Annotated in this window: 65 protein-coding genes and 1 riboswitch (1 of these 66 running past the window's edge); of the genes, 56 read left to right on the forward strand and 9 right to left on the reverse strand. The window is 40.3% G+C overall.

The features are described 5' to 3' along the window. Window positions 1-109: 109 nt before the first annotated feature. Window positions 110-979, reverse strand: coding sequence for a DUF1002 domain-containing protein (locus ACTHRG_RS19410; RefSeq protein ID WP_440231829.1), 870 nt, complete (start codon window positions 977-979; stop codon window positions 110-112). Between the two features lie 479 nt (window positions 980-1458). On the opposite strand from ACTHRG_RS19410, the gene ACTHRG_RS19415 reads away from it, so the two are divergent. Further along, window positions 1459-1806 (forward strand): GNAT family N-acetyltransferase, encoded by a 348-nt coding sequence (locus ACTHRG_RS19415; RefSeq protein WP_035330083.1) that lies wholly within the window; start codon window positions 1459-1461, stop codon window positions 1804-1806. Window positions 1807-1903: 97 nt separating this feature from the next. On the opposite strand, the gene ACTHRG_RS19420 is transcribed toward ACTHRG_RS19415, so the two are convergent. After that, entirely contained in the window at window positions 1904-2425 is a 522-nt protein-coding gene (locus ACTHRG_RS19420) for a DUF309 domain-containing protein (protein WP_440231830.1), read from the reverse strand. 192 nt (window positions 2426-2617) lie between these two features. Next, window positions 2618-2716 carry a YjcZ family sporulation protein gene (locus ACTHRG_RS19425; RefSeq protein ID WP_076258148.1) on the reverse strand — a complete coding sequence of 33 codons (99 nt, stop codon included), beginning with the start codon at window positions 2714-2716 and terminating at the stop codon, window positions 2618-2620. Window positions 2717-2927: 211 nt separating this feature from the next. Here ACTHRG_RS19425 and ACTHRG_RS19430 point away from each other — a divergent pair, with 211 nt between their 5' ends. The 20 genes from ACTHRG_RS19430 (at window position 2928) to ACTHRG_RS19525 (ending at window position 21572) form a co-directional block, all read left to right on the forward strand. Further along, window positions 2928-3689, forward strand: a complete 762-nt coding sequence (locus ACTHRG_RS19430) for a segregation/condensation protein A (RefSeq protein WP_076258149.1) — start codon at window positions 2928-2930, stop codon at window positions 3687-3689. 1 nt (window position 3690) lies between these two features. Further along, a complete protein-coding gene (gene scpB / locus ACTHRG_RS19435; protein ID WP_076258150.1) occupies window positions 3691-4278 on the forward strand; it encodes an SMC-Scp complex subunit ScpB in 588 nt (195 codons plus the stop codon). 107 nt (window positions 4279-4385) lie between these two features. Then, a complete protein-coding gene (locus ACTHRG_RS19440; protein WP_076258151.1) occupies window positions 4386-4808 on the forward strand; it encodes a hypothetical protein in 423 nt (140 codons plus the stop codon). 28 nt (window positions 4809-4836) lie between these two features. Further along, the gene (locus tag ACTHRG_RS19445) at window positions 4837-5325 is read left to right on the forward strand and encodes a YpuI family protein (RefSeq protein WP_076258152.1); all 489 of its coding nucleotides are present in this window, start codon (window positions 4837-4839) and stop codon (window positions 5323-5325) included. 400 nt (window positions 5326-5725) lie between these two features. Next, entirely contained in the window at window positions 5726-6616 is an 891-nt protein-coding gene (locus tag ACTHRG_RS19450; protein ID WP_076260385.1) for a superoxide dismutase, read from the forward strand. Between the two features lie 222 nt (window positions 6617-6838). After that, window positions 6839-7990: a D-alanyl-D-alanine carboxypeptidase family protein gene (locus ACTHRG_RS19455; protein ID WP_076260387.1), complete on the forward strand. Its 1152-nt coding sequence runs from the start codon at window positions 6839-6841 to the stop codon at window positions 7988-7990. Then, window positions 7983-8570 (forward strand): nucleoside recognition domain-containing protein, encoded by a 588-nt coding sequence (locus ACTHRG_RS19460; RefSeq protein ID WP_035330092.1) that lies wholly within the window; start codon window positions 7983-7985, stop codon window positions 8568-8570. Before ACTHRG_RS19455 ends, ACTHRG_RS19460 begins: the two co-directional genes overlap by 8 nt. A 7-nt stretch (window positions 8571-8577) precedes the next feature. After that, window positions 8578-9114: a spore maturation protein gene (locus tag ACTHRG_RS19465; RefSeq protein ID WP_048008123.1), complete on the forward strand. Its 537-nt coding sequence runs from the start codon at window positions 8578-8580 to the stop codon at window positions 9112-9114. A gap of 210 nt (window positions 9115-9324) precedes the next feature. Next, window positions 9325-10050 (forward strand): 23S rRNA pseudouridine(2605) synthase RluB, encoded by a 726-nt coding sequence (rluB, locus tag ACTHRG_RS19470; RefSeq protein WP_076260389.1) that lies wholly within the window; start codon window positions 9325-9327, stop codon window positions 10048-10050. Between the two features lie 185 nt (window positions 10051-10235). Beyond that, on the forward strand, window positions 10236-10760 hold the full coding sequence (gene resA / locus ACTHRG_RS19475; protein WP_048008125.1) for a thiol-disulfide oxidoreductase ResA: 525 nt from the start codon (window positions 10236-10238) through the stop codon (window positions 10758-10760). 19 nt (window positions 10761-10779) lie between these two features. Further along, window positions 10780-12411 carry a cytochrome c biogenesis protein ResB gene (gene resB / locus ACTHRG_RS19480; protein ID WP_076260391.1) on the forward strand — a complete coding sequence of 544 codons (1632 nt, stop codon included), beginning with the start codon at window positions 10780-10782 and terminating at the stop codon, window positions 12409-12411. A 12-nt stretch (window positions 12412-12423) separates the two neighbouring features. Next, the gene (gene ccsB, locus ACTHRG_RS19485; RefSeq protein WP_440231832.1) at window positions 12424-13605 is read left to right on the forward strand and encodes a c-type cytochrome biogenesis protein CcsB; all 1182 of its coding nucleotides are present in this window, start codon (window positions 12424-12426) and stop codon (window positions 13603-13605) included. A 93-nt stretch (window positions 13606-13698) separates the two neighbouring features. Beyond that, entirely contained in the window at window positions 13699-13962 is a 264-nt protein-coding gene (locus tag ACTHRG_RS19490) for a hypothetical protein (RefSeq protein ID WP_076260393.1), read from the forward strand. 2 nt (window positions 13963-13964) lie between these two features. Then, complete coding sequence (locus tag ACTHRG_RS19495) at window positions 13965-14681, forward strand: response regulator transcription factor (protein ID WP_048008128.1); 717 nt, start codon at window positions 13965-13967, stop codon at window positions 14679-14681. Further along, the gene (locus ACTHRG_RS19500) at window positions 14678-16462 is read left to right on the forward strand and encodes an ATP-binding protein (protein WP_076260395.1); all 1785 of its coding nucleotides are present in this window, start codon (window positions 14678-14680) and stop codon (window positions 16460-16462) included. Before ACTHRG_RS19495 ends, ACTHRG_RS19500 begins: the two co-directional genes overlap by 4 nt. Window positions 16463-16714: 252 nt before the next feature. Next, window positions 16715-17266, forward strand: a complete 552-nt coding sequence (sigX, locus tag ACTHRG_RS19505; RefSeq protein WP_048008130.1) for an RNA polymerase sigma factor SigX — start codon at window positions 16715-16717, stop codon at window positions 17264-17266. Next, on the forward strand, window positions 17241-18503 hold the full coding sequence (locus ACTHRG_RS19510; protein WP_076260397.1) for a hypothetical protein: 1263 nt from the start codon (window positions 17241-17243) through the stop codon (window positions 18501-18503). Before sigX ends, ACTHRG_RS19510 begins: the two co-directional genes overlap by 26 nt. Before the next feature lie 213 nt (window positions 18504-18716). Next, window positions 18717-19616, forward strand: a complete 900-nt coding sequence (locus tag ACTHRG_RS19515; RefSeq protein WP_076260399.1) for a M23 family metallopeptidase — start codon at window positions 18717-18719, stop codon at window positions 19614-19616. A 68-nt stretch (window positions 19617-19684) separates the two neighbouring features. Next, the gene (locus ACTHRG_RS19520; RefSeq protein WP_076260400.1) at window positions 19685-20497 is read left to right on the forward strand and encodes a histidinol-phosphatase; all 813 of its coding nucleotides are present in this window, start codon (window positions 19685-19687) and stop codon (window positions 20495-20497) included. Between the two features lie 156 nt (window positions 20498-20653). Continuing rightward, window positions 20654-20825: riboswitch (FMN riboswitch) on the forward strand. A gap of 162 nt (window positions 20826-20987) precedes the next feature. Then, on the forward strand, window positions 20988-21572 hold the full coding sequence (locus ACTHRG_RS19525) for an ECF transporter S component (protein WP_076260402.1): 585 nt from the start codon (window positions 20988-20990) through the stop codon (window positions 21570-21572). Between the two features lie 125 nt (window positions 21573-21697). Here the strand turns inward: ACTHRG_RS19525 and ACTHRG_RS19530 are convergent, their stop codons facing one another. Further along, on the reverse strand, window positions 21698-21946 hold the full coding sequence (locus tag ACTHRG_RS19530; protein ID WP_026584182.1) for a ferredoxin: 249 nt from the start codon (window positions 21944-21946) through the stop codon (window positions 21698-21700). 481 nt (window positions 21947-22427) lie between these two features. Between ACTHRG_RS19530 and ACTHRG_RS19535 the strand changes: the two genes are divergently transcribed. The 5 genes from ACTHRG_RS19535 (at window position 22428) to ACTHRG_RS19555 (ending at window position 26712) form a co-directional block, all read left to right on the forward strand. After that, the gene (locus ACTHRG_RS19535) at window positions 22428-23264 is read left to right on the forward strand and encodes a helix-turn-helix domain-containing protein (protein ID WP_286148979.1); all 837 of its coding nucleotides are present in this window, start codon (window positions 22428-22430) and stop codon (window positions 23262-23264) included. Beyond that, window positions 23261-24760 carry a RecQ family ATP-dependent DNA helicase gene (locus tag ACTHRG_RS19540; protein WP_440231834.1) on the forward strand — a complete coding sequence of 500 codons (1500 nt, stop codon included), beginning with the start codon at window positions 23261-23263 and terminating at the stop codon, window positions 24758-24760. The genes ACTHRG_RS19535 and ACTHRG_RS19540 overlap by 4 nt, the downstream gene beginning before the upstream one ends. Before the next feature lie 6 nt (window positions 24761-24766). Next, complete coding sequence (locus tag ACTHRG_RS19545; protein ID WP_076260408.1) at window positions 24767-25378, forward strand: CPBP family intramembrane glutamic endopeptidase; 612 nt, start codon at window positions 24767-24769, stop codon at window positions 25376-25378. 52 nt (window positions 25379-25430) lie between these two features. After that, a complete protein-coding gene (locus ACTHRG_RS19550) occupies window positions 25431-26165 on the forward strand; it encodes a LysM peptidoglycan-binding domain-containing protein (protein ID WP_076260410.1) in 735 nt (244 codons plus the stop codon). Between the two features lie 88 nt (window positions 26166-26253). Then, the gene (locus ACTHRG_RS19555) at window positions 26254-26712 is read left to right on the forward strand and encodes a YpbF family protein (RefSeq protein WP_076260412.1); all 459 of its coding nucleotides are present in this window, start codon (window positions 26254-26256) and stop codon (window positions 26710-26712) included. A 38-nt stretch (window positions 26713-26750) separates the two neighbouring features. On the opposite strand, the gene cotJC is transcribed toward ACTHRG_RS19555, so the two are convergent. The 3 genes from cotJC to ACTHRG_RS19570 form a co-directional block, all read right to left on the reverse strand. Beyond that, window positions 26751-27320: a spore coat protein CotJC gene (gene cotJC / locus ACTHRG_RS19560; RefSeq protein ID WP_061792468.1), complete on the reverse strand. Its 570-nt coding sequence runs from the start codon at window positions 27318-27320 to the stop codon at window positions 26751-26753. Between the two features lie 77 nt (window positions 27321-27397). Continuing rightward, a complete protein-coding gene (locus ACTHRG_RS19565; RefSeq protein ID WP_048008141.1) occupies window positions 27398-27658 on the reverse strand; it encodes a spore coat protein CotJB in 261 nt (86 codons plus the stop codon). Beyond that, window positions 27658-27885 carry a spore coat associated protein CotJA gene (locus ACTHRG_RS19570; protein WP_076260414.1) on the reverse strand — a complete coding sequence of 76 codons (228 nt, stop codon included), beginning with the start codon at window positions 27883-27885 and terminating at the stop codon, window positions 27658-27660. The genes ACTHRG_RS19565 and ACTHRG_RS19570 overlap by 1 nt, the downstream gene beginning before the upstream one ends. 146 nt (window positions 27886-28031) lie before the next feature. On the opposite strand from ACTHRG_RS19570, the gene ACTHRG_RS19575 reads away from it, so the two are divergent. From ACTHRG_RS19575 to ACTHRG_RS19605, 7 genes are all read left to right on the forward strand, one after another. Then, window positions 28032-28664, forward strand: coding sequence for a CBS domain-containing protein (locus tag ACTHRG_RS19575; protein ID WP_061792426.1), 633 nt, complete (start codon window positions 28032-28034; stop codon window positions 28662-28664). A gap of 59 nt (window positions 28665-28723) precedes the next feature. After that, window positions 28724-29128 carry a hypothetical protein gene (locus tag ACTHRG_RS19580; RefSeq protein ID WP_076260416.1) on the forward strand — a complete coding sequence of 135 codons (405 nt, stop codon included), beginning with the start codon at window positions 28724-28726 and terminating at the stop codon, window positions 29126-29128. 28 nt (window positions 29129-29156) lie between these two features. Next, window positions 29157-29945, forward strand: a complete 789-nt coding sequence (locus tag ACTHRG_RS19585) for a metallophosphoesterase (RefSeq protein ID WP_440231835.1) — start codon at window positions 29157-29159, stop codon at window positions 29943-29945. A gap of 122 nt (window positions 29946-30067) precedes the next feature. Beyond that, window positions 30068-30973, forward strand: coding sequence for a MerR family transcriptional regulator (locus ACTHRG_RS19590; RefSeq protein ID WP_076260420.1), 906 nt, complete (start codon window positions 30068-30070; stop codon window positions 30971-30973). A gap of 126 nt (window positions 30974-31099) precedes the next feature. Then, entirely contained in the window at window positions 31100-31681 is a 582-nt protein-coding gene (locus ACTHRG_RS19595; protein WP_076260422.1) for a genetic competence negative regulator, read from the forward strand. Window positions 31682-32071: 390 nt separating this feature from the next. Further along, on the forward strand, window positions 32072-33346 hold the full coding sequence (locus ACTHRG_RS19600; protein WP_076260425.1) for a Glu/Leu/Phe/Val family dehydrogenase: 1275 nt from the start codon (window positions 32072-32074) through the stop codon (window positions 33344-33346). A 115-nt stretch (window positions 33347-33461) separates the two neighbouring features. Further along, window positions 33462-34442, forward strand: coding sequence for a YpdA family putative bacillithiol disulfide reductase (locus ACTHRG_RS19605; protein WP_076260427.1), 981 nt, complete (start codon window positions 33462-33464; stop codon window positions 34440-34442). Window positions 34443-34464: 22 nt separating this feature from the next. On the opposite strand, the gene ACTHRG_RS19610 is transcribed toward ACTHRG_RS19605, so the two are convergent. Beyond that, window positions 34465-35433, reverse strand: coding sequence for an asparaginase (locus ACTHRG_RS19610; RefSeq protein WP_076260430.1), 969 nt, complete (start codon window positions 35431-35433; stop codon window positions 34465-34467). Between the two features lie 132 nt (window positions 35434-35565). Between ACTHRG_RS19610 and prsW the strand changes: the two genes are divergently transcribed. The 9 genes from prsW to fni all read left to right on the forward strand — a co-directional run bounded on the left by prsW (window position 35566) and on the right by fni (window position 44069). Continuing rightward, a complete protein-coding gene (prsW, locus tag ACTHRG_RS19615) occupies window positions 35566-36255 on the forward strand; it encodes a glutamic-type intramembrane protease PrsW (RefSeq protein ID WP_076260433.1) in 690 nt (229 codons plus the stop codon). A 525-nt stretch (window positions 36256-36780) separates the two neighbouring features. Continuing rightward, window positions 36781-37617: a spore cortex-lytic enzyme gene (sleB, locus tag ACTHRG_RS19620; RefSeq protein ID WP_076260435.1), complete on the forward strand. Its 837-nt coding sequence runs from the start codon at window positions 36781-36783 to the stop codon at window positions 37615-37617. Between the two features lie 14 nt (window positions 37618-37631). Next, entirely contained in the window at window positions 37632-38981 is a 1350-nt protein-coding gene (gene ypeB / locus ACTHRG_RS19625; protein ID WP_076260437.1) for a germination protein YpeB, read from the forward strand. Window positions 38982-39244: 263 nt separating this feature from the next. Further along, a complete protein-coding gene (locus ACTHRG_RS19630) occupies window positions 39245-39904 on the forward strand; it encodes a flagellar brake protein (protein ID WP_076260440.1) in 660 nt (219 codons plus the stop codon). 49 nt (window positions 39905-39953) lie between these two features. Next, a complete protein-coding gene (locus ACTHRG_RS19635; protein ID WP_440231836.1) occupies window positions 39954-40175 on the forward strand; it encodes a YpfB family protein in 222 nt (73 codons plus the stop codon). 167 nt (window positions 40176-40342) lie between these two features. Next, on the forward strand, window positions 40343-41023 hold the full coding sequence (cmk, locus tag ACTHRG_RS19640; RefSeq protein WP_076260442.1) for a (d)CMP kinase: 681 nt from the start codon (window positions 40343-40345) through the stop codon (window positions 41021-41023). Continuing rightward, a complete protein-coding gene (locus tag ACTHRG_RS19645) occupies window positions 41020-41601 on the forward strand; it encodes a lysophospholipid acyltransferase family protein (RefSeq protein WP_076260444.1) in 582 nt (193 codons plus the stop codon). Before cmk ends, ACTHRG_RS19645 begins: the two co-directional genes overlap by 4 nt. Window positions 41602-41855: 254 nt before the next feature. After that, the gene (gene rpsA / locus ACTHRG_RS19650) at window positions 41856-42995 is read left to right on the forward strand and encodes a 30S ribosomal protein S1 (RefSeq protein WP_076260446.1); all 1140 of its coding nucleotides are present in this window, start codon (window positions 41856-41858) and stop codon (window positions 42993-42995) included. A gap of 12 nt (window positions 42996-43007) precedes the next feature. Beyond that, a complete protein-coding gene (gene fni, locus ACTHRG_RS19655) occupies window positions 43008-44069 on the forward strand; it encodes a type 2 isopentenyl-diphosphate Delta-isomerase (RefSeq protein ID WP_076260448.1) in 1062 nt (353 codons plus the stop codon). Window positions 44070-44139: 70 nt separating this feature from the next. Here the strand turns inward: fni and ACTHRG_RS19660 are convergent, their stop codons facing one another. Beyond that, the gene (locus ACTHRG_RS19660) at window positions 44140-44283 is read right to left on the reverse strand and encodes a YpzI family protein (protein ID WP_076260451.1); all 144 of its coding nucleotides are present in this window, start codon (window positions 44281-44283) and stop codon (window positions 44140-44142) included. Window positions 44284-44430: 147 nt separating this feature from the next. Between ACTHRG_RS19660 and ACTHRG_RS19665 the strand changes: the two genes are divergently transcribed. The 14 genes from ACTHRG_RS19665 to hepT all read left to right on the forward strand — a co-directional run. Next, window positions 44431-45039 (forward strand): YphA family membrane protein, encoded by a 609-nt coding sequence (locus ACTHRG_RS19665; protein ID WP_076260453.1) that lies wholly within the window; start codon window positions 44431-44433, stop codon window positions 45037-45039. Continuing rightward, complete coding sequence (locus ACTHRG_RS19670; RefSeq protein WP_076260456.1) at window positions 45036-45923, forward strand: YIEGIA family protein; 888 nt, start codon at window positions 45036-45038, stop codon at window positions 45921-45923. Before ACTHRG_RS19665 ends, ACTHRG_RS19670 begins: the two co-directional genes overlap by 4 nt. 3 nt (window positions 45924-45926) lie before the next feature. Next, window positions 45927-46112: a capping complex subunit for YIEGIA gene (locus ACTHRG_RS19675; RefSeq protein WP_048008161.1), complete on the forward strand. Its 186-nt coding sequence runs from the start codon at window positions 45927-45929 to the stop codon at window positions 46110-46112. Window positions 46113-46352: 240 nt separating this feature from the next. Beyond that, on the forward strand, window positions 46353-47663 hold the full coding sequence (gene der, locus ACTHRG_RS19680) for a ribosome biogenesis GTPase Der (RefSeq protein WP_048008162.1): 1311 nt from the start codon (window positions 46353-46355) through the stop codon (window positions 47661-47663). A 95-nt stretch (window positions 47664-47758) separates the two neighbouring features. After that, window positions 47759-48820, forward strand: a complete 1062-nt coding sequence (locus ACTHRG_RS19685) for an NAD(P)H-dependent glycerol-3-phosphate dehydrogenase (RefSeq protein WP_440231850.1) — start codon at window positions 47759-47761, stop codon at window positions 48818-48820. A 243-nt stretch (window positions 48821-49063) separates the two neighbouring features. Next, a complete protein-coding gene (locus tag ACTHRG_RS19690; RefSeq protein ID WP_035330135.1) occupies window positions 49064-49267 on the forward strand; it encodes a DUF2768 domain-containing protein in 204 nt (67 codons plus the stop codon). A gap of 25 nt (window positions 49268-49292) precedes the next feature. Continuing rightward, window positions 49293-50006, forward strand: coding sequence for a hypothetical protein (locus ACTHRG_RS19695; protein ID WP_440231837.1), 714 nt, complete (start codon window positions 49293-49295; stop codon window positions 50004-50006). A gap of 350 nt (window positions 50007-50356) precedes the next feature. After that, complete coding sequence (gene spoIVA, locus ACTHRG_RS19700; protein ID WP_076260466.1) at window positions 50357-51835, forward strand: stage IV sporulation protein A; 1479 nt, start codon at window positions 50357-50359, stop codon at window positions 51833-51835. Window positions 51836-52530: 695 nt separating this feature from the next. Further along, window positions 52531-52803 (forward strand): non-specific DNA-binding protein Hbs, encoded by a 273-nt coding sequence (hbs, locus tag ACTHRG_RS19705; protein ID WP_009332755.1) that lies wholly within the window; start codon window positions 52531-52533, stop codon window positions 52801-52803. Window positions 52804-53025: 222 nt separating this feature from the next. After that, the gene (gene folE / locus ACTHRG_RS19710; protein ID WP_035330138.1) at window positions 53026-53592 is read left to right on the forward strand and encodes a GTP cyclohydrolase I FolE; all 567 of its coding nucleotides are present in this window, start codon (window positions 53026-53028) and stop codon (window positions 53590-53592) included. A 120-nt stretch (window positions 53593-53712) separates the two neighbouring features. Next, window positions 53713-53949 (forward strand): trp RNA-binding attenuation protein MtrB, encoded by a 237-nt coding sequence (mtrB, locus tag ACTHRG_RS19715; protein ID WP_048008168.1) that lies wholly within the window; start codon window positions 53713-53715, stop codon window positions 53947-53949. Window positions 53950-54229: 280 nt separating this feature from the next. Continuing rightward, window positions 54230-55039, forward strand: a complete 810-nt coding sequence (locus ACTHRG_RS19720) for a heptaprenyl diphosphate synthase component 1 (RefSeq protein WP_440231838.1) — start codon at window positions 54230-54232, stop codon at window positions 55037-55039. Window positions 55040-55042: 3 nt separating this feature from the next. After that, a complete protein-coding gene (gene menG, locus ACTHRG_RS19725; protein WP_440231839.1) occupies window positions 55043-55744 on the forward strand; it encodes a demethylmenaquinone methyltransferase in 702 nt (233 codons plus the stop codon). Between the two features lie 80 nt (window positions 55745-55824). Next, window positions 55825-56129, forward strand: the 5' end (the start) of a protein-coding gene (gene hepT, locus ACTHRG_RS19730) for a heptaprenyl diphosphate synthase component II (protein ID WP_440231840.1). 658 nt of this gene lie beyond the right edge of the window; 305 of the gene's 963 nt are visible here — the first part of the coding sequence; its start codon is at window positions 55825-55827; its stop codon lies beyond the right edge, outside the window.

Raw genomic sequence — 56129 nt, forward strand, 5'->3', positions numbered from 1 at the left:
TGATTCAAATCCAGTAAAAAATCAAAAAAGGGGTTCGGAATGAGACTATTCCGAACCCCTTTTGTCTACAAACTGAATTAAGCTGCCCGCTAAGGCAGCTTAATTTTTTTTAAGAAAAGAAGGCTTTAATCGCATCTATTACACTAGTGAAAAAACGTTTTAGGCTTTCTAAAAATCCCTGGCCTTCTTCACTTTCAAGGTATTTGGAAATTTTGTCTTTTGCCTGGTTAAGCTGTTCACCGACCTGATTCCAATCGATATCAAGCTCTTTCAGCTTGTTGAATAAATCTATTAAGCTTAGAATCTCCTGTTCGGTCAGAGTAATGCCAAGGTCCTTTGCTGCATTTTCGATAATTGTTCTGAGTTCTGCATCTGTTTCAGGTGAATTTTTGGCCATTTCCTCTTTGATTTTGGCAATTAAAGCAGCTGCATTTTCGTTTCCAACCGAATCGCCAAGCTTGGCTGTTTCCACCATTTCCTCATTTGCCGCCTGTTTTACATCTTCAGGAATCGTCTTTTCAGCTGAAATTTCATATGCCTTAATAATGCCTGTTAAAGCAGCTGTTCCAGAAACATTTGCAGGTGCTGTAATATAAATTTTTGCATCTTTTACACCAGCAGTAATCAAAGCATTAATGTACATTTCATCGGTGACCCAGTTAATATTCTTAGTCTCGACTTCAAGACCGGAGCCTTGTTTTGCTACTGTGACTGCCGAAGAAGATATCGCTCGTGTTCCTATAAGAGCTTTAGAGATATAATTTCCAAGATATTGATGTTCTTCCTCATTTGAAACAGTAATGATGGTCGCATCTTTCGGAGCTTTCATTTCAGCCAGAAGCATATTTTTTTGTTCTTCTGATAGATTCTCACCTAAAGTGACAATTACATCACCTTCCGCCATATCTGCAAATGCCTGTATCGGCAAAACAAATAATAGCGACATTATGAATAGTAATAGCATTTTATTCCATTTCATGCGGTTACCTCCCGGAGCAAAAATAGGGAAGCCATTTATGCCAGTTCTGCGGCTCGCTTAATGGCTTCCTGTAAATAGACGATTCTTTCTGCGAAAAAGTTTCAACTCTCCTCTAACAGAAACCTTAGCTCAAAATGCCTATTTCAGCAAGCAGAATGGAATTATGAGAAAGAATAGTGTAAAATGAATGATAGTTTGTAAGTCATAGGATTTATATAAATGGGGGCAGTAAGGAGAATGAAAAAAAGCAATTGGCTTCTTTTTATAATATTGCTTGTGTTAAGCATCGGATGGGGACTTGTTTACTGGTTCTTTATAGTATAGGCTTTGCTGAAGGCGTCAAGGCAATGAATTAGCCGGTTTTATTCGAAAATAGCAACATTCAGCATGAATACATATACTGTTATGAAAAGTTTACAAACATTAAAATATGGGAAAAATAGTTTATGATGTTTTTATTCAAATAATGAGGGATTAATATGCTAATTCGATATAAAAAGTCATTTGAAAAAATTGCAATGGGTCTTTTATCTTTCATGCCTAATGAAAAAGACTTGAAAAGGCTGCAGCAGACGATGAAGCAATATGAATCAGAAGAAAATCGGCAGCTGTTTTTGTGGAAGGAAGGCGAAGATATAATTGGACTGGTCGGCGTTACTTCAAGTGATCAGACAATGGAGATTCAGCATATCTCTGTTAACCCGTCACACCGGCATCAAGGCATTGGCAAAACGATGATAAAAGCATTGGATGAACTATATCCTGGGAAAACTTTAACTGCAACAGATGAAACCGAATCTTTTCTAAGCAAATGTGATGTTAATTAACAAAAGCGGAAGTGCCTGCACAAACCCGCATCGGTCAGCTTAACTGCTAACGGGGTTCAGCAATATGCTTTGCTACATGGAAAAGGCAGCGAATAAATTATTCCTGCCTTTTTTTCCGGTTCAGGGCATCAAGTCTTTCTTTAATAACCATGGTTCTATCCCTTCTTTTATGGCGGTGCACAATATCTTTATCTGGTGAATTGCTGTCAAAGCACCAGGGAAATCCCTTGGATGCGGAGAACTTCATACATTCTTCCTTAAGTATTGGATCTATAATTGGCAAGTTAACGCTGGAGTAATGTCCGCCGTTTTGAATCAGAACGAGCCTGTTCTTAAGATCCTTTATTAATTGATCTGTATCCAGACCCAGTGACTGTATTTCTTCAGCTCTGCTCTCCAAAATGACGATTCCTTTGCGGAGAGTTCGTTCAGCACCATTTAAATTTTCTCTTCGATGATGATAAAAAGAAACTGCCATAAGAATTAATCCGACCCATGCAGACTTTTTATTGTTTGGATCCGTACTCTTCCAATATTCCTCCAGTGTTTCGTGACATTCAAAATAATCTCGGTCACCATGAAAATGGACCAGGAACTCAATATATTTATCAGGATACATACTTTCACTCCTTGACAATTCTTACTTCATTTTACCACAGCACAATCGAATAACAGAAAAATAAAAACCCGGCGCTTAACCGGGCTTTAACAGCTGATAAATCAGAATATAAATATTAGTGATTTTGGATTTCTGACAGGACAGCCATGTCTATCGGCAAATTTGCAGAATCAGCTTAATAAACACGGAGGTTTAGAAGAACCAGGAAGCTCCGACAATAATTAATAGAATGAACAAAACGACAATTAAAGCAAACCCGGTTCCGCAATCTCCAAATCCAGTATTAGACATATAAAATACCTCCTGTATCTTTATTTCCCTACATCGTATGTAGGCAATTGCCTTATTGATTGGGCGGATTAAAAAAATTCACGAATGAAGCAGGGGCATTGCTGACATCAGGGTTATTTTTCTATTGGATAACATCCATGAATAATCTATACTAGATATAGCCTTTTGGCATTTAAGGGAATTTATATTAGGAAAATTTGGTGGGTATTTTATGCAATATGATCATTATAACGTCAAAATAGATGCTTTCGAGGGGCCTCTGGATCTTCTTCTTCACCTTATTAACAGGCTGGAAATTGATATCTATGACATTCCTGTATCAGAGATTACCGAGCAGTACCTCATTTATATACATACAATGAAGGAGCTCCAGCTTGACGTAGCAAGCGAGTATCTTGTAATGGCCGCAACGCTTCTGGCAATTAAAAGCAAAATGCTGCTGCCAAAACATGATGAGGAAGAGCTCGAGGATGAATTTGGATTGGAAATGGAAGAAGACCCCAGAGATGAACTTGTAGAACGGCTGATTGAATACCGTAAATATAAGGAAGCTGCAGAGGAGCTTAAGGAGCGGGAACAGGATAGAAGTTTAATGTATACAAAGCCGCCTGCAGACCTTTCGGAATTTGTGAATGAAACACAGCAGGAAAAAGCTGATTTGAATGTAAGTCTTTATGATATGCTTGGCGCTTTGCAAAAGTTATTAAGAAGGAAGAAACTGCAAAGGCCGCTTTCTGCAAAAGTTGCCCGCCAGGAGATTCCCATTGAGAAGCGGATGTCCGAAATTGTGGAACAGTTAAGAAGTATAAAAGGCAGGAAAAAGTTCACCGATCTTTTTCCGGTATCGGACAGAGAGCATATAGTAGTAACTTTCCTGGCGGTACTGGAGTTAATCAAGCGAAAAGAAATTCAGGTCGAGCAGGACAAAAATTTCTCTGATATTTTTGTAGCTTCCATGGAAGGAGGAAAATAGTGTGGAGATCGTTAATTGGAAGGGCATAGCCGAAAGCCTCCTGTTTGCAGCTGGTGATGAAGGTTTGTCTCTTAAGCAAATCGCCCATGTGCTGGAGGTGGAAGAGAATCAGGCACGTGAAATAATGGACAGCCTTATGGAAGACTACAATACTGGCAGCCGCGGAATAATGGCTATTGAATTGGCGGGGACTTTTCAGCTGGTTACGAAAAAGGAGTTTTCCCCATACCTGAAGAAGCTGGTAGAGTCTCCTTCTGCCGCTTCCCTTTCTCAGGCGGCCCTCGAGACACTCGCAATTATTGCTTACAGACAGCCAATTACAAGGACAGAAATTGAGGAAATTAGAGGAGTCAAGACAGAGCGACCTCTTCATACATTGTCTGCAAAAGCCCTGATTAAAGAAGTTGGACGGGCAGATGGAACAGGGCGTGCCTATTTGTATGGAACAACTAAAGAATTCCTTGATTATTTTGGCCTTAAAAGCATAGAAGAGCTTCCGCCTCTCCCGGATAAGATCAGTGAAGAAGAGGATTCATTACAGGAGGAGGCTGATTTATTCTTTGAAAAGTTCCAGGAGCTCGATTCTTGAGTTTTCTGACACATTACATAGGAAGTGTGGTAAAATAGATTTAAATTTTTCCCTTTCCTTTAATACATATTAATCTTGTAAACCATCGGGAAATAGGAGGGTTTTGCTTGCTGATTAAACATTGCAGGGGATATGAGCTTGAAAAAGAAAAGCCAAACACCTCGGAAGATTTTTTTAACAGAAGTGAAATTGTGTTCGAAGAAGATGGACAGGAGAAGACTTTTCAAGTTTTATATGTCCGTTTCTTTGATGAATCCATGAATGAGTTCTCACCATATGACCAGGATCCAGTCTTTAAGGCTGGTTCTAGAGAAGTTCAGTTCAAGGATATTGTTGCTCTTTCATGTTTATTGAAGAACCCGGGTTTTAGACATCGCAAACGAATTTATCTTAATGCAAAGGCTGATTTTGCATCCTATTTTCAGGATCTGGACTTTTCCATGCTTCCCTCCATTTTTGAAGCGTTGGAGAGTAAAAAATCCTATGACCTGCGATCACCTTTAGATTTCATTGTTCAACCGCAACAATAGCCAGTTTATAATTATGGGGGTGTAATGGATGGGGAATTCAATTGTTAAATCACAGATGGAAGATGTGAAAAATTTCCTCGGTAATAGCGTTGCCGCATTTGAAGATTTCTTAAATAATACAACAATAAAAGATCTTGAAGCAGAACAACAAGGGAATGCGAATTATTATAAAAGTATCCTCTCACATGTTAGAAAACTGCTTGTATATTGTGAAGAAGGACTTGATGCAAGCACGATCATATTAAAAAGTGACCCTTTCCAAAAAGGGGCTGCCGAAAAGACGTTATACAGGATTTACCATCAATGCATTGAAGAGTTTTTTTCTCCCAAAAATGATGCATGGTTTGAGAATAGCCGTTCAGCATATACAGGAAAAAACTCAATCCAGTTTCATGATGAAGTTCCGGACAGCCTCAAAACAATGTTCAGGCAGCTGGAAGGAGAGTTCCAAAGGGTTCGTGAGGAGCTTGAATATTACGAAACCGATTACCGGACAAAAATGATTCAATCAAAATAGCATTGGAAGTGGAGAACAGCAGGCAGCTGTTCTTTTTTTATCGCAGTCTAACGGGCAGTAAGACCCCCACTTCAAGACTCAGAGGAATCAAAGGAGGATAAGTGGGGGTCAAACTGCCCGTAAAGGCCCGATTGGTGAGATACAGTGAAACTTGCCGATGCGCAGGCAGAGGCTTAGTTGAACCAATCGGGTTCGTAGTGTCGATTGATCGAAGCGCTAGCGGAGATCTTAGCGACACTAGAACGCGACTAAATCAGTGGGGGATAAGGAAAACCCCCACTGATTGAAGTTTCACTTTATCGCATGTTACAGGAAGATTTCCTTTTTCATTGGAAAACGTACAAACTTTCACTCATACAAATAGAAAGTGAGCTATTTATGGAAGCGAGTGAGGGATTGTATGAGTAAAATGGAAGATTACATTAAGGACGTTACGAAATGGAACAAAGAGCTAAGAGATTTTTTAGATTCGGAGGATGTTGAACAAAACAATGAATTGTGGCAGAGGCTGGATCATTTTACCGAAATTATGGATGGAATAAACGGCCCACTGGATATAGAAGCTTTGGAAAAGCTGCAGAAACAAGTGGACTCTCTTCATTCGGAAATGGAGAATTACTTTTCCAATAGACAGCAGCTTGGAAATATCTATATGAATGAATCGTACATTTCTGCGGGAAAGCATATTTTACCTCCGCTCCCTTACGATTACAGTGCACTTGAACCGCATATCTCAGGGGAAATAATGAGGCTGCATCATGATAAGCATCATCAATCATATGTAGATGGCTTGAACAAAGCAGAGTTAATGCTTCAAAATGCGAGAAATAATAATGATTACAGCCTCGTAAAACACTGGTCCCGCGAGCTGGCCTTTCATGGTTCCGGTCATTATTTGCATACGATTTTCTGGAATAATATGAGTCCTGAAGGCGGTGGGAAGCCTTCAGGTGCACTCCTGAAGGAAATGAACAAATACTTTGGGAGCTTTGAGAAATTCAAAAGCCACTTCACTGAAGCAGCCAAGCAGGTAGAAGGAGTGGGCTGGGCAATCCTGGTGTGGTCTCCAAGAGCGCGCAGGCTCGAAATACTTCAATCGGAAAGGCATATGCTTTTAACTCAGTGGGATACAATCCCTCTGCTGGCTTTGGATGTATGGGAACATGCTTATTATCTGCAATATAAAAATAACCGTGGTGATTATATTAAAAATTGGTGGAATGTTGTCAACTGGAAGGATGTAGAAAACAGGTATTTAAAAGCATCTGAATTAAAATGGAAGCCTTTCTAAACAGGAGCAGAAATAAGCAGCAGGGGAGTACAAAACGTATTCCCCTGTTTTTTGATGTACAAGCCATTTTCAAATCCACAATACAAGTCAAACATAATAGTCATATCACTACTTGTCCTGCATAAACTTGTACAAATAAATGAAAACATGCGGCTCCTCCTTTTGGGGAGATCATGTATTTCGCTCAATCTGACATCCACAAAGGAGACGGGGTTTTGTGCAATGAAAATGTTTAGCAGGCTGATGGCCATAGCTTTGGTCACCGCGTTGATGATGATGAATTTTCCTCAGAAGACAGAGGCTTCAGTTTCAGTAAGTGCCCGGAGCGCAATATTAATGGAACAGGATTCCGGCCGTATCCTTTACCAGAAAGAAGCAAATGAAATAAGGAGAATAGCAAGCATTACAAAAATCATGACAGCAATTCTGGCGATAGAATCCGGAAAAATGGACGATTTGGTTAAAATAAGTGATCGTGCTGTCAGAGCGGAAGGGTCATCGATATATCTAAAGGCAGGAGAAAAAATAAAGCTTGAGGATCTGGTTTTCGGGCTAATGCTTCGTTCAGGCAATGACTCTGCAGTCGCAATCGCAGAACATGTTGGCGGAAGCCTTGAAGGATTTGGATTTTTAATGAATAAGAAAGCTGAAGAAATCGGCATGAAGAATACCCATTTTGCAAACCCCCATGGTCTGGATGATCATGAAGACCATTATTCGACTGCTTATGATATGGCTCTGCTGACCAGGTATGCAATGAATAATGAGACCTACCAAAAGATTGCAGGAACAAAGGTGCACCGTGCACCAAACCCGAATGAAAGCTGGGACAGGGTGTGGAAAAATAAAAATAGACTCCTGACTGAATTATATGAGTATTGCACAGGGGGGAAAACAGGATATACAAAAAGGGCGAAGAGAACTCTTGTAACAACAGCATCGAAAGGCAGTCTTAATTTGATTGCAGTCACTCTAAATGGGCCGGATGACTGGAATGACCATATTAATATGTATGAGACAGCTTTTAGAACCTATGATTCTGTGGAAGTCCTGCCTGAGGGAATTATATCGGATATTGATGATGAATTTTATAAAGGGAGGGTTTATATAAAGCATTCATACAATTATCCAGTTACAAAAGAAGAGAAAAACAACTTTAAAATTGATATAAAGCTGCTAAAGCATGAATCAGAATGGGACGACGGCAGGACAACACCTGACGTGGTCGGGCAGGCAACCGTGTATTTTGAAGACCAGAAAATTAAAAAACTCCCAATCTATTATAAGCATGATGAGGTAAAAGAGGATAAGTCGCTAATAGACTACTTTAAGGGTCTTTTCACCTCAATTGCAGGAGTGAAGACAAATGGTTAATATCATTTGGGTGATGCTTACAGCTATAGGCTTAGTTTTTGCTATGATAAACGGCACTATAAATGAAGTGAACGAAGCCATTTTCAATGGTGCAAAAGAAGCGGTCACGTTATGCATTGGTCTTATTAGCATTCTTGTTTTTTGGCTTGGAATGATGAAAATTGCTGAGGACGCCGGCCTGCTGAATAAGCTTGCATCCTTATTCAGGCCAATTGTGAAGAAGCTTTTTCCAGAAGTGCCCGGTGATCATCCGGCAATGGGATATATGCTATCGAACATGATGGCCAATATGTTCGGTTTGGGAAACGCAGCAACCCCTCTCGGCATAAAAGCAATGGAAGAACTGAAAAGATTGAATGGGGGAAAGAATGAAGCGAGCCGTTCTATGATAACCTTTTTGGCCATCAACACTTCAAGTCTGACCTTAATTCCTACAACCGTGATTGCCATACGGATGAATTATAATTCTGCCTCGCCCACCGATATCGTAGGTCCTACCTTAGTGGCTACATTCTGCTCTACATTGGCCGCAATAATGATTGACCGATATTTCTATTACCGAAGAACGCGAAAAGGATGAGGTTAGGATGGAGATTGTTTCAGCTGTTTCCCTTTGGTTAATTCCTATTTTAATAGGCTTTATATTAATATATGGAACATTTAAGAAGGTTCCTACCTATGAAAGCTTTACTGAAGGCGGAAAAGAAGGTATAAAAATTGCTGTATCCATTATTCCTTTTCTTGTCGGGATGCTTGTAGCCATCTCAGTTTTCAGGGCTTCCGGCGCCCTGGAGTATTTTATGAATCTGATCAGGCCCGGACTGGAGGCAATTGGAGTGCCTCCTGATATCGTACCCCTGGCTATCATTCGTCCGATCTCAGGAACTGCAGCACTGGGAATGACCAGTGACTTAATTGCTGTCCATGGTCCCGACTCCTTTATAGGCAGGCTTGCCTCAGTACTGCAGGGCAGCACAGATACAACTTTTTATGTCCTGACGGTCTACTTTGGAGCAGTGGGAATCAAAAAAATGGGTGATGCCCTTAAAGTCGGGCTGCTGGCCGATTTGGCAGGCATTATAGCATCCATTGTGATCGTGACACTTGTTTTTGGCAGTATGTAGCCATTAATGAAATTATCCGGAACAAAAGATACCTGAATGTGGGTATCTTTTTTATTTTACTTTCAAATCTCAACATTCAGTAATTACAGTTTATTACTTACCTAAGCTGTTTTGGCAATGGTTTGCTTTGAAAACTTGACGAATTATGTCATAATTCATTAGGAGTGAAAAAGTATGAAGTATTGTTAATAAAACTTTGAGGTGACATAAATGGAAAGATTGCAGAAAGTTATTGCCCATGCGGGGGTTGCTTCGCGAAGAAAAGCTGAAGAGCTAATGGGTGAAGGCCGTGTAAGGGTTAACGGAAAAACAGTAAAGGAACTGGGGGTTAAGGTCTCTCCTTCTGACCGCATTGAAGTGGATGGAATACCGTTGGAGAGAGAGGAGCCTGTTTATTTTCTTCTCTATAAACCAAGAGGCGTCATTTCAGCCGTTTCAGATGACAAGGGCAGAAAAGTCGTCACGGATTTCTTTGAGGGAATCAAACAAAGAATATACCCTGTTGGAAGACTGGATTACGATACATCCGGAATCCTCATTCTTACCAATGACGGGGAGTTTGCAAATCTTTTAATGCACCCAAGCAATGAAATTGAAAAAGTCTATGTTGCCAAGTTGAAAGGCATCCCTTCAAAAGAAAAAATGAAGAGCCTTCAAAGAGGGATCGTGCTTGAAGATGGAAAAACAGCACCTGCCAAAACCAAGCTGTTATCAATGGATAAGAAAAAACAGACAGCTATTGTGGAAATCAGCATTCATGAAGGACGCAACCGCCAGGTTAGGAGGATGTTTGAAGCCATTGGTCATCCTGTTCTGAAACTGAAGAGGGAGAGATATGGGTTCCTCACTCTGCAGGGATTATCAGCGGGGGATGCAAGAGAACTTACTGCCCATGAAGTTAAGCAGCTCCGGACACTCGCGATGAAGAAGAAATAGTCAGCCTTCAGAAAAATTCATAGAAGTGTCACAGTTACGCTAATTTGTAAACAATATAGGTATGATGAAAAATGCTATAATAGTAAACAGCTATGAGGCAAAAATCTTTTCCATATGTTACATATAAATTTGTTAAGGTACGGTCTTTTGGCCTGATTACGATGCCTTAGGAGGGGAAGTTTTTTATGAAAAAGCAGCGTCTGGTAATGAGAACAGTCATATTGCTTGTCCTTGGTGCTGCCGTAGCATATACGCTATACGCAAATTTTACGAAAGATAAAATTCAAAAGGTTGCTGTTGGGGAAAAGGCACCTGATTTTGTACTGACAGATATGGATGGCAATAAACACAGGTTATCCGATTATGAAGGCCAGGGTGTTTTCCTGAATTTCTGGGGTACATGGTGCAAACCCTGTGAGAAGGAAATGCCATATATGAACAATCAATATGAGCAATTTAAAGATGAGGGTGTTCAGGTTTTGGCTGTTAATGTCGGCGAGACAGATTTAGCAGTAAATAAATTTTCTGAGCGTTACGATCTGGCCTTCCCGATTGTAATTGATAAGGATGGCCAAGTCCAATCTGCTTACGGAATTAATCCTCTTCCTGCCACTTTTCTCATTGATAAAGATGGAAAGGTTGTCAAGTATATTACAGGTGAGATGACGGAAGAAACGATCAAGAACTATATGGAACAGATTAAACCATAAGTTACGGGGAGTTTTATATATGAAAGAAGTAAAATGCGACTGCGGCCATGTTAATCCCATAGGTACGATACTATGTGAGTCGTGCGGGAAGGTATTGGAAGAAAAAGAAAAAGACAAAAAACTTCTCGATATGCGGTATGAAGGCAGTGCACGCCGCTCGCAAACCTATAATAAAACGATAATTGATAAGATATGGAATTTCTTCTCATCTGTTAAGGTTGGAGTCTGGCTGATCGTAATAACGCTGATAGCATCAGCCGTTGGAACAATACTGCCTCAGGAAATGTATATTCCGCCAATCATGCCTGCTGAAGAATATTACGAAGACCAATATGGATGGATTGGTAAATTATACTACGACCTTGGATTTCATAATCTATACAGCTCATGGTGGTATTTGATTTTGATTGCCTCAATTGGTATATCTCTTGTAATCTGCAGTCTGGATAGGGTTGTTCCATTGTATAGAGCTTTAAAAAAGCAGAAGGTAAGCCGTCATGAAAGCTATCTGCAGCGCCAGAGGGTTTTTGGTGCGTCACAGCCAGAAGATACTGATAAGGCCTTCACAATGGCAAAAGAAAAATTAAAATCCAAGAAATACAGCATCCGGGAAGAGAATGGAAACATCCTTGCTGAAAAAGGACGTTTCTCAAGATGGGGCCCATACGTTAACCATGTGGGACTTATCATATTTTTAATTGGCGGAATGCTCCGTTTTGTACCGGGCATGTATGTTGACAAAATTCTTTGGATCCGGGAAGGCGAAACAAAGGTCATTCCGGAAACCAATGGTGAATACTACCTTAAAAATGACGGCTTCATCCTTGAAATGTATGATAAAGAGAAAGATAACGAAGTGTTTGGGGAAGCGATTGACAAAGCAGGAATGGTAGCTAAAAATTATCAGTCCAATGTCACTCTTTATAAAAAACAGGGCGATACTGTTGCAGGTGAAGAGGCTGATCTCAAGAAAGTTAAGGACTATGAAATTAAGGTAAATAAACCTCTTAAGTTTGAGAACTTTGCATTATACCAAGTAGATTATAAACTTAATGAACTTAACAAAATGTCATTTGCCCTTACAAATAAAAAAACGGGTGAGGAATACGGGGACTTAACAGTCGACCTGAATCATCCACAGGATGAATATGATCTTGGAAATGGCTATAAAGCAGAAGTTGTCAGCTATTTTCCCGATTTTGAATTTGATGAAAATGGAGAACCTGTTACAAAGTCCAGAATTCCTAATAATCCTGCCTTTGTTTTTAAAATGTTTACTCCGGATAAGCCTGATGGCGAAATAAGTTTTGTTGCGATCAGACAGACTATTGAACCATTCGGCGATAATGAATACAAGATGGCCTTTAAAGGCGTAGATACCAAAAATGTATCGGCCTTGACCGTCCGAAAAGATTTAACATTATGGATTATCGCATTGGGCGGTGTTATTTTCATGATAGGTGTTGCACAGGGATCTTATTGGAACCATCGGAGAGTTTGGCTGCGCCGCGTTAATGGAGAAGTGTGGGTAGCAGGACACACTAACAAAAACTGGCATGGACTTAAAAGGGAAATTGAAGCAGCATTGGATGGAACCGGAATTAAGATGCCGGAAGATCAGCTGCAAAATCAAAGTGAAAAGAAAGGCTAAGGAGGAATCTGAGTGGTTACAATAAGCAGCAATTTACTATACACAGCTTTTATCCTCTATTTAATTGCTACTGTCTTTTTTGCCGGCTCTATAAAGGATAAGAATAGAACGAAACAAGGGCCAAACAGATGGGCAGCCTTTGGATTATGGATCTCGATTATCGGGTTTGCTGCACAGCTTGGCTACTTTATTACAAGGTGGATTGCAGCCGGGCATGCGCCTGTCAGCAACCTTTTCGAATTTACAACATTCTTTGGAATGTCGCTTGTTGGTGCTTTTATAGTGATTTACTTAATTTATAAAACACCTATTTTAGGAGTCTTTACGCTCCCGGTTGCGGTACTGATGATTGCTTATGCAAGTATGTTTCCGCGGGAGGTTTCACCGCTGATCCCCGCCCTGCAAAGTGATTGGCTTCATATTCATGTTACAACAGCTGCAGTTGGGCAGGCTATTTTGGCTGTAAGCTTCGCTGCCGGATTAATTTATCTGGTAAAGTCAGTGGATCAAACTAAGCAAAGCAAACAGAGATTCTGGCTGGAAGCCGTTATGTTTGGCCTGGTTTGTACACTTGGATTTATTATTATAAGCTCAAGCTTCTCAGCTTCAGGCTACAAGGCGGAATTTAACTGGATTGATAAGAACGGTCAGGAAGACGTTCTCGAATATCATATGCCTGCTTTAACAGGTCCTCACGAGGGTCAGCTGATTACAGAAGGTAAATTTGAACCGCTTGCGGAAATGCCTGCAATTATTAATGCTAAAAAATTAAATACCGTTATATGGTCTTTGGCTTCAGGTGTCATTCTATATCTTGCTCTAAGATTGGTTCTACGCAAAAGGGTTGGAGCTGCACTTCAGCCGCTTGCCAAAAATATTAATCTTGATTTGGTTGACGAAATCGCTTACCGCTCAGTATTAATAGGATTTCCGGTCTTTACACTAGGAGCTTTGATTTTTGCCATGATATGGGCACAAATTGCATGGACTCGTTTCTGGGGATGGGATCCAAAGGAAGTATGGGCTCTCATTACCTTCCTATTTTATGCTGCCTACCTGCACCTTCGCCTTTCAAAGGGCTGGCATGGCGAAAAGTCTGCATGGCTTGCTGTAATCGGATTTATCATTATCATGTTTAATCTGGTGGCGGTAAACCTGGTCATTGCCGGATTGCACTCCTACGCTGGATCATAACAAGAAAAGCGGAGGCGCCTTGCTCACCCCCGACCAGCACAAGACGATCCTTACGGAAAGGCGTTCTTTGCCTTTTTGGGAGGATTGCCCGAAATGTGGAGGCGACTGTCCAGGGACGACAGGCATAAGCCGGTTCCTGTAAGAAGGCGTATTTCCTTCTGGAAGGAAACGGCTTATGATCCCGAGTCCCTAGGAGCCGAAACAAGACAAGCTTGTGACCTCGAGGGGGTAGGCGCTGGAGCTAGACCGTTCCCAAAATTCAAAGATAATATTCCTGATAATAATCATACAAGCCTTCACTTCACAATAGTGAAGGCTTTAATTAAAGATTTTTTATTGAACGTTAGGGGGACTTGAAAATGGAAAACCAAGTGAAAATATTACTAGTGGATGATGAAGAAAGAATCCGCCGTTTATTGAAGATGTACCTTGAGCGTGAAAATTTTTCAATTGATGAAGCAGAGAATGGTAACCAGGCTTTGTCAAAAGCCCTGGCAAATGATTATGATGTCATCCTATTGGATTTAATGATGCCCGGCAAAGACGGAATAGAAGTCTGCAGAGAACTGAGAGAAAAAAAAGCTACCCCTGTGATCATGCTTACAGCTAAAGGGGAAGAAGTTAATCGCGTACAGGGATTTGAAGTCGGCACTGATGATTATATCGTAAAGCCTTTCAGTCCCAGGGAAGTTGTCCTGCGTGTGAAGGCTTTATTGCGCAGATCTTCTAAAACTACTTACCTGCAGACAGAAACAACAGCAAAAGATGTAATCGTATTTCCTCATCTAACGATCGATAATGATGCTCACAAAGTATTGGCTGATGGAAAAGAAGTCAGTTTGACGCCAAAGGAATATGAACTGCTTTATTTCCTGGCAAAGGCGCCGGATAAGGTTTTTGACAGGGAGCATCTGCTTAAAGAAGTATGGCATTATGAATTTTTCGGAGATTTGCGAACAGTTGATACTCATGTGAAGCGTTTGCGTGAAAAACTGAATAAAGTTTCTGAGCAGGCTGCCAGAATGATTGTCACCGTTTGGGGAGTGGGCTACAAGTTTGAGGTTATTAATGAATGATGCTCTTTAGGAGTGTTGCCGGAAAGCTTTGGGGCACAATTCTTTTATTAGTTTCCTTTGTACTGCTTATTTTAACAGTCATGCTGCTGGAATTCTTTGAGAATTACCATATAAATGAAACAGAAAAAGGATTATCGAATACTGCCCATAAAATAACCAGAATTTTAAAAGAACATAATCGTGATGTCGGTTTGGAAATTTCCTGGGAGCTTGTCGATGATGTTACAAAAGTAGTTATTATTAACTCGCCGAAAGAGTACTACTATTCTCCAAACCATACAGATTCATTAAAACTGCCCATTTCCTACCTCACCGAGGAAGATGATTTGAAAGAAGTTCTTGCGAAAGACAAGACTGTAAAAAAAGTAACATCCGTTAATCCGGAGTATACAGACGTATCCGCAGATGACGACAGCAAAATTCTTATCATTGGAGTCCCGCTTGAAGGTGACGGCAGCAATGGAGCCGTTTTTATTTATCAGTCCATTGAGGTAATGCACGAAACATTGCGTTCAACCACAAAGTTTATTTTGCTGGCTGCGGGAGTTGCCATCATTTTAACAACCATCTTTGCTTTTTTCTTATCGACAAGAATCAATGCTCCACTGAGAAAAATGAAAGAAGCTGCCTTTGAGGTAGCAAGAGGTAAATTTGATACGAAAGTTCCGATTCTGACTAATGATGAGGTTGGCGAATTAGCCATGGCTTTTAATCAAATGGGCAGACAGCTGAAATTTAATATGAATGCCTTAAGCCAGGAAAAAGAACAGCTGGCAAGCATTTTAAGCGGGATGGCTGATGGGGTAATCACCTTCAACCGGGATGGAACGATACTGATTACGAATCCTCCTGCAGAGCGTTTTCTGCAAAGCTGGTTTTATGAGCTGGATGACATCGAGAATAATACGGAGGAAGTTCCTTCCAAAGTAATGGAGCTCTTCCAGCTTGCTGTTAATACGGAGAAGGAACAGATTGGTGAAATCCCAATACAGGGCCGTTCATGGGTGATAATCGTTAGCCCTCTTTATAATAAAAAATATATTAGGGGAGCGGTTGCAGTTATCAGGGATATGACAGAGGAGCGTAAGCTTGATAAGCTCCGCAACGATTTTATAGCTAATGTTTCTCATGAATTAAGGACGCCAATTTCTATGATGCAAGGATATAGTGAAGCGATCGTCGATGATATTGCGGGAACGGATGAAGAGAAAAAAGAGATGGCAAGTGTCATTTATGATGAATCCCTGAGAATGGGCCGGCTTGTGAACGAATTGCTTGATCTTGCCAGAATGGAAGCTGGGCATATTCAGCTGACAATGGAAGAAACTGATGTAAACTCCTTTCTGCAAAGAATCACCAGAAAATTCCAGGGACTCGCAAAAGAGAAGGAAATTAACCTGGAACATGATTTGCAAAGCGAAAATTTATCTATTCAATTGGATCCGGACAGAATAGAACAGGTTATGACCAATCTGATTGATAATGCCATCCGGCATACCCCCCATAACGGAGAGGTTAAAGTTATCGAACGGAGTGATGAACGGGGACTGCTTATCGAAGTGAAAGACTCTGGCTCGGGAATCCCCGAAGAAGACCTGCCCTTTGTATTTGAGCGTTTTTACAAAGCTGACAAAGCAAGGACAAGGGGCCGCTCCGGAACTGGCCTTGGACTCGCAATTGCAAAAAATATTATTGAAGCTCATAAAGGTCATATTACGGTTCAAAGTAAGACCGGACATGGTACGACATTTTCAATATTTATCCCTCGAAATGACGGATAAAGACGGGAATTGTGGCGATTGTTCTTGATACACGGGAAACAATTAATCATAGGCTGGGGAAGGAGATGCAAGAATTTCCTTCCCTTTCTTTTTGAATTATAATGAAAAGGCATTGGCCGTTCGTATCTGAAGGCAGGGAGTAATCCCCCGCCCAAACAGGCTCTTGCGTTTTTCTGCACAATAATAATATAGTTAAACTGTAACTTTTTTTAGAGAGAGAACGACTATTTTATTGAACGGGGAGGGGAATTCATGGACTCCGTTTTTGATGAACTTTATAAAAAATACCATCAGGACGTTTTTCAATTTCTTTTTTATATGGTCAAAAACAAGGAACTGGCTGAGGATTTAGTCCAGGAAGTCTATATAAGAGTGTTAAAGTCATATGAAAGATTTGAAGGGAAAAGCAGCGAAAAAACCTGGCTCTTTTCAATTGCGCGGAATGTTGCCATTGATTCCTTTCGCAAGCAAAAGGGCTGGAAACAAAAGATTATGGAGAAATTTGACTGGTCAACTCAGCAGGTAAAGGATGAACACCCCTTGCCTGATGAAATTGCTGTTCAACGGGAAGAAATCCAGATGATCTATCGCTGTCTTGATTTATGCACCATTGACCAGAGGCTAGTCATTATTATGAGATATATACATGAACTCACCATTACAGAAACAGCTGATTCACTTGGCTGGACTGAAAGTAAGGTAAAGACAACGCAGCACCGTGCGTTAAAGGTGTTGAAAAATCATATGGAACATTTTAAGGCAAAGGAGGGAATGGATAATGAAGGAATCAAAATGGAGCGATGAGCAGCTTCAGGAATTGCTGAGCCAGATGCCAAAGATTAAAGATAGTCGAGACCCAAGAGAAATTTATCAAACCATACAAATCAAGATGGGCAAACAAAAGAAAAGAACATGGATCATGCCTGCTGCAGCAGCGGCTGCTGCCTTGCTCCTGCTTTTCATTCTTGCCCCGAACCTTATGAATTGGCAGGAGTCTGCTGATAAACAAGTCGAAATTAAATCAGATCAGACACAATCATCTGAAAAAATAACAGATGACAATTACAGTATATCGGAAGCCAAAGACGAAGACTTGGATCCGGAACCTCTTGCTAAAGATGAAGATCCACAAGAGGATCATGCGCAGCTTTCCGGTGACCCGGAAAAAGACTCAAGCGATGATATAAGCATGAAGTCTGTTTCATCCGTAGCAAGCCCTACTGCCGTATATGAAGAAGATTTGGCAGGAAAAGAAGTCCTGACCTATGCAATTCCGGATAAGGAGGCTCAAAATATTGTACCAGTCAGCGTTCTGGTTGATGATGACCCGGCCAGGACGAAATTTGCTTTGTTTGAAGACACGATGAGCAAACTTACTGAAGATGCTTGGGGTTTAGATGATTACTATCCTTTAAAAGCAAATTTAACTCACGACCAGGAAAATAATATCCTGACAGTTGATGTGCCGGCGGATCACCCATATAGTTTTTCCTCCTCCTCAGAGTTACTTTTAGAGAAGGTTTTGGCGAATATAATGAACAATCTGGATATAGAAAAGATTGACCTCAGAACGGAAGGGAAAGTCGGCATTGAGTTCGGCCATTATGGATATAGAGACGAATTTATCCCGGAAAATAGCAATGGTAACTTAATTTATTATTTCTTATATCCTAATGGTGCAGATTCAACACCATTCCTGGTGCCGTTAAGAGAAGAGCTCAATTCGGTAAAAGATGCTCTGAAAGCTATGAAACAAAATAGGACTGAAAATAATTTACAGGCATCCATACCGGATGATGTTGATTTTGAAATAGAAGAAATAAAGGATAGCAAACTCATAATCCGTTTTAATAATGAATCAGAAATAATCGATAATGCACCAACACTTCATGCAATCGAAGCAATCCTTCTTACGGCAAAAGACTTTGATTTCGACACGGTCAAATTAGAAAATGCAGATGTTGATAAAATAGGCAAGTTTGATCTTACTGAGGAATTAAAGGTACCTGTAGCAGCTAATAAACGAGATTTGCCAAATTAGAAGACGGCCCTGTGTGGCCGTCTTTTCCATTTTAGGATAAAGTTCCTCCATATCTGCATAAAAACCTTGCTGCTGGAAGAATACTAATCACTGTGCTTTTATGAGCTTTATTGTTAATTGTTCTAAAAGAGTACAAGCTGTCATAGGGTGTAAGAGGGTGCGGAAAGAATGCGCTCGTGCGGATATTTCAGCTGACATCATAGGAGGAAAAGAATGAAGGATTACATAAGGCGTTTCTTTATCGCAGGAATAATGGCTCTTTGTGTGAGTCTGCTATTTCTGGGAGGGAAGCATTCTAAAGCTGCTGAGCCAAAAATTTCTGAGTTGACAGAGCATTGGGTTTGGCCGGCAGATGGTGTAATTACGGACACGTATGGTACAAGAAGTGGTCAGCATAAGGGCATTGATATTGCCGGAGATTCCGGTTCTCCGGTTTATGCCGCTGACGCTGGAATTGTGTCCAGGTCGTATTACTCTCAAACATACGGAAATGTGATATTTATTAAACATAACAATCAAACCGAAACAGTATACGCCCATCTGAATAAACGATTATCTGCTCAAGGTGAAATAGTTTCACTCGGACAGAAAATCGGATTGATGGGAAGCACGGGTGACTCTTCAGGAGTCCATCTTCATTTTGAAATACATGCGCAGGCATGGACACCTGATAAAATAAATGCAGTTGATCCCTCTGTGGCATTTGGCATGGGAGAAGTTGGACAAGCTGTAAATGCTGCGGCAAGAACTGAAAATGCACGTGAAGTTTCAGCCCGGCCGTCTAATTTTAATTCCGGGCAAATAACAAATGATTCCGGTGAAACCTACCATATAGTTAAAACCGGGGAAACAGTATGGACCATCGCTGCACACTATAATCTGCAGCCCGGTGATATTGCCAGTTTAAATAATATTAATCCTGATCGCATTCTTACAGGTCAAAAACTGTTGATAAAACCCGGCAACTTTAGTGAATACACTGTTAAACAAGGTGATACATTAACTTCTATAGCGAAAATGCATGATACAACAGCAGAAGCTATTAAAGAGTTAAACAATGCAAATTCAGATGTTATCAAAATTGGACAAATTCTAATCATTCACAAAAAATAGAATAGAAATGATTGCACCGCTTTACTCCCTTAAAGTATAATAGGTAAAAAACTGGGGGAGTTAGAGTAATGCTTACAGACTATCATAACCATCTTGAAAACGGCACGTTAAGCCTGGACTATTTAAAAAAATTCACAGATGCTGCTGCTCAAAAAGGGATTGAATCTTTTGGGATTTCGGAACATGCATATCATTTCTATCAGACAGCAGATATTCTGCAAAATCCATGGGTAAACGAAAGACGCTTTTATGATATGAAGGACTATGTGAATGTTTTTCAAGAAGCGTGGAGTACTAACATAGATGTGAAAATGTCTATAGAAATGGACTACACGCCGGGCAAGCATGATGAAATGGCAAAGTTTATTAACAGTTACTCATTTGATTATGTAATTGGATCCATTCATTGGGTTGGAGATTTCGGCATAGATTTAGCTGAATTTAGAAAAGAATGGGATAAACGGGATCTTTATGAGGTATACCGGAAGTATTTTGATCAAGTGGTCACACTGGCCCAATCCAATTTATTTGATATTGTAGGCCATCTGGACCTCGTGAAAATCTTTAAATATGTTCCAAAGGACGAAGAATTTTTGCTGGAGCAGTATGATCGTGCAGCCAATGCACTGGCAGAATCCAAGACATGTGTAGAAATCAGCACAGCCGGTCTGCGAAAGCCAGTAGGTGAACTATACCCGGACAAACGGCTCCTGCAAAAATGCTATGAGAAAAAAATCCCGATTGTACTTTCATCTGATGCCCACTTTCCTGAACATGTAGGTGCCGATTTTGATAAGGCAATTGCTCTTGCAAAAGAAGTGGGCTATGAGTCCATCATGACTTTTTCCAAAGGAGAAAGAAAGGAATATCCGCTTGGATAATGCAAAAGGGATGGCAGAGCCGCCCTTTTTTGCATTATCCATAAAAATCTTAATAGGTATGGACATGGATATATATGTTACAAATCCATACAGCTAAACAAATCCCTTCACAGAATAACTTTTTTTCAGTATAATTAATCTGTATAAATAAATACGGTCTATCTTCGGGGCAGGGTGAAATTCCCGACCGGCGGTGATGGGTTAATCTTAACTCTAAGCCCGCGAGCCTGAGAGAAGCGTTTTGGTCGAAAAACGCTTTGCATTTAATTGGGCAGGATTTGGTGCGATTCCAAAGCCGACAGTACAGTCTGGATGGGAGAAGATGGAGGTTCTGCAGACGTTCAAAAAATGCAGGTTTTGAACGTTATTAAGCGTGCCTTCGCAACTCTCCCTCAAGTTATTTTAGCTTGAGGGTTATTTATTGCGAAGATATTTGCTTAGCCGAACCTTTCTTCTATAGGAGAGATAGTCCTAAAAAGGAGAGAGGAACTTGAAAAAACTTAATATCAAATCAATGGTTGCCATCGGAATGCTAAGCAGCATCTCTTATGTATTAATGCTGCTCAATTTTCCAATTCCGCCGTTTCCGCAATTTTTGATGATTGACTTCAGCGATATTCCTGCATTGATCGCAGCGTTAATCTTTGGTCCGGCGGCAGGAATTTTAGTGGAGCTTATTAAAAATATTCTTGATTACTTCATGACAGGAAGTGCAACAGGTGTACCTGTCGGACACATTGCAAACTTTGTGGCAGGCATTTTGTTCGTCTTGCCTACTTATTATGTATACAGCAAACTGAAGACCAAAAAGGGCATGACGTTTGGGCTCGTAATCGGCACCATGGTGATGGCTGTTATTATGAGTGTGCTTAATTACCTTGTCATTCTGCCGGCATATACATTCTTCCTGAATTTCCCGGCAATGTCAGCGCCTGAAATGAGAACAATGATTGTGACCGGGATTTTGCCATTCAATATTTTAAAAGGACTTATTATTTCAATTGTTTTCATGCTCATTTTTACACGCATGAGAACCTGGGTAGAAAAGCAGGCTGTATTAAAAAGTGCAGCATAATGAATATATAAATTTAAAGCAGCGGCAAATGTTCCGCTGCTTTTTCAATTTGAAAGCCTAAAAAAACTCCCTTTCTAGTTGAAAGGGAGCAGTAGCTTAACAAAGATTAGAGTATGGCTGAGGGATTATTCGTATTTAAGCGGATCGCCATCAAAAGCGTCATCAGCAACTTTGATTGAATCGGTTGGGCAGCCTTCGAATGCATCCATCATATCGTCAATCAATACATCTGGAATCTCAACAATACCCTGGTTATCATCAAGGGTAACAAATGCGATGCCTTCATCATCGTAATCATAAATGTCCGGTGCAGCTGCGCCGCAAGCTCCACATGCAATGCATGTTTCTTTGTCAACAATTGTATACTTTGCCATGAAAAAAACCTCCCAAGAATTAAACAATTAATCTCCCATCAAGATGATGGTAACACATTCCTCACATCCTATTGTAAAACTGTATGTTCAACTTTTCAATAGAAAATGTATTGAGAATGCTTATCACATAAGGGTTTAGGCATAATTTACCCTGTTAGAAATAATTAAAACGGCCTGCCGATTTTTTTCATGATAAAATAGAAGTAAGAAAAAGAAGGTAATGAAAAAATAAAAAATCTTAAGCCGTAAGGTGAACATAATGCAAAGACCTTATTTGAAATCTGTAATAATGTACTGTGTTAACGAGTTGCAGGGACAAAGAACTATATATTCCATTTTACATTTGCTCAATGGAAAAAAGTCTTCCCAGACCATCCAAGATGCTCATCTATTTCAACTAACCCCTTTTTTTCGTACATTTGGAAATTTAAGCAGGGGAGTACTGGATCATCTTGCAGAAGAAATCCTAAGCAGCAGGTGGATGACTGCAATTGATGAAAAGCATTACATTTTAACTGCAGAAGGGAAGAAAGAGCTCGAAAGATCTCTTTTAGAATGTCCAATACCTTCATCATTAAACGGATGGCTGTATCTTAGTACAAGTGAATTGTTTTGGGAGAGGATTACGCTTTTAATTCAGGTAATATCCCACTTAAATAATAACAATGTAAAATACCTTCCTATCCAAAGAAAAAGAGATATTCATGAATGGCTGAAAGACTTTCTGAGAACATCTGGATTTGCCCGCGATGAAGTTGGGGTTATGCTGTACAGGGAACTTGGCCAGTGCCTCGAAGAGCTGAATGATATTAATCCTGCTGTGCTGACATTGAGGCTGACAGGCTATAACCGTATTGGCCTCACAGCTGTTCAGGCTTCTGAACAGCTTGGAATCAGCCAGGATTATTACCACCATCAGTTCCTTGGAGCTATTCATCATATACTGGCAAGCGCAAGAGATAATTCTGCCGAATATCCGCTAATCAATAAGATCTTGAGCGATGCAGGAAATGAAGTTCAGCTAACATTGTCTGCCCAAAAGACTTACACAATGTTAAAACAGGGACTGGATTTGGATGATATAGCTAAAATGAGAAGATTGAAAAAAAGTACTATTGAGGATCATGTTGTGGAAGTAGCATTAAACGACAGCCGGTTTAATATCACACGTTATGTCTCAGAGGAAAAACAGAAGCTGATCCTTCATGCAGCTAATCGTGCTGATTCAATGCAATTAAAGCAAATACGTCAAATAGTGCCTGAATCCGATTATTTTGAAATCAGATTAGTAATGGCAAAGCTTGGAGAGGGACAATGAGATTGGACGAACTTTTGGAAAGAAAATTTGGATACTCTGCCTTCAGACCTGGACAAAAGGAAATTATTGAATCTGTGCTCGCAGGAAGGAATACTGTTGCCATGCTGCCTACAGGTACAGGAAAATCCCTTTGTTATCAGCTGCCGGGATATATGATTGAAGGCCAGGTGATTATAATTTCTCCTTTGCTGTCCCTGATGCAGGATCAGGCAGAACAGCTTATGATGAATGGGGAAAAAAAGGTGATAGCATTCAATTCTTTTCTATCCCGTTCTGAAAAAAAACAGGCATTAACTAATCTGAATCAGTATAAGTTTATCTTTATTTCACCCGAAATGCTCTATTATGAATCAATACAATCTCAGTTGAAAAAATTGCGCATCGCTTTATTTGTTGTTGATGAAGCTCATTGTATCTCCCAATGGGGATATGATTTCAGGCCAGATTATTTAAAGCTTGGCGAAGTGAGACAAAAGATAGGGAACCCGGTTACGCTTGCTTTAACTGCCACAGCTACGCATGAGGTTAAAGCAGATATAAAAAAGTCACTCGGCATTCTTGACTGCAGCGAATTTATTTATTCGGTTGACCGTCCTAATATAGCGCTAACTGTAGAAAAAGCAGAAAATTTCCGTGTGAAAACAAAGAGGCTTGTGGAGCTTGCTGAGAGCCTTGAGGGTCCTGGCATAATATATTTTTCCAGCAAAAAAATGGCTGAACAAACAGCCGATATGCTTAGGGGAAATGGAGCTAAAAGAGTGATGGCTTATCATGGGGGAATGGACCAGGAAAGCCGCATCCTTGTGCAGCAGCAGTTTATCCATGGGCAGCTCGATCTTATTTGCGCTACAAGCGCCTTTGGCATGGGCATCAATAAAGATAATATCCGGTATGTGATACACTTTCATATGCCTCTTCAGATTGAATCTTATTTGCAGGAAATTGGGCGGGCAGGAAGGGATGGAAAACAAAGTATAGCTATTATGCTCTATACACCAGGTGATGAGCAGCTTCCCATACAAATTGCAGAAAATGAATTTCCTGACAAGTCTCAAATTGATTGGATCAGCAGCTGGATGGAAGAAAACCCGAATGCGATCACGAATGTCAGTGCTTATGAAGAACAAATTAAACAGCGTTCCGGTTTAACAGAAATTCAGTGGAGAATATTTAATGACTTTTTTGAACGGAAAGCCAAATCCGGACTGGGGTATAAAAGGATTCTGCAGGAAATGAATGCGTACTGCGAAGGCAGAATCAAATTGAAAAGAAATAGCATTGAGGAAGTGTATAGGTGGATACACACAAAAAACTGCCGGAGAGAAAATATACTTTCCTTTTTTGATGAGGAAAAAAATACCCCGGTCCAATACTGCTGTGATATATGCGGTTTGCAATTTGATGAATTCATAAGAAACACAAAATCAGATAATCAGGATAGTATGCTTTATGATTGGAAAAATCATTTAGAATATCTCCTGATTCCAAGTGAGTGAACCGAGTTGAAGAAAAAATACGAGGACGTCATTAAGGAATTAACTGACAAGGAACTATTATTCCATCTTTATCTTACTCAGGTGCTTATTTTAGCCATTGCTTTCATCCTTAGTATTATATTATTTAACAGCTTTGAGGAATTCCAGGCTCTTTTTGTACTTGATGATATTAATATTCTTGTCATTGGGGCAGCGGCAGGATTGGCTGTTGTCCTGATTGATATTGTTTTGATGAAGCTCCTCCCTGAGGAAATGTATGATGATGGAGGGTTAAATAAGAAAATCTTTCAAAACCGCCATATTCTTCATATTGCTTTTATTGCAGCAGTGGTGGCAATAAGCGAAGAACTTCTGTTCAGAGGTGTCATTCAGACCCATTTTGGACTTGCAATCTCCAGTCTTATTTTTGCACTTGTTCATTATCGATATCTTTTTAATTGGTTTTTGTTTGTAAATATTATTACATTAAGCTTTTTTATAGGTTATATTTATCATATATCCAATAATTTGCTTGTTACGATTGTTATGCATTTTCTGATTGATTTTCTTCTGGGTATCCTGATTCGAAAACGGTACCTGAAAAAATCAAAAGAGGAAAAGGCAATGAACAATAGCTAACAGCAGCGTCAAATAAACTTCTTATGATTTTATTTACAGGAAGGGATGAAACATGAATAAAGAAGACCCATATAGAGATCAGGCTGAAAGACTCCGCAAGAGGATTGACAGAAAACAGGAAACGGGAGACAGCGGGCAAAAATCCGCTTTGCCGCCGCGGAGCCGTATACATCAGGAAAAAAGAAAAAAAAATAAATGGAGAGTTAAATACCCTGTTATTCGTTTGCTGGCTTTATTTTTTATCCTTCTCCCGATTACCATTTTCAGCATTTATCAATATGTAAGCAGTGATAAAAGCACCAATACCGGGTTAAATGCAGAATCTGAAGAAATTGGTTCTGAAACGGTCGTTTTTGCCACAAATGATGATGATGAAGGGACAACCATTGAAGTAAGAGAAGAGCGGGAAACTGAGAAAACTGAAGCTGAGAAACCTGAAAAAGCTAAAGAGTCACATGAAAAAGAAGCTGCCAGCGACCAGCAGGAAAAACAGACTTCTCAAAAGCCTGATGAAGAAGATAAAGGTTCTGAATCCGCTTCCGAAAAGCAGGCCAGGCAAACAGCTTCTGAAAGTACAGACCCGTCGAAAACTGCCGGGACACAGGAAGAATTAAAAAAGGAAGTCAAAGTTGTCTACCATACGGTTAAACCAAAGGAAACAATCTTTCGAATTGCCATGACCTATTATAAATCCCAATCCGGAATTGAAATAATAAAGAAAGCCAACAATTTGCCGTCAAATGAAATACAAACGGGCCAGGTATTAAAAATTCCTCTTGAGCAATAAAAGAGTCTATGACCAAATGCTGTCTTCTCTCCCAGTCATAGAATAATGTACAAGCTCATACATTTATTATGAAAGGGAGGGAGCGTTTTTGGAATCGCCGATTAGAATGCTTGACGAACGTACAGACCAGGCAACAAGAAAAATGCTTGAGAAAGTTGTGGAGAGAAAACAAAAGTTTGATCGATTCAAGTCCTGGCATTTAATTGCCATGTGGGCGACCGTTTTTATATCCTTTTTATTCTTTTTTTACCTTTATAAAAGTGTTATGCAGCCTTACTCTTACTCGTTTGCATCGATGTTTTCGGCTTTTGTCAAACAGTCTGCTAATTTCTATTTACTAGTTTTTACGGTTGGCGTTTATGGGTTTATGAATCTTTTGAGAGAAAAAAGAGATAAAGCAGAAAAAGAATTTCATGCACTAAGGTGTGAAATAATTGATAAGAGCAAAGATCTCTGGAAAAAAGAAGATGAATGGAAAAATCGCCATAACGTTTTCGAAATGATGAAAAAAAATTATGATATAAACCTTTATCATGAGAACAAATGAAAAAAGAAGCAGCCTGCCTGCTTCTTTTTGTTAAGTATTTAGAAGAATTTCTTTTTATCCCGTTCTTCCTTTAGAATCTCAACGGCTTCTCTGAAGCGCTGGGAATGGATGATCTCTCTTTCTCTTAAAAACCGGAGTCCGTCATTTAGATCCGGATCATCACTCATATTTATAATCCACTGATAGGTTGCCCTTGCTTTCTCTTCTGCGGCGATATCTTCGTATAAATCTGCTATTGGATCGCCTTTTGCCTGGATATAAGAAGCCGTCCAAGGCACACCTGCAGCATTATGATAAAACAGAGCATTATCATGGTTAGCATAATGGGCATCCAGGCCTGCAGCCTTCATTTGATCAGGCGTTGCATCCTTCGTTAATTTGTAAATCATTGTAGCAATCATTTCCAAATGTGCAAACTCCTCTGTTCCAATATCTGTAAGAAGTCCGATGACTTTATCCGGAATAGTATATCGCTGATTCAAATATCTTAGTGCGGCCGCAAGTTCACCGTCCGCACCCCCATATTGCTCTATTAGATACTTTGCCAGTTTAGGATTGCAAGTGCTTACCTTCACCGGATATTGCAGTTTTTTTTCATAAACCCACATTTTTTTCTCAGCCTCCTTTGGAAGTCCGTTAGTAAGCCTTGAGCGCCTTCCTATGAAGAAGGCGCCTGAAAATCAAATTATACCTGCCATGGCCACGGGGGATCATCCCAATTCCATGGCTGTCCCGAATAACTGTGGCCAAATTGCATTAATGGACCATATTTGCTTTCGATGGCATTTCTCAGTTTTTTCCGTTCTTTTGCATAATGGTTGAATTGCTTAATGGCTTCTGTATCATTATTGTGAGTATCAAGGTATAAAGTCAGCTCAACAAGAACAAAGTCTACAGCCTGAAGCTGTTCAAGAAGCTGGTAGTAATCTGCGGGTAATTGTTTCATTATTGCTGTCCCTCCCTGGCTTTTTCATAGGGACTGTACCATGGATCATAGAAAGCCTTCCACAGAGTTCCTGTTTTTAAGGCCTGCATGGGTGTAAATTGTTCCAGTCCTGGCGGCTGAAAACCCATATAAAGGTTTGGAGGTGTGGAATAAGTTTTGACCTTTATAGGAGTGCAGGGGTCAAAGGGGCTAACATATGGGTGCCAGGTCTTACGGAGTGTATTCATCATAATCCCTCCTTTTTATGCGTCATTGAAACTTATGAGAAACACAGTGTTTTTATGATCGTTTACTCCAATAAAAAGAGGGAAAAGTTGAATAAATGGCGAAATATATGTTAGGTCTAATTAATATTACTCTTGAGGTGATGGCAATGTTTGTGAAAAGTATTATGATTCCTAAACATAACTGTAAAACGATCAGACAAGATGAAGCATTGAAAGATGCTCTGGATTTGCTTGAGGATAACCAGATCGATGGACTTCCTGTGTTGGATGGCGATCAATATGCCGGCATAATTACCAGATATGGAATATATGAGAACTTCTTTTTGTCAGGAAAATCAAAGGAAGAGTTTCTTGGAGGAACACTCGTAAAAGATATTGCCACACATCAGGAGCAATATTTGCAGGGAAATGAAATCTTTGAAAAAACACTTCTGGATTTAAAGGATTTTCCTTTACTTGCTGTTTTGGGCGAAAATCGTAAATTTCTTGGCATCGTTACCCGCTTTGATGTTCTTGCTCAATTTCAATCTGCTTTCGGGACGAATAAACCCGGTGTCAGGATTGCGTTTACCTCTGTGGAAGCGGAAGGGCGAATCGCCCGTTTGGCCGAAATCGCCCATTATTTCCATGAACACATCATATCCCTTGTTACTTTTGATGAAACAGACAAGCTGGTTCGCCGCATCGTGATGAAAGTGGAGAAAAATGATAATATGGATAAGTTCATCAGCCGGCTTGAAAAATCCGGTTTCCGTGTTCTGGATATTACAGAAGATTAATGCATATATAGTCAACAAAAAAAATCCTTCTCATACACTCTGTATGGGAGGGATTTTTATTGTTTATTATTTTGCTGAAGCTGGTGACAGGCTTTATTGGCGGCATTTTATATATTAAATTTTTTCCGGTGTCTATTCCCATGGGCATTTCAGATATGATTGTTATTTTTGTGCTCGAGCCGGCAGGCTTTGTCCTGGGAATGACTTTTTTTCTTATCTCCTTTATAGCCAACGCAGAAATCATTAGGATGATCATCGAATGGACTGCCGGAGTTTTTAAAAATATCAAGTCATTGAAAGAAAGGAATGCTTTGTTTGGGGCTGTTGTGATCTTATTGCTGATGGTATGCTTTTTTACTTTGTCAGTCCTTTCGCCATGGGAAGCGTTTGCCCTTTTCTGTTTTTCAGCAATCTATGGTATTATTTCTTTAGATTTCAAGAAAATCAATTTTGCTGGTGATTGAGTAAAGGCGATTGATGGCAGGAGGATTTATGATATACTTAATAGCTTTAGCCTTAATTGGCGGTGCAGGTTTACTATTGTTTATGCTTAGGGAGGCTTTTGCAGATAGAATTATATATAAAGAGCTTTCTTTTCCTGAATTTCCTGAAAGCTTTGGTGAAATAAAGCTTTTTTTTATTTCTGATATTCATAAGAGGACAGTATCAGAAACCATAATCGGGAAGATAAAAGAGAAGAAGCCTGATCTGGTGATTATCGGCGGCGATCTCTTGGAAAAAGGAGTTCCTTTTGATAGAGTAAAGAAAAACCTGCTGAGTTTGAAGGAATGCGGGCCTGTCTATTTCGTGTGGGGGAATAATGATTATGAAGTGGATTACCATCAGCTCGACGCCCTCCTCCTCGAATGCGGAGTGAAAATTCTTGATAACACTGCCCTCTCCTTTGAATCATCGGAAGGTGAGCGTTTTATTCTGCTGGGAACAGATGATCTCAGCAAAGAGAGGCATCGGCTCGACCTTGCACTTAAGGATGCAGGCTCTGATGGTTTTCGGGTTCTTGTCAGCCATGATCCAAGAATCATTAATAGTATAGAAAAAGAACAAAATATTCACCTTGTCTTAAGCGGGCATACGCATGGGGGCCAAATACATATTTTGGGGTATAGCCCTTATGAAAAGGGACGGATAGAAGTGCTGCCGCAAACAACAATTCTGATCAGCAACGGCTATGGAACGACTGGAGTGCCTTTGAGGCTGGGGGCAAAGTCTGAAACACACTTCATCACCTTAAAAAAAGCTGATATCTTATCTTCAAAATGAAAACACATCCAGATTTTACAATTCTTACGGTCGTTTTTATACTTTTTAAGTAGGTATAAATTTTGAAATTTAATCGCTGTCCAGCGATATTTGCTAATTAGCATTGAAGGGAGGGCTTTAGCATGGCAACTGAAGAAGGTAAATATAATATTAAGGCTGTTTCTAAGATGCTCGGCATTCAGCCAGGAACCTTAAGGGCGTGGGAAAGGCGATATCAAATCGTTGCTCCAAAGAGAAATGAATCCGGCCATAGACTATACAACGAAGAGCATATCAAAATATTAAAATGGCTGATCAGGAAAGTAGATCAGGGCTTTTCCATCAGCCAGGCTGTTTCCCTTCTGGAGAACAAGGAATTAAATGCCGAGCCGCTTCAGATGGATAAGGAAGGAGACCGGTCGGGTGCCCTCGCCAATGAGCTTCTTGAAGCTCTCCTTCATTTTAATGAATCGAAAGCGCATGATTTGATTAATCAGGCTTTTAGTTTTTACACAATAGATAAAGTCTTAATTGATATACTAGGCTCTCTTTTAGTGAAAATTGGACACCTATGGGAGGAGGGGAAAATTACCAGTGCTCATGAGCACTTTGCCTCGTCCATATTAAGATCAAGAATAGGGATGATTCTGCATTCCTTTCCGCATAACGGGGTTCTGCCAAAGGTGGTCGCAGTTTGCGGCCCTGGAGAAGCTCACGAATTAGGACTTTTAATTTTTACGTTGTTTCTGCGGAGAAGAGGATTTGAGGTTGTTTACCTTGGGACAAGCATAGCTGATGAAGATATTGACACTGTAATTGAAGTGGTTAAACCCAAGTTTTTATTTCTGTCGTGTACAATGAAGTCCAACGTGCCGGAAACCCTTAAACTTTCAGAGCGACTTACGGGGACTTATGGAAACATCCATGTAGGCATTGGGGGATTCGGCATTGATTCACTAAGTAATGAAGAAAAAATGAATTATAAACAGTTTATACCCGGCAGTTCTCCGCAAGAATGGGAAGAGTGGATTAAAGAACGGCTCCTATAAACAAATGATCTGGCGGTAAATTGCCGGGTCTTTTCTTTTTTTAGTCACAGAAAAAAAGACGACTCACAAACTAAGCAATATATCATACACTAAACCAAAGAGTTGGTTCAGGTCAGGGGGCTTACCATGCGCTTAGAACGATTGAATTATAATAAAATTAAAATCTTTCTCACTTTAGATGACTTGAATGATAGGGGACTGACTAAGGAAGATGTCTTGAAGGATTCATTAAAATGGCATCAGCTTTTTCATGAAATGCTGGAAGAAGCAAGTGAAGAATTCGGTGTAGACATTCATGGCTCAGTTGCAGTGGAAATATTCTCCATGCAGGCACAGGGAATGGTGATGATTGTTACAATGGAGGAGCAGATGGATGAAGAGCTCCTTGAGGATGGTTTTATTGAAATGCAGGTAACTGTTGATGGCAGTGAAGATATATTATTCGAATTCCGGGATTTTGAAGATGTAATTCAAATGGCAAGAAGTCTGAACAGCGTGCAGATTGAGGAAGGAAGCCTGTACTATTATAAAGAAAAGTATTTTTATCATGCAAGAGATTTGGAGGGGGAAAAAAATATTCACCGGGTAATTGCCATTTTAGCTGAGTACGGTGATTCAGCTTTTACAAGCATTCACGTTATTCAGGAATATGGGAAAGTGCTGATTGAAGCCGATGCTGTAAAAAAGCTGGTGGAATATTTCTCTTAATGTGGAAGAGGGGATCCAACCTCTTTTTTTTATGCAGGTCACTCTTTTGCAATATGCATTTGCTGCATCCAGCAACGAATCTGGATTAATAGCTCATGAATTATATAAAAATTGGGTAAACCAAATATAGTCAAACAGCTGCAATAATATCATATATAAAGCTTTTACTTTACAAAAGGAAACAGGATGTTTCTATTGCTCTTCAGCGGGAAAAGGAGTACTGGGAGTAAACAGAAAATTCCCTTTAATATCAACGCTGATAGCGTTTTCATAAAAATATCAAAAAATGCGGAAAACTGTATTATTCTTCTTGCATAAATTAGGCAAAGGTGTATACTATTCCATGGAAGCGGACAACTAATGAAAGTGATTTTTCTAGGAGGTTTACAAATGGTAGCCGAGAAAGGTACTGATTCAAATAAAGCTGAAAAATTGGACGTTTTAAAGTCGACTCAAACGGTCATACATAAGGCTTTAGGGAAGCTGGGTTATTCTGATGAGGTTTATGAGCTTCTTAAAGAGCCAATTCGTATGATGACAGTGAAAATTCCTGTACGGATGGATGACGGAACAGTAAAAGTCTTTACTGGCTACCGGGCCCAGCATAATGATGCTGTTGGTCCTACTAAAGGCGGTATTCGTTTTCACCCGAATGTAACTGAAAAGGAAGTAAAGGCACTGTCAATTTGGATGAGCTTGAAATGCGGAATTGTAGATCTTCCATATGGCGGAGGTAAAGGCGGAATCGTTTGTGACCCGCGCGATATGTCCTTCGGTGAGTTAGAGCGGTTAAGCCGCGGATATGTTCGGGCAATCAGTCAAATTGTAGGTCCTACTAAGGATATTCCTGCGCCTGATGTATTTACCAACTCGCAGATCATGGCATGGATGATGGATGAATACAGCCGGATTGATGAATTTAATTCCCCAGGCTTTATTACCGGTAAACCACTTGTACTTGGGGGTTCCCATGGACGGGAATCAGCAACAGCTAAAGGGGTTACAATTTGCATTCGGGAAGCTGCCAAGAAAAAAGGCATCAACCTTGAAGGTGCAAGAGTTGTTGTTCAGGGATTCGGAAACGCTGGAAGTTTCCTCTCAAAGTTTATGCATGATGCAGGTGCAAAGGTTGTTGGTATTTCAGATGCTTATGGCGGTTTATATGATCCGAACGGCCTTGATATTGATTATCTCTTGGATCGCCGTGACAGCTTTGGCACTGTGACAAAATTGTTTAATGATACAATTTCAAATAAAGAGCTGCTTGAACTTGATTGCGATATTCTGGTCCCGGCAGCCATAGAAAACCAGATAACAGAAGAAAATGCACCTAACATAAGAGCTGGCATTGTAGTGGAGGCGGCTAACGGTCCAACTACTTTGGAAGCAACACGGATTCTGTCTGAGCGGGGAATCCTGCTTGTCCCTGATGTACTGGCTTCTGCCGGCGGTGTAACAGTATCCTATTTCGAATGGGTTCAAAATAATCAGGGATATTACTGGACTGAAGAAGAAGTAGAAGAAAAGCTTGAGAAAGTCATGGTTAAGTCATTCGATAATATCTATCAGACATCCCAAACACGCCGTGTCGATATGCGTCTGGCTGCCTATATGGTAGGTGTCAGAAAAATGGCGGAAGCTTCAAGATTCCGCGGGTGGATTTAACTGTAAATCTTCACATTTGAATAATCATAAAAAATCTCCTATCATAAACTGATGGGAGATTTTTTATAAACAGCAGCATGAAATACTTGTTTTTGGCATTTAAGGAGTGAGAATCTTGAATATAGACGCTATTATTGTTGGGGGAGGGCCCTGCGGACTGGCAGCTGCCATAGCCCTTCAGGAAGCTGGAAAAAACCCCCTTGTTATCGAAAAGGGCAATATCGTAAATGCAATATACAACTACCCGACACACCAGACTTTCTTCAGCACAAGTGAGAAGCTCGAAATCGGCGGGGTGCCCTTCATAACGGAAAATTACAAGCCTAAGAGAAACCAGGCGCTAACGTATTACCGGGAAGTGGTGAAAAGGAAGGGCATTAAGATCAATGCTTACGAAAAAGTTCTAAATGTAGTAAAAAATCATTCCGAAGCATTTGAAGTACAAACTGATAAGGGGGCTTATACAGTCAATAACGTCATAATTGCTACAGGTTATTATGATAATCCCAATTTCATGGAAGTTCCCGGTGAGGATCTTTCAAAGGTATTTCACTATTTCAAAGAAGCTCACCCATTCTTTGATAAAGACGTAGCAGTTATCGGAGGGAAGAACTCAAGCGTTGATGCAGCAATTGAACTGGTAAAAGCAGGAGCAAGAGTTACGGTGATATATCGTGGAACAGAATATTCACCAAGCATAAAGCCCTGGATTCTGCCTGAGTTTGAGGCTTTAGTGAGAAATGGCGTCATTAAAATGGAATTCAATGCACATGTGAAAGAAATTAGTGAAAACAAGCTATTATATTCAGTGGATGGTAAAACCTTTGACATTAAGAACGATTTTGTGTTTGCCATGACTGGTTATCATCCTGATCACGGATTTTTAAGAAATATGGGGATTCAAATTAATGATGAAACCGGGCGCCCTCACTTTAACCCTGAAACAATGGAAACGAATGTCCCTGGAATATTTATTGCAGGTGTAATAGCTGCCGGAAATAATGCTAACGAAATTTTTATTGAAAATGGAAGATTTCACGGCGGACAAATAGCAAAAGCAATAATTGAAAAAGAGAGCGGAAACTGCAAAGGCTGATCATTTCAGATCAGCCTTTTAATTATATTTGAAAAATCTCTTCGATATTTTGCTGTGTTTCCAGTCCTATTAACAGTTTAATCCTGGCTTTTTGTCCATTAAGCCCATTTGAAAATATAACCCCCATGTCCTTGAGGTGTTTTCCGCCTCCGTCATAACCATAAACATCTTGTGCAATTCCATTGAAGCAGCGGGAAACCAATACAATCGGAATGTTTTTTTCAGTAAGGGCTTTAATGCCCTCAATTGTGGCCGGAGGCAGATTGCCTTGTCCAAGTGCTTCGATAACAACACCATCGAAATCTAAGTTCCCTATCGCATGAAGCAAAGAAGAATCCATTCCGGCAAAAGCTTTAATGAGTGTGACTTTTTTTTCAACTGTATCCATTGGGTAGTATTCTCTATTTGTCGGCGTGTTATGGAATAATACACCTCTCTTTGTGACTATTCCAATTGGCCCATACTGAGGGCTCTGGAAAGTAGAGACATTACTCGTATGTGTTTTTGTAACATTTTCTGCTGTATGGATTTCATCATTTAAAACGACTAGGACCCCTTTGTCTTTTGCTTCTTCACATGCAGCCACACGAATAGAAGAAATGAGGTTGTAAAGTCCGTCTGAACCGATTTCATTACTCGATCTCATTGCACCTGTAACAACGATCGGAAGGGATGTTTTCACACTTAAGTCCAAAAAGTAGGCTGTCTCTTCTAATGTATCAGTTCCATGGGTAATCACTACGCCGCTAATCTCTTCCTTTGCAAGGCTGTTTTCAATGATTTCCTTTAATTTAAGCATTTCCTTTGGCGTAATATGCGGTGAAGGAAGGTGGAATGGCTCTTCAACCAGTAATTCTGCAAGGGACAGCAGTTCTTTTGTTTTTTCAGTTAATGGATTATTATCTGTTGGTTTTACGGCACCTGTTGCTGCATCCTCGCTCATTGAAATGGTGCCTCCTGTGTGTATAACAAGTATCTTTTTTTTCTCCATGTGAATCCCCCAATTTTCGCTTTGAAAAATAAATATGAAGTGAAATATTTCTTTTCCAATATTTGAATAATCATTTTAATTCTCTCTATATCATGATACGATTAAGAAAACAGATTGAAAAGAGGACAGCTCATGCTGGGAATATTATCCGCTGGCATCGCGCCGGGACTGGCACTATTAAGTTATTTTTATTTAAAAGATCAATATGAGTCAGAACCCATATCAATGGTTTTTAAAACTTTTTTGTTTGGTGCCTTGCTTGTGTTCCCCATCATGTTCATTCAATATGTTTTAGAAGCTGAAGGGGTGCTCCAGTCCAGTTTTGCGGATGCTTTTCTATCATCAAGCATGCTTGAAGAGTTCTTTAAATGGTTTATATTATTCTATACTATTTATCAGCATATAACCTTTGATGAACCATATGATGGAATTGTGTATGGTGCCTCTGTATCACTCGGCTTTGCTACTGCAGAAAATATCTTCTATCTCATCGGGCTAGGGGTGGAACACGCACTTGGGAGGGCCTTGCTCCCGGTTTCCAGTCATGCTCTCTTCGGTGTTATCATGGGCTATTATATAGGAAAAGGAAAATTCTCGGCAACATCTACAAGAAAATGGATAGCCTTTTCACTTTTTATACCTTTTCTCCTCCACGGTATTTACGACTATATCCTTATTTCCCTAAAACATTGGATCTTTATCATGTTTCCTTTTATGATCTTCCTTTGGTGGCTGGGCTTAAGAAAAGTAAAAAAAGCAAGGGCTCATAGCGTAAGGCATATGAATAATCAATTTGAAATACAGAAAACTCTCCATTCCTGATGGAGGGTTTTTTTATAAAGATAAGAATGTATAAATTCTGAAGTTAGATAACTGTCTAGCTCCAGCGCCTACCCCCTCGATGTCACAAGCTTGTCTTGTTTCGGCTCCTAGGGACTCGGGATCATAAGCCGTTTCCTTCCAGAAGGAAATACGCCTTCTTACAGGAACCGTCTTATGCCTGAGGCCCGCAGGACAAGGAAGGCTTCGTCAGCATAAACATCGCACGACCAAAAGCTACAGCTTTTGGGAGGATGCGGGTCATGCAGACGTTGCCACAGGACGTGGCGCTCTTAGTCTGCGTTCTTTGAAAGAGCAGTCGCCTCCGCATTTCGGGCAATCCTCCCAAAAAGGCAAAGAACGCCTTTCCAGGAGGCTCGTCTTGTGCTTGTCGGGGGTGGGCAAGGCGCTTGCGCTTTTCTTATTTGCCGGCAACCTTAATAAATGATTCAAGTTATTGAATAAAAAGCCAGGGACTACAAAAAATAGGGTCAATGATAAAAGATTGACTTTTGGAGGTTATAATCCATGAAAAAGAAATTTATGGCTGGAAAGGTGTTACTCATAATCTCCCTTTGTGTTCTGGGAATTCCATTGAGCGGGAATATGGAAAAAGCCAATGCCTTTTCAAATCAGGTGATTCAGCACGGGGCTGTAGGTGACGATGTAATAGAACTTCAATCCCGACTGCAGTATCTAGGCTTTTACAATGGGAAGATTGATGGAGTCTTTGGGTGGGGAACCTATTGGGCACTTAGGAACTTCCAATATGAATTTGGACTTCCCATTGACGGGCTTGCAGGCCAGGAAACAAAAAACAAGCTCGTGAAAGCATCTAAATATAATGAACAATATGTGAAAGAACAAATCAATAAGGGCAATAAATTTACCCATTATGGCGGGGTGGAAACTGAAAAGCAGACTAAGCCTCAGCAAGGGTCAACGGGGGGAACAGCACAGCAGCAGGAAGCTCCCAAACAGCCCACTGCTTCAAATGTCCCTAATGGATTCTCGGAAAATGATATTCAGCTAATGGCCAATGCAGTCTATGGAGAATCAAGAGGAGAACCTTATACAGGCCAGGTGGCAGTTGCTGCAGTTATCTTAAACCGTGTAAACAGTGCTTCATTCCCAAATACTGTTTCTGGTGTTATTTTTGAGCCTCGTGCTTTTACTGCCGTTGCCGATGGCCAGATATGGCTAACGCCGAATGAGACGGCAAAAAAAGCAGTGCTGGATGCGATTAATGGATGGGATCCGACAGGAGAGGCGCTGTATTATTTTAATCCGGATACCGCTACAAGCGGATGGATTTGGACACGGCCGCAAATCAAGCGGATTGGAAAACATATATTCTGTAAATAGAGGGGTGAATAATCATGCTTAGAGGAATTCTTATTGGGGTACTTGCGCTGGGTGTTGCCGGTACAGCGTTTTGGGGTTATCAGGAACACCGGGAGAAAAATGCAATCCTCATTAATGCTGAAAATAATTATCAAAGAGCATTTCATGATTTAACTTATCAAGTCGATCTATTGCATGACAAAATCGGAACAACGTTAGCGATGAATTCGAGAGCTTCACTATCACCTGAATTGGCAGAAGTATGGAGATTGACTTCAGAAGCCCACTCGGATGTAGGCCAGCTGCCTCTGACACTTCTTCCTTTCAATAAAACCGAAGAGTTTCTATCCAATATCGGAGATTTCAGTTATCGGACAGCAGTAAGAGACTTAGAGAAGGAGCCATTATCGGAAAAGGAATACCAAACGCTCAAACAGCTTTATAAGCAATCTGCGGATGTTCAGCAGGATTTACGTAAAGTACAGCATATGGTTCTTGAAAAAAACTTAAGGTGGATGGATGTGGAAATGGCTCTCGCGTCCAATAAAGAACCTGCAGATAATACAATCATAGATGGCTTTAAAACAGTGGAAAAAACAGTTGAAGGCTATGGAGAGACAGACTTTGGGCCTGCATTTGTAAATATGCAGAAAAAGGATGAAAACTACAAATATCTGAAGGGCAAAGAAATAACAGAAAAAGAAGCTGCACGTATTGGTCAGCATTATGCAGGTTTGGGAAAGAATGTGAATATCAGAGTAACGGAAAACGGCAAAGGATCTGATTACGGGTTTTTCAGTGTAAGTATCCAAAACAAGAAAACAAATGAAGAAGCAAACATGGATATTACCAAAAAAGGCGGCTATCCAATCTGGTTTATCCTCGACCGGAAAGTGGCGAAACAAAAAGTAAGTCTTAATGAAGCAAGCAATAATGCAGTTAAATTTCTTAAGGACAATGGTTTTAAAGACCTGGATTTATTCGAAAGTGCCCAATATGACAATTTAGGGGTATTCACCTTCGTGTCGAATCAGGATGGTGTAAGAATTTATCCAGACTCCATTCGTGTGAAAATTGCGCTTGACAATGGCAGCATGACTGCTTTTTCTGCTGAGGATTATTTAAAATCTCATCACCAGCGTGAAATTCCTGAGCCTGCAATTACTGCAGAAGAGGCAAGATCCAGGGTGAATCCGCAGCTGAAGGTCATGGAAGACAGGCGTGCAATAATTATTAACGATTTGAATCAGGAAGTTTCCTGTTATGAATTTATGGGCACACTGGGTGAAGATACCTACAGGATTTATATAAATGCAGAAACTGGACAGGAAGAAAAAGTAGAAAAGCTTAAGAATGCAGAACCAATATATGAAGATGTAGTGTAGAGAAAGCCGGATAGGCTTTCTTTTTTTATTTGGCTATTTTCGAAGGTTTGTTGATTTTTGTATTTTTTTTGCAGAATTGATTGAAGCGAGCAGCCTTGAGCGGAAAATCGACGGACAGCATTGAGAGGTGAAGAACAGTAATCTATTCAAAATAACTGAGTCTTTTTGCCTATAAAGAAATAAAAATGTTATTGCAGGATTCTTATATAGCGTTCATAATTAAATGACAAGATTATCCTTTTATTATGGGGAAGTGTGGAAGTGTGATAAATATTGGTGAAGCATTGATGCTCGAATTGACGTACTCTGAAAAACCTGAGAATTATAAATGCAAGCTTGCCGAAAGAGAAGGAAATAACCTATATATTGATTATCCAATAAATCAGGAAACGAATAAAACTGCATTTCTGGTCGATGGTACTCAGCTGAAGGCTACCTTTTTGGCTGATGATGGAACAGTATACCTTTTCGAAAGCGAGGTTCTCGGAAGAGTTAAGCAAAAAATCCCGATGATGATTTTATCATATCCCGGGGATGAACATTTAGTGAAAATTCAAAGGCGGCAGTTTGTACGGGTTGAAACACCTGTTGATGTTGCAATCCATGCGGTAAATAAAGAGTTTACTCCTTTTGTATCCGTTACGGATGATATAAGTGCAGGCGGGGCTGCAATCATCGCTAAGATGGACAATTCCTTAAAAGCCAATATGCAAATACTTACTTATTTCGTATTAGCCATGCAAAACGGTGTAAATTATTATTTGAAGCTTAAAAGTAAAGTAATAAGAGTTTCTGAACCAAGAAATGGTATATCGCTTATTTCTGTACAGTTCATGGATATAACCCCGCAGGATAGGCAAATGCTTCTGCGATTTTGTTTCGATAGGCAATTGGCCATGAAGAAAAAAGGCCTGGAAAAATGAATAAAGGAATATTTTTTATATTCATCTCTCATAATAGATGGTGAAGTCTATGGCTAAATTTTATATTTCAGTTGGAGAGATGGCAATGATGAAAACGGTAGAGAGGATTATTCTTAAGTTAATAATTGTGCAATTTGTTTTCCTGCTGATCACTCAATTTTTCTTTCATCATATGGATGCTTTTCCGGAATTAAAGCAGCTGACACAGTATGAAGGTGTCACAGATCAGAATTTTACTGAGCTGCTTGAAACTTTCAGGAAAAATAATTAGCAGGCAGGCGCCTGCTTATTTTTTTGTGGTGAAATTTTTAAAGACTGCTTTTAAAAATTTGTAAGACTTAAAATACAGCTTATTTATGCACTGAAGCAGACTTCTTATGTTAAAATAAAGCGGAATAAACCTGGGGAAAAAGCGGCCAGGGTTACACAGGAGGAACTATGAGTAAACGTATATCAATCGCAATTGACGGCCCAGCTGCTGCAGGGAAAAGTACAGTAGCAAAGATCGTGGCGGAGAAATTATCTTACATATATATTGATACTGGTGCCATGTATCGAGCCTTGACTTATAAAGCAATTCAGAAAAATGCAAGCCTTGAAGATGAAGCCTCTCTTATGGAGATTTTAAACAATACAGTTATTGAACTGCAGCCAGGTGAAAAAGGGCAGCTAATTTATATGGACGGCCAGGATGTGACAAATGAAATCAGGACTTCTGAAGTGACAAATTCTGTTTCCGTTGTCTCCATGCATAAGCTGGTTAGGGAAGAAATGGTTTCGCGCCAGCAAAGCTTTGCTTTAAATGGAGGAGTGGTAATGGATGGCAGGGATATCGGAACACATGTCCTGCCCCATGCAGAAGTGAAGGTTTTCCTTCTGGCTTCTGTCGATGAAAGAGCTCTTAGGCGGCATAACGAAAATATCCAAAAGGGATATTCATCTGACCTGGACAAGCTGAAAGAGGAAATCTCTCTTAGGGACAAGCTGGATTCTGAACGTGAAATAGCTCCATTAAGAAAAGCGGCTGATGCAAAAGAGATTGATACAACATCCTTGTCAATTGGGCAGGTAGTCGACAGGATAATGGATCTGGCTATTGAAAGGATTGGTTCTAAGTGAATCTCTACGCTTTTGCCAAAGCGGCAGTCTATGGAGTACTAAAACCCATTTACAGATTTGAAGTAATCGGAAAGGAGAACTTTCCGGAAGAAGGCGGAGTTCTCCTTTGCTCTAATCATATAGATAATCTGGATCCTCCCGTAGTCGGCATTAATGCACCAAGGCCAGTATATTTTATGGCCAAAGAAGAGCTTTTTAATGTTCCGGTCCTCGGGAAAATTGTTCCCCATCTAAATGCTTTTCCTGTCAAAAGAGGAATGAGTGACAGGGAAGCATTAAGAAAAGGTCTTGGAATTCTAAAAGAAGGAAATGTTTTAGGTCTGTTTCCGGAGGGTACTAGGAGTAAAACGGGACAGCTGGGAAAAGGGCTGGCCGGAGCAGGTTTTTTTGCTCTCAGATCGGAAGCGCATGTTGTTCCTTGCGCCATTATTGGTCCTTATAAAGCTTTTTCAAAATTAAAAGTTGTTTACGGGAAACCAATTAATATGAAAGAGCTCAGAGAAAGAAAGGCATCAGCGGAGGAAACCACCGATATGATTATGTCTGAAATCCGTAAATTAATTGAAGATTACTCTTAGACCTTCTTGCTTGACAAAAAACTTCTTTTGTAAGAAGTTAGTAAAAAGGCATTTTTTTAAAAGGCGAAAATATTCGAAAAATAAGGCTTTCCTTTACTGAACAATTTTATAATCAAAAACAGTTGAAAAATAGCCTGCAAATAATTAGCCATTCGAGTATTTCTGCTGCTGACACAGGGTTCTTGCCTGGATGGCAGGCAGTTGAATACAGATTAAAAATTTGAAAGCAGCCATTGGATTAAGGAGGAATACATATGTCAGAAGAAATGAATCAAGTAGAAGTTAAAAATTTTGAGGTGGGTGACAAGGTAAAAGGCCAAGTTACCAAGGTTGAAGAAAAGCAAGTCATCGTTGATCTTGCTGACAGCAAACTGGATGGGATTATCCCAATCAGCGAGCTTTCAAGCCTGCACATTGAAAAAGCCGGCGATGCGGTATCTGAAGGGGATCAACTCGAGCTTGAGGTTTTAAAAGTCGAGGAAGATGCTCTTATTCTTTCAAAGCGTAAAGTTGATGCCGGTAAGTCATGGGAAACTCTCGAAAAGAAATTCAATGAGGGTGAAGTTTTTGAAGCAGAAATAAAAGATGTAGTTAAAGGCGGATTAGTAGTAGACCTGGGGGTTCGCGGATTTGTTCCTGCTTCCCTGGTTGAAGCTCATTTTGTTGAAGATTTTACTGACTATAAAGGCAAAACGATGACATTTAAAATTGTTGAGCTTGATAAAGATAAAAATCGCCTGATTCTTTCGCATCGTGCTGTAATAGAGGAAGAAAAAGGCAAGCAGAAACATCAAGTGCTGGAGTCCCTTCAGGCAGGCCAGATTCTGGATGGAACAGTTCAAAGAATTACTGACTTTGGAGCATTTGTTGATATCGGCGGAATCGATGGACTTGTTCATATTTCCCAGCTTTCCTATGAGCATGTGGAAAAGCCTTCAGATGTTGTCGAGGAAGGCCAAAAAGTAAAAGTGAAAGTATTAAGCGTTGACCGCGACAATGAACGCATTTCACTATCCATTAAGGAGACTCTGCCTGGACCATGGGATAACATCAGCGAGAAGGCTCCTAAAGGCAGCACACTTGATGGAACAGTAAGAAGACTTGTTTCATACGGAGCATTTGTTGAAGTTTTCCCTGGTGTTGAAGGACTTGTCCATATTTCTCAAATTGCTCATAAGCATATCGGAACTCCACATGAAGTTCTAAGCGAAGGACAGGAAGTGAAAGTGAAGGTTCTTGATGTGAACGAACAGGATCAGCGTCTGTCATTGAGCATTAAAGATCTTCTTGAAAAAGAGCAGGAAGAAGTGACTGACTATGAACTTCCTGAAGAAACAAAAGGCTTCTCGCTTGGTGATATGATTGGCGACCAGCTAAAGAATTTAAAAAAGTAATGGTGATAAATTGTGTCCAGATCAAAACGTAAATGGGATCATATCCAGCATGCTTTAGCAACAGGCCAGAGCAGCAATACCGGTTTAGCGGATGTTGCTTTTGTACATCAAAGCCTTCCTGATGCGTTTCTGGATCAGGCAGATTTAGGCACTTCAATTGGCGAACTTTCATTAAGTTCGCCAATTTTTATAAATGCCATGACAGGAGGCGGAGGAGAAAGAACGGTTCAAATTAACCGGGATCTCGCCTTGGCTGCCAAATCAACAGGCCTTGCTATGGCAGTAGGGTCTCAGATGTCTGCACTTAAGGATCCAAGTGAAGCAGAATCCTACAGGATTGTCAGACGAGAAAACCCCCGAGGCATTATTTTTGGCAACTTAGGAAGTGAAGCTACAATCGATCAGGCAAAAGCAGCAGTTGATATGATTGAAGCAGATGCACTGCAAATTCATTTAAATGCTGTACAGGAATTGACCATGCCGGAAGGGGACCGTGATTTTCGCGGTGCATTAGAAAGAATTGAAAATATCGTCGCCCATTCCGAAGTTCCAATAGTAGTAAAAGAAGTAGGGTTTGGCATAAATAAAGAAGCAGCTTCAATGCTTGCTTCCGTCGGCGTTACAGGCATTGATATCGGCGGTTTTGGAGGAACAAATTTCTCCCGTATTGAAAATGCAAGAAGAGATAGGCTGTTAACGTTTTTCGATGAATGGGGAATACCGACAGCTGTCTCCATTGCAGAAGCTTCATCTTTAAAAGCAGGCGTTTCTGTTATTGCTTCCGGGGGCATTCGGACAAGCCATGAAATAGCAAAGGCAATTGCACTTGGTGCAGGAGCTGCTGGGATGGCGGGATTCTTTTTAAAGGTCCTGATGAAAGAAGGACTTGAGGCACTTATCGAAGAGATTAACAGTATTCATTCTGAATTGAAGATGATCATGACTGCCTTGGGGGCTAAAAGCATTGCGGAACTCCAGCAGTCTCCTATTATTATATCTGGAAGAACCCACCATTGGCTGAATGAACGCGGAATTGATACAAAAGCATATTCCAGGCGGACCATCAAAAAATAGCTCTCGTCATTTGACGAGAGCTATTTTTTTCATTCTGGCTGCAGTGCATAGCAAGGCGCAGCAGCTTTTCTTAACTGTATTTCGAATCATTCAGAGATCTGGCTTCTTCGGGACTCTGCATCTTGGAAGCTCCAGGATAGTGAAGTGCCTGGTCGCGATCGGACTCCACTTTTCCGCTATTTTTCAGCTTTCTTTCCTGTCTGTCTTTGCCCATATTTAACACCTCCATGTTATTAAGATGAAGTGACCGGAAGAGAATTATGCAAAAAAAGGCATCTGGGATTCTAAAGGCGCAGCTTTTGAACTTACAGGGTTAATTTACATACGAAGTAGGCATAATGGAAATGATAGGAGGTAGAGGATGGAAGGATTATTTTTTTATTGGATTTCCTGGATGGTTTGGATTATGGCGACTTTTTTTATGGCTCGAACTAATAAATTCAGGTTTTTATTGTCTGCCTGGATCTTATGTTTAATGATCCTGTCACCCTTGACACTTAATATCCTTAATTATGAAATTGGCATCGCTGGACTTTTTCTGCTTGTATCACTATATATTTACGCCGGGAGACTAAAAAAACTGAGCAAACTTTATTTCCTTTTTTGCACATTCATCCTGATGATGGCCTATGTCACATTTCACCTTTTTGAACTGTTTGATCCTGTTTGGGTGATTTTTTCCCGGGAATGGATGCTTTCTGTCCTTATGGTTTATATGGCTGTACTCCTGCAAAAAAACAGAATGCTCAGGCTGCCGTTAATATTGCTCGGGGGAATCCAGGGAGAATTTCTATATGCCTTTATCCTTAAACCATTTTCCTTTCCGTATACGATTGGGTCATTGGCCTTTTTGGATATTATGGGCATTTCAATTTCCATATCTGCTTTATGGATTGCAGTACATTGGACGGTCAAATATATTGAAGCCAACTTTAAACATTTTGAAAGGGAGAAACAAAAATTGTCATGAGTGAATACACGTACCCGATCCTTTTTGGTCTGGCAACAGGAACCTTGACCCGTATTTATATGCTTCGGACCGATTACCGTCAATACCCTACATATTTGCATGGGAAAATTATACATGTTGCACTGGGATTCATTGCTGCAGGCCTGGGAACTGTAGCTATTCCTTCAATTATGGAGGAAGACTTCACAGCCATCACCTTTCTGACTCTTGCAGCATCCCAGTTTAGAGAAGTCAGAAATATGGAGAGAAACACACTTACTGAGCTGGACAGCTATGAAATGGTTCCAAGAGGCAAAACATATATAGAAGGTGTAGCAATAGCCTTTGAAAGCAGGAATTATCTTGTAATCTTCACATCATTGCTTAGTACTCTAGGCTATCTGCTGTTTAATATATGGGGAGGTCTTGCGGCAGCCGTTCTTGCCATACTGATTTGCACGAAATTAATGTCGGGTGGAAAGCTGAAGGATATTGTTGATGTTGAATTTATGGAACCGCGTTTTGATGGAGCGGGCTTGTATGTGGACAATATTTACATTATGAATATAGGCTTGCCTGAAAGGCAAGAGGAAGTGCTCCGATATGGCATGGGATTTATTTTAAATCCAAAAAATTTCAATGCCCGGTCCACTATTGCCAATCTGGGACAGAGGCAGGCTATATTGCATGATGTTTCTACGGCTTTGGGTGTTTACCGGGATTCCGGGACTCCTGCGCTTGTTCCTCTGGCGAAAAGGGATCTGGATGATGGGCGTGTAGGAGTATTTGTTTTGCCCCAGGAAAAGGATATTAATAAAGCCCTAAAAGTCATTGAAGCAGTCCCGACACTCGAAAATGCGATTAGGATGCCTTCTGAACGGCAAACGAACGGGAAAGGAAGTTAGTTTATGGTGCTTGAAAAATACATACTGGCTGCAATTACAACAAATCCATCCAAGATACCTTCAGGAACTGCTGTTTTTCATTGTGAAGATAAAAAAGAAATGGAAATCATTGCAGCCAATCTTGAAGCAATTCTAGACGGAATTGCCCATGCCTTAACAGAAGAACTATATGTAATTGTTAAGCATTAAAGGAGGTTTCCAAGTTTTTCATTGCCGTGAAGGTTTCTCTTTGTTAAAATATCTAAGTTAGACCCTTCTATCTGTGAGAAGGGTTTATTTTATAAATGTAAAGCGCTTTGGATGGTTTTAACATCAATGTAGTGTTATTGTGGACAGCCATCTGTATGCTTACTTTAAGTAACAGGCATTTCTGTAACATAGACTCAAAGTTAAACAATTTAAGAATAAAGAATCGAAAGGGTGATGTTCATGGCAAAACCAGTTTTGGCTATTGTCGGGCGTCCTAACGTTGGAAAATCAACGATATTTAACAGAATTGTAGGAGAACGGATATCAATTGTCGAAGATATTCCGGGAGTGACCAGGGACAGAATTTATAGTTCTGCAGAATGGCTGACTCATGATTTTAATATTATTGATACAGGCGGAATTGATATTGGGGACGAGCCATTTTTAGAGCAAATTCGTCTTCAGGCAGAAATTGCGATAGATGAAGCAGATGTCATTGTCTTTCTTGTGAACGGAAGAGAGGGTGTCACAAGCGCAGATGAAGAAGTTGCGAAAATTTTATATAAAGCCAAAAAGCCTGTAGTTCTTGGTGTGAATAAAATCGATAACCCTGAGATGCGGGATTTGATTTATGACTTTTATGCACTTGGCTTTGGTGAGCCGTTTCCGATTTCAGGTTCCCATGGTCTTGGTCTTGGAGACTTGCTTGATGAAGCTGCCAAGCATTTCCCAAAACATGGCCAAAGTGAATATGGAGAAGATGTCATTAAGTTTTCATTAATTGGCCGTCCGAATGTCGGGAAATCCTCCCTTGTAAATGCAATGCTTGGCGAAGAACGGGTCATTGTCAGCAATATTGCAGGCACTACAAGAGATGCAATCGACTCGAAGGTGAAAGTGGATGGACAGGAATATGTCATCATTGATACTGCGGGTATGCGAAAAAAAGGGAAAGTGTATGAAACAACAGAAAAATATAGTGTACTAAGAGCTTTGAGGGCAATTGAACGTTCCGATGTTGTCCTGGTGGTCATTGATGGGGAAGAAGGAATCATTGAACAGGATAAGCGCATAGCCGGTTATGCTCATGAAGCAGGCAGAGCTGTTGTTATCGTTGTCAATAAGTGGGATGCTGTTGAAAAAGATGAGAAAACAATGAAGGCATTTGAACAAAATATCCGTGAGCATTTTCAATTCCTGGATTATGCACCTGTTGTTTTCCTTTCTGCCAAAACGAAAAAGCGTATTCATACACTTATTCCAATGATTAACACAGCAAGTGAAAATCATTCTTTGCGTGTTGAAACAAGCGTCCTGAATGATGTTGTCATGGATGCTGTTGCAATGAATCCGACGCCAACAGATAAAGGAAGACGCCTCAGAATTTATTACACCACACAGGTTGCTGTAAAGCCGCCGACATTTGTTGTGTTTGTCAATGATCCTGAACTTCTTCATTTTTCTTATGAAAGGTTCCTGGAAAACCGAATCAGGGACGCTTTTGGTTTTGAAGGCACACCTATTAAGATATTTGCAAGGGAAAGAAAATAATGCGATAACTCCGGCCGGATAGCTTTATAATGTGTCTGGCTGCAGAATCGGATGAATTTTTGATGCATCCAAATACATTAAAAGGCAGTGATCAAATGGAGCGGAAAAAAGAAAGCGTAGCTGTAGCTGGTGCCGGCAGCTGGGGTACTGCCCTGGCGATGGTGCTTGCAGATAATGGGCATGATGTCAGACTTTGGGGCCATAATCCTGATCAGATAGAGGAAATTAATAAGCACCATACTAATCAAAAATATTTATCAGGGATACAGCTGCCTGCAGAAATAAAAGGATACACATCGCTTGAAGAGGCTTTAACCGGAACAGATACGCTGATTTTGGCAGTTCCGACAAAGGCCATTCGTGAAGTAATGGGGAAGATCAAGGGAATTAGAAGAGAGCCCATAACTATTGTACATGTAAGTAAAGGAATTGAACCTGATTCACTTCTCAGGATATCTGAAATGATTGAAGAGGAAATGCCCGGAGATCTTCTGGACAGTGTAGTTGTGCTATCTGGCCCAAGCCATGCGGAAGAAGTTAGTCTCAGACATCCGACAACTGTAACAGTATCATCAAAAAATATGAATGCTGCCGAAAAAATTCAGGATCTGTTTATTAATAACAATTTCAGAGTATATACCAACCCAGATATCATTGGAGTGGAAATTGGCGGTGCTTTGAAAAATATTATTGCCCTTGCTGCGGGAATTACAGATGGCTTAGGTTATGGAGACAATGCAAAGGCAGCTCTGATAACGAGAGGTCTTGCTGAAATTGCCCGTCTCGGAATGAAGATAGGGGCAAGTCCGCTTACTTTCTCCGGATTAGCTGGAATCGGGGATTTGATCGTTACATGTACTTCGGTCCATTCACGCAATTGGAGAGCAGGCAACCTTCTTGGAAAAGGACATAATCTGCAAGAAGTCCTGGATAATATGGGCATGGTCGTAGAGGGTGTCAGAACAACAAAAGCAGCACATCAGCTGGCTCAAAAATATGACGTAAAAATGCCTATTACCAATGTTCTGTATGATGTCCTTTTTAATAATGTAAATGCGAAGGATGCTGTTGATCTTCTGATGGCAAGAGGGAAAACACATGAGATGGAAGACCTTGCTAACGTTTTGGAAGATCAAAGCGGGAATAAAAAAATCTGATATCTATATAAATTTAAAAATATAGGCATTAGATGATGCGAGACAGCAGGTTCCTGCATACAATGCAACGAAGCAAACTAGTGTAATGAACAGGGTGCTGGGTTATTTAGTCAAATGGCTGAGGTAAAGAATTGCCCCTTCTTTGCCTCAGTTTTTTTTGTCTTCATTTTTTCGTGATGAAAAGCTTTTAGATTTATCCATTTAATATGGTATAATACACTTCGGAAAAGGGAGTTGATTTGTATGTCGCCGGCTTTAATGAAAATGTGGATATCCCTTGCTTCGATGGGATTCATGTTTTTATCCATAATATTGATTTATCTTAGCCGCTACAAGCTGAAAGCTGGAGTTTTTAAGGTTATAACAGCTATCGTTGCCTACTTTTTAATGATAATAAGCGGAATTATTATAGTGATTGTCGTGTTCAGCGGTCCGACAAGCAGCTAGCACTTTTACATAAAGGGTTGATTACATGAAAAAAGCTATTAACTTGTTTTTGCTTTTACTAAGCTGTGCTTTGATTCTGACAGGCTGTATGTACCCTAAAGAGAAATTATCTCAAAACCAGATAGCCTATAAGGATCAGATTCAGTCTGTACAGTCTGCAGTGGATCAATATAGGGAAGCAAATGGAGGTCTCCTGCCAATAAAAACCAAGGGCCAGACAACGCCTATCTATCAAAAGTATCCAATTGACTTCAAGAAAATTGCTCCGGAATACATGGCAGAACCCCCTGGAAATGCTTTTGAATCCGGAGGAGTTTTTCAATATGTGATTGTTGACGCAGAAACAGATCCGAAAGTGAAAATTTTTGATTTAAGAATTGCGGAAACAATCAGGGATATTAACCTGAGGGTTAAGGCACATGGATTCCCGCCATATAAAGAGCAAATTGCTGAAAATGTTTATACAATGGATTTCAAAAAATTAGGATTTAAGGAAGAGCCAAAAGCCCTCAGTCCGTATAGCGGCCAGAGCCTTCCATACGTCGTAACCGGAAATGCTGAGGTATATGTAGATTATCGGGTTGATTTGTATAAGGTATTGGAGAATAAGAAGAACAAACCTGAACCTGGAAAGGATATTAGAAATCTTCTTGTGGAGGATTCTGATTTTGTTCCCGCCTATTCACTGCCTTATACAATTGAGCACGGCACAAATGATCCAATCTTTTTGGTGAAATAGTCATAACCCTTCTCCTGCAAAATATATTGTAGGAGAAGGGTTATTTTTTATTTATTTTTATAACCACTCTTCAACTAATGACTAAAAGCATAAAGGCAAAGAAATAAAGGCGCAGGTGAGTTTGTAAATAAAAAAGGAAATTTGGAATGGCCTGCTGTCCATTCCAGACTGTTATAGGTTTGAAGATTCTCCAGCTGGGCTGACAGGTGCAGTGCACTTTCCTAGATAGGGGGGCAAAAAAGAAAAAAACTGTCATAACAATGTAGGACAACATCATACACATATAATGTCCAAACATAATAGATAGGATAATATTATCCCATTAACTCAAGATTTCAGGAGGGGATCACTTGGAAAAGGTTGATATTTTTAAAGATATTGCCGAAAGAACTGGCGGCGATATATATTTCGGAGTAGTTGGCGCAGTTCGCACCGGCAAATCTACATTTATAAAAAAGTTCATGGAATTGGTTGTACTGCCAAATATGGAAAACGAAGCAGAACGTGCCCGCACACAGGATGAGCTTCCCCAAAGTGCTGCCGGCAAGACAATTATGACCACAGAACCGAAATTTGTTCCTAACCAGGCTGCTACAGTTCATGTAGCAGAAGGGCTGGATGTAAATATCAGGCTTGTGGACTGTGTGGGTTATACAGTGCCGGGAGCGAAGGGCTATGAAGACGAAAATGGCCCGAGAATGATCAATACACCATGGTATGAAGAGCCGATTCCTTTTCACGAAGCTGCTGAAATAGGAACAAGAAAGGTGATTCAGGAGCATTCTACAATCGGAGTGGTAATTACAACAGACGGAACAATTGGGGAGATACCGCGGGCAAACTATATTGAGGCTGAAGAAAGAGTTATTGAGGAGTTAAAGGAAGTTGGCAAGCCGTTTATCATGATCATTAACAGCGTCCAGCCTCATCACCCAAATACGGATGCCCTCAGAAATGATCTTGCTGAAAAATATGATATCCCTGTCCTGGCCATGAGCGTAGAGGGCATGAGAGAATCAGATGTATTAAATGTTATGCGTGAAGCTCTTTACGAGTTCCCGGTACTGGAAGTGAATGTAAATCTTCCAAGCTGGGTAATGGTGCTGCATGAAGATCACTGGCTTCGTGAAAGCTATCAGGAAGCAGTTAAAGAAACGGTTAAGGATATTAAGAGGCTAAGAGATGTTGACCGTGTGGTCCATCAATTCAGCGACTTTGAATTCATTGACCGGGCAGGCCTTGCAGGAATTGAAATGGGGCAGGGAGTAGCCGAAATTGATTTATATGCGCCGGACGATCTTTACGATGAGGTCCTTAAAGAGATAGTGGGTGTTGAAATCCGCGGAAAAGACCACTTGCTTGAGCTGATGCAGGAATTTGCCCATGCTAAAGCAGAGTATGACCAAATTTCCGATGCACTGAGAATGGTGAAGCAAACCGGCTACGGCATTGCTGCTCCTTCACTGGCTGATATGAGCCTCGATGAACCGGAAATTACACGTCATGGATCACGCTTTGGTGTAAGGCTTAAGGCTGTTGCTCCATCCATTCATATGATAAAAGTAGATGTGGAATCTGAGTTCTCTCCTATCATCGGAACGGAAAAGCAAAGCGAAGAACTCGTCCGCTACCTGATGCAGGACTTTGAAGATGATCCGCTTTCAATCTGGAACTCCGACATCTTTGGACGCAGCCTCAGCTCCATCGTAAGAGAAGGAATTCAGGCAAAATTGTCCCTAATGCCTGAAAACGCAAGATATAAACTCAAAGAGACTTTAGAAAGAATCATCAACGAAGGCTCTGGCGGATTAATTGCCATAATCCTTTAATGAAGGCTCCTTTTGGAGTCTTTTTTTATTGGCGGCGGAATGAGTCGAGATCTGTGCCAACCTCGGACAAAGATGGGGAAATCCAGTGCTCAGAGTCAGAACCGCGTCCAGCTTCGGACAACGAAAAGGGAAAATCCAGTGCTCAGAGTCAGAACCTGTGCCAACTTCGGACACAAAAGGGGAAAATCCAGTGCACAGAGTCAGAACCCGTGCTAACTTCGGACACAAAAAGGGAAAATCCAGTGTACTGAGTCAGTATCTGCGCCAACTTCGGACATAAAAAGCTAAAATCCAGTGTTCTAAGTCCGAACCCAGAGCACCTTAAAGGAAATGGAAAACCTTGCAATTTGAAAAAATATGTTTCAACCCGCACGCTTAGGGTATTAAAACCAGGTCAGCGTATTACAAATATGTTGCAGATAAGAAAAGATTCCCATTAAATCATGAAATATTCTTGATAACAGCATTTGATTGTGATAATCTTTTAACAGAATTACCGTTATGGCGGCCAAACCCTTATTTTAAAAGGGTTTATAATGATTTTTTGATTGAAAAATTTCAATTTATCATTTAATATAAGGCTTGTTAAACAAAAACACGCCATAACGTATAGAATTCAGTAATTTTGTTTACAAATGTATGTAAGGAATCTTATTTTACTGGGTTTTATCCATATTTGGGAGGAGGTGAAAGGCATGAACAAAACAGAACTAATTAACGCAGTTGCTGAGGCTGGCGAACTTTCTAAAAAAGACGCGACTAAAGCAGTTGATGCTGTTTTCGATACAATCCTTGATGCTTTGAAAAATGGTGATAAGGTACAACTAATCGGTTTCGGAAACTTTGAAGTTCGCGAACGTGCTGCCCGCAAAGGACGCAACCCGCAAACTGGCGAAGAAATCGAAATCGCTGCAAGCAAAGTTCCTGCTTTCAAACCAGGCAAAGCGCTTAAAGATGCAGTTAAATAATCTACATACAAGTGCTTAAAGCTTATGCTTGAGCTAAAAACCGCGATATATTCGCGGTTTTTTCTTTTTTTGCGTTACTGGCCCTTAAAAAGCAGAGGATTCACCCTGTTCCTGGTATTTTATTTGAACTCTTAGAAAGAAGTTTCAGTTTTGCCTGAATGAGGGGGTTATGCTAATATGAACATATTATTACCACAGTGTTAATACATAGGAGGCATAATTATGGCAGAGGTAAATCGTGCCCAGATCGAAGATGCGGTGCGTTTAATATTGGAAGCAATCGGTGAAGATCCAAATCGGGAAGGACTTCTTGATACACCAAAGCGAGTCGCTAAAATGTATGAAGAAGTTTTTATGGGACTGAACCAGGATCCTAAAGAATACTTTGAAACAGTATTTGGCGAAGACCATGAAGAGCTTGTTTTAGTTAAAGATATTCCATTCTACTCTATGTGTGAGCATCATCTTGTGCCTTTCTTTGGGGTTGCCCATGTAGCTTACATCCCGCGGAATGGCAGAGTAACAGGGTTAAGCAAACTTGCCAGAGCTGTAGAGGCAGTTGCGAAACGTCCTCAGCTTCAGGAACGCATTACATCTACTGTAGCAAATTCGATCCTGGAAAAGCTTGAGCCGCATGGTGTGATGGTTGTTGTGGAAGCAGAGCATATGTGCATGACAATGCGCGGAGTTAAAAAGCCCGGTTCAAAAACGGTGACATCAGCAGTAAGAGGCGTATTTGCAGAGGATGCAAGAGCACGTGCAGAAGTCCTCTCACTGATAAAACAATAATATGGACTCTGTTTATGAATGAATTTAGGCAATAAACAGGTCAAAGGCTGAAAGATAAAACTTTTAGCCTTTTTTTGTAAATAATTATCAATCACCAACATTTAGCAAAGGATGGTATGAATGGAAAAGAAGAATCCATCAGGAAACGATTATATTGTAATTAAAGCAAAAGAAGACGGTGTTAATGTAATAGGGTTAACAAGAGGATCCGATACAAGATTCCACCATTCAGAAAAACTTGACCAGGGAGAAGTCATGATTGCGCAATTTACTGAGCATACTTCTGCGATTAAGATCCGGGGGAATGCCAGGATCATGACTAGCTATGGAGAACTTGAAAGTGAGGCTAAGAAATAGCTTTCCCCTGGAATTGAAGGGCAGAATATTTTCATAAGATAATGTCCTGACATGTTCCTGTTATTTATGATATAATTGTCTCTGCTTGATTAATTCTCTTGAATACAAGATACCGGGTAAAAGGTTTTTTTGCCCGTTTTATATTTAATAGGAAACCATGAATTGGCTAAAAATAGATAATAATGTGTAAGGCGTTTTGTATCCGTTCTCTTTGTCGCAGTATTCACATGGAGAAATAGCGGTTGGGAAAAGAAAATTAAGGGGAAACAAGGGTGATGGCATGCATGATGTGAAGATTAAATTAGCAGATGTGAAAGAACAGATTGAAAAAAAAGTTAACCACCCTTATCTGCTCAGGTATATTGATTCACCTGTTATTGATGAAGACAAGCTTCTGCTTTTTATCTCTTTACTTGATGATGTGCAGATACCTGAATCAAAAGCAGAAAAATATGCAGTAACTGCAATGCTTATCCAAATCGCCCTTGATACCCACGAACTTGTTAAGAACGATGAATCTGAAGACAAAGGTCTTAAACATAGACAGCTTACTGTCCTTGCTGGTGTTTATTACAGCGGATTATATTACAAGATTCTCGCAGCTTTTGATGATATCAACATGATCAGGGTCTTCGCAGATGGGATCAAAGATGTAAATGAGCATAAAATTTCTCTATATCAGAAATCTCCTGAAGCGGTCGACACTCTGATGAGTTCAGTCAGGAAAGTAGAGGCTTCACTTTTTGAAAAGCTGGCTGATGCATTCAGCAAAACAGCATGGAAAGACGTAATATCCAATCTTTTATTCATTAAGCGCCTGATTATGGAGAAGCAGCAGTTCATGAAGGAAGGCACCTCAATTGTTTTTGAAGCGCTTAAAAAGCTGACTTTCCCAAAAGTGAAAGAGATGTCTGCTGAGCAGCGGAAATATTTAATTCTCATTTGCGACAGGTATATTGATTTTTCAAGGAATATTGTCGATCAATCACTGCTTAAATTTCCTATGGCAAATGAATTATTAGAGCAGCGTATTCACTGCATTTTCAATAATAATCAGTCTGTGGCTAAAACTTTTGTGGAAGAAGGATAAAATATGCAGCAATCAAAAGAAGAACGTGTTCATAGCGTATTTGAAAAGATTTATGGCAACTACGATAAAATGAATTCGGTTATCAGCTTTCAGCAGCATTTAAGATGGCGCAAAGATACAATGAAAAAGATGAATGTTCAAAAAGGTGCAAAAGCGCTTGATGTATGCTGCGGTACAGCCGATTGGTCCATTGCGCTCGCTGAAGCCGTAGGTGAAAGCGGTAAAGTGACAGGCTTGGATTTCAGCAAAAATATGCTGAAAATCGGTGAGGAAAAAATCAAGGAGCGGAAACTGAAGCAAGTTGAGCTTGTCCATGGTAATGCAATGGAGCTTCCTTTCGCTGACAATTCCTTCGATTATGTTACAATCGGTTTTGGTCTGCGCAACGTTCCGGATTACCTGCAGGTGTTAAAAGAAATGCACCGTGTTGTAAAGCCGGGGGGGTTAGCAGTTTGTCTGGAGACTTCTCAGCCAACAATGTTCGGATACAAGCAGGCATATTATTTCTACTTCCGCTTTATTATGCCTATGTTCGGAAAGCTTTTTGCCAAAAGTTTTAATGAATATTCCTGGCTGCAGGAATCTGCGAGAGACTTTCCCGGGATGAAAGAACTTGCAGGAATGTTCGAGAAAGCAGGCTTTAATAACGTTACATTCAAGCCTTATAGCGGCGGAGTGGCTGCCGTACACATTGGAACGAAATAAAAATAATAACTTGTTCTGTATGTTTCTCATGGAAGATAGAGAATAGATCAGACGGGATCGATAAGCTGGGTGAGTAATCAATGAAATTGAAAATGATGTATTCATTTTTAAATTCAGATTTAAATGTTATAGAAAACGAGCTGGAGGAGACGATTAAAGCTGAGTCTCCCCTATTGCATCAGGCTTCCCTGCATCTGCTGCAGGCCGGGGGGAAAAGAATCCGCCCAGTTTTCGTTTTGCTGGCTGCGAAGTTCGGAGAATACGATATTGATAAAATTAAAAACGTAGCTGTATCACTGGAGCTTATCCATATGGCGTCGCTTGTCCATGATGATGTTATTGATGATGCAGAACTGCGCAGGGGACAGCCTACCATCAAAGCAAA

Source organism: Cytobacillus sp. SAFR-174 (assembly GCF_051964675.1).
Classification (GTDB): Bacteria; Bacillota; Bacilli; order Bacillales; family Cytobacillaceae; genus Cytobacillus.

What these genes read in the sequence shown, in the direction of transcription:
- rluB (WP_076260389.1), top strand. Translation starts at nt 9,325, where the DNA reads ATGGAAAGATTGCAGAAAGTTATTGCCCATGCGGGGGTTGCTTCGCGA.
- der (WP_048008162.1), top strand. Translation starts at nt 46,353, where the DNA reads ATGGCAAAACCAGTTTTGGCTATTGTCGGGCGTCCTAACGTTGGAAAA.
- ACTHRG_RS19540 (WP_440231834.1), top strand. Translation starts at nt 23,261, where the DNA reads ATGAGATTGGACGAACTTTTGGAAAGAAAATTTGGATACTCTGCCTTC.
- ACTHRG_RS19450 (WP_076260385.1), top strand. Translation starts at nt 5,726, where the DNA reads ATGAGTAAAATGGAAGATTACATTAAGGACGTTACGAAATGGAACAAA.
- rpsA (WP_076260446.1), top strand. Translation starts at nt 41,856, where the DNA reads ATGTCAGAAGAAATGAATCAAGTAGAAGTTAAAAATTTTGAGGTGGGT.
- ACTHRG_RS19565 (WP_048008141.1), bottom strand. Translation starts at nt 27,658, where the DNA reads ATGAAACAATTACCCGCAGATTACTACCAGCTTCTTGAACAGCTTCAG.
- ACTHRG_RS19675 (WP_048008161.1), top strand. Translation starts at nt 45,927, where the DNA reads ATGGTGCTTGAAAAATACATACTGGCTGCAATTACAACAAATCCATCC.
- ACTHRG_RS19425 (WP_076258148.1), bottom strand. Translation starts at nt 2,716, where the DNA reads ATGTCTAATACTGGATTTGGAGATTGCGGAACCGGGTTTGCTTTAATT.
- ACTHRG_RS19500 (WP_076260395.1), top strand. Translation starts at nt 14,678, where the DNA reads ATGATGCTCTTTAGGAGTGTTGCCGGAAAGCTTTGGGGCACAATTCTT.
- ACTHRG_RS19520 (WP_076260400.1), top strand. Translation starts at nt 19,685, where the DNA reads ATGCTTACAGACTATCATAACCATCTTGAAAACGGCACGTTAAGCCTG.
- ACTHRG_RS19430 (WP_076258149.1), top strand. Translation starts at nt 2,928, where the DNA reads ATGCAATATGATCATTATAACGTCAAAATAGATGCTTTCGAGGGGCCT.
- ACTHRG_RS19460 (WP_035330092.1), top strand. Translation starts at nt 7,983, where the DNA reads ATGGTTAATATCATTTGGGTGATGCTTACAGCTATAGGCTTAGTTTTT.
- sigX (WP_048008130.1), top strand. Translation starts at nt 16,715, where the DNA reads ATGGACTCCGTTTTTGATGAACTTTATAAAAAATACCATCAGGACGTT.
- ACTHRG_RS19690 (WP_035330135.1), top strand. Translation starts at nt 49,064, where the DNA reads ATGTCGCCGGCTTTAATGAAAATGTGGATATCCCTTGCTTCGATGGGA.
- ACTHRG_RS19695 (WP_440231837.1), top strand. Translation starts at nt 49,293, where the DNA reads ATGAAAAAAGCTATTAACTTGTTTTTGCTTTTACTAAGCTGTGCTTTG.
- ACTHRG_RS19445 (WP_076258152.1), top strand. Translation starts at nt 4,837, where the DNA reads ATGGGGAATTCAATTGTTAAATCACAGATGGAAGATGTGAAAAATTTC.
- ACTHRG_RS19685 (WP_440231850.1), top strand. Translation starts at nt 47,759, where the DNA reads ATGGAGCGGAAAAAAGAAAGCGTAGCTGTAGCTGGTGCCGGCAGCTGG.
- ACTHRG_RS19610 (WP_076260430.1), bottom strand. Translation starts at nt 35,433, where the DNA reads ATGGAGAAAAAAAAGATACTTGTTATACACACAGGAGGCACCATTTCA.
- cotJC (WP_061792468.1), bottom strand. Translation starts at nt 27,320, where the DNA reads ATGTGGGTTTATGAAAAAAAACTGCAATATCCGGTGAAGGTAAGCACT.
- prsW (WP_076260433.1), top strand. Translation starts at nt 35,566, where the DNA reads ATGCTGGGAATATTATCCGCTGGCATCGCGCCGGGACTGGCACTATTA.
- ACTHRG_RS19590 (WP_076260420.1), top strand. Translation starts at nt 30,068, where the DNA reads ATGGCAACTGAAGAAGGTAAATATAATATTAAGGCTGTTTCTAAGATG.
- ACTHRG_RS19575 (WP_061792426.1), top strand. Translation starts at nt 28,032, where the DNA reads ATGTTTGTGAAAAGTATTATGATTCCTAAACATAACTGTAAAACGATC.
- ACTHRG_RS19600 (WP_076260425.1), top strand. Translation starts at nt 32,072, where the DNA reads ATGGTAGCCGAGAAAGGTACTGATTCAAATAAAGCTGAAAAATTGGAC.
- ACTHRG_RS19720 (WP_440231838.1), top strand. Translation starts at nt 54,230, where the DNA reads ATGCATGATGTGAAGATTAAATTAGCAGATGTGAAAGAACAGATTGAA.
- ACTHRG_RS19495 (WP_048008128.1), top strand. Translation starts at nt 13,965, where the DNA reads ATGGAAAACCAAGTGAAAATATTACTAGTGGATGATGAAGAAAGAATC.
- ACTHRG_RS19570 (WP_076260414.1), bottom strand. Translation starts at nt 27,885, where the DNA reads ATGAATACACTCCGTAAGACCTGGCACCCATATGTTAGCCCCTTTGAC.
- ACTHRG_RS19635 (WP_440231836.1), top strand. Translation starts at nt 39,954, where the DNA reads ATGGCTAAATTTTATATTTCAGTTGGAGAGATGGCAATGATGAAAACG.
- mtrB (WP_048008168.1), top strand. Translation starts at nt 53,713, where the DNA reads ATGGAAAAGAAGAATCCATCAGGAAACGATTATATTGTAATTAAAGCA.
- ACTHRG_RS19670 (WP_076260456.1), top strand. Translation starts at nt 45,036, where the DNA reads ATGAGTGAATACACGTACCCGATCCTTTTTGGTCTGGCAACAGGAACC.
- ACTHRG_RS19550 (WP_076260410.1), top strand. Translation starts at nt 25,431, where the DNA reads ATGAATAAAGAAGACCCATATAGAGATCAGGCTGAAAGACTCCGCAAG.
- resA (WP_048008125.1), top strand. Translation starts at nt 10,236, where the DNA reads ATGAAAAAGCAGCGTCTGGTAATGAGAACAGTCATATTGCTTGTCCTT.
- ACTHRG_RS19665 (WP_076260453.1), top strand. Translation starts at nt 44,431, where the DNA reads ATGGAAGGATTATTTTTTTATTGGATTTCCTGGATGGTTTGGATTATG.
- cmk (WP_076260442.1), top strand. Translation starts at nt 40,343, where the DNA reads ATGAGTAAACGTATATCAATCGCAATTGACGGCCCAGCTGCTGCAGGG.
- ACTHRG_RS19535 (WP_286148979.1), top strand. Translation starts at nt 22,428, where the DNA reads ATGACTGCAATTGATGAAAAGCATTACATTTTAACTGCAGAAGGGAAG.
- menG (WP_440231839.1), top strand. Translation starts at nt 55,043, where the DNA reads ATGCAGCAATCAAAAGAAGAACGTGTTCATAGCGTATTTGAAAAGATT.
- ACTHRG_RS19660 (WP_076260451.1), bottom strand. Translation starts at nt 44,283, where the DNA reads ATGGGCAAAGACAGACAGGAAAGAAAGCTGAAAAATAGCGGAAAAGTG.
- ACTHRG_RS19420 (WP_440231830.1), bottom strand. Translation starts at nt 2,425, where the DNA reads ATGTATCCTGATAAATATATTGAGTTCCTGGTCCATTTTCATGGTGAC.
- ACTHRG_RS19455 (WP_076260387.1), top strand. Translation starts at nt 6,839, where the DNA reads ATGAAAATGTTTAGCAGGCTGATGGCCATAGCTTTGGTCACCGCGTTG.
- sleB (WP_076260435.1), top strand. Translation starts at nt 36,781, where the DNA reads ATGAAAAAGAAATTTATGGCTGGAAAGGTGTTACTCATAATCTCCCTT.
- ACTHRG_RS19465 (WP_048008123.1), top strand. Translation starts at nt 8,578, where the DNA reads ATGGAGATTGTTTCAGCTGTTTCCCTTTGGTTAATTCCTATTTTAATA.
- ACTHRG_RS19595 (WP_076260422.1), top strand. Translation starts at nt 31,100, where the DNA reads ATGCGCTTAGAACGATTGAATTATAATAAAATTAAAATCTTTCTCACT.
- resB (WP_076260391.1), top strand. Translation starts at nt 10,780, where the DNA reads ATGAAAGAAGTAAAATGCGACTGCGGCCATGTTAATCCCATAGGTACG.
- ACTHRG_RS19510 (WP_076260397.1), top strand. Translation starts at nt 17,241, where the DNA reads ATGAAGGAATCAAAATGGAGCGATGAGCAGCTTCAGGAATTGCTGAGC.
- ypeB (WP_076260437.1), top strand. Translation starts at nt 37,632, where the DNA reads ATGCTTAGAGGAATTCTTATTGGGGTACTTGCGCTGGGTGTTGCCGGT.
- ACTHRG_RS19415 (WP_035330083.1), top strand. Translation starts at nt 1,459, where the DNA reads ATGCTAATTCGATATAAAAAGTCATTTGAAAAAATTGCAATGGGTCTT.
- hbs (WP_009332755.1), top strand. Translation starts at nt 52,531, where the DNA reads ATGAACAAAACAGAACTAATTAACGCAGTTGCTGAGGCTGGCGAACTT.
- ACTHRG_RS19515 (WP_076260399.1), top strand. Translation starts at nt 18,717, where the DNA reads ATGAAGGATTACATAAGGCGTTTCTTTATCGCAGGAATAATGGCTCTT.
- ACTHRG_RS19490 (WP_076260393.1), top strand. Translation starts at nt 13,699, where the DNA reads ATGTGGAGGCGACTGTCCAGGGACGACAGGCATAAGCCGGTTCCTGTA.
- ACTHRG_RS19410 (WP_440231829.1), bottom strand. Translation starts at nt 979, where the DNA reads ATGAAATGGAATAAAATGCTATTACTATTCATAATGTCGCTATTATTT.
- ACTHRG_RS19530 (WP_026584182.1), bottom strand. Translation starts at nt 21,946, where the DNA reads ATGGCAAAGTATACAATTGTTGACAAAGAAACATGCATTGCATGTGGA.
- ACTHRG_RS19585 (WP_440231835.1), top strand. Translation starts at nt 29,157, where the DNA reads ATGATATACTTAATAGCTTTAGCCTTAATTGGCGGTGCAGGTTTACTA.
- folE (WP_035330138.1), top strand. Translation starts at nt 53,026, where the DNA reads ATGGCAGAGGTAAATCGTGCCCAGATCGAAGATGCGGTGCGTTTAATA.